This is a genomic window from Sphingomonas sp. TREG-RG-20F-R18-01, assembly GCF_022662475.1.
Taxonomy (GTDB): Bacteria; Pseudomonadota; Alphaproteobacteria; order Sphingomonadales; family Sphingomonadaceae; genus Sphingomonas.
The window spans coordinates 56612-114282 of the sequence record NZ_JAKNQQ010000003.1 but is presented as its reverse complement, the minus strand read 5'-3'; the positions used below and the strand labels follow the sequence as shown (position 1 = coordinate 114282).

The following is a 57671-nucleotide window of genomic DNA, read 5'->3' as shown; positions in this document are numbered from 1 at the left end:
AGCGTTCCGTCCGATCCGAATGCCGCATATTCGAGGGCGGGCTTCACGCTGATCGTCCTGGTCACTTTGGCCGCTGCAAGGTCGATTACGGACACGGTGCCGCTGTCCGCGTTCATCACGAACGCATGCGCGCCGCTGGCGTCGAGGATGGCGGCATCGGGCTTCTTGCCGACGACGATATTGGCGGTTTGCGCGCCGGACCGGGTATCGAACAACCGCACCGTGCCGTCGGTCCCGCTCGTCACGAGCAGCTTGCCGCCGCGCAGGGGAACGACCGCGTGCCCACGTTGCACCGTGCCGAGCATGGAGACCTTGCCGGTCGCAGTATCGATCACCGTAACGCTCGTGCTGCGCGCAACATACACGTGCGTGCCGTCCTCATCGGCACGGGCATAGTCCCACGAGCCGTCGGGCCCCGCAATGGACTGGGCGACCGTATACGTGGGTGCAGACGTTGCCGCGACCGAGAGCGGCATGGTCGCGACGGCGAGCGAGGCAAGAAGCAATTTGCGGGGCATTGCAGTCTCCAGGATGACGGGTACTGCCTTCTGGCGCAGCCGCTCCGGCGCGTCACGTTAGGGATTCCTAATCCGCGTCTTTCACCACGGTGCCATCATCGATGCGCGGACGAGGGACCGACCGGCGCTCGGCGAGCAGGGCCAAGCGCCCCATGCAACGCTCTTTCCTTGTCGGGGCCAGCCGGGCATGAGGGACGAATGTTTGGGTCGACCGATATCTCTGGCGCGGCGCACGTCGTCCAACTGGCGCTGACCCCGATCTTCCTGCTGACGGGTCTCGCATCGTTGTTGAACGTGTTCACGACCCGCCTTGGCCGGATTTCCGACCGCGTCGATCGCCTCGCAGGCGACGCATCCAGCCATCCCCGGCAGTTGGCGCGACTGCGCCTTCGATCCGCCGCGCTCGACCTTGCCGTCTTGCTGGCGGCGCTGGCTGGCGCGCTGACATGCTGCGCCGCCCTGACGCTGTTTCTGGGTGCGCTGCGAAACGCCGGCACGGGGCAAGTCCTGTTCGCGCTTTTCGGGTCCGCACTGATCTGTGCGATCACCGCGCTCGCCGCGTTCGGGTTCGAAACGATCCTGTCGGGCCGGTCTGTCCGGGAGCAAGCGCAGCCAGGTGGCGACCAACAGGAAAATGGCGCGGCCCGACCGATCGCCGGCATGCGAAACGCGGACGACACGTGAGCAGTATGTACACGGCGGTATGGCTGACGCTGGGCGCGATTCACCTGGCCGTGATCCTGCGCGCAATTTTGCTGGAAGGGCGCGACACCTACGCGCGCGCGGCATGGGTCCTGCTCCTCGTCGCGCTGCCGGGGGTCGGGACCGTCCTGTATGTGCTGTTCGGGGAACGGTGGATCTCGCGCAAATTCCGCAAGCGTGCACGGGATTGCTACCACGCCCTTCTCCCCTTCGCGCCGCCAGCCTCGACCAGCCCGGTTTCGCCGGCCTTCACGGGTGCCTTTCGCACGTGCGAAGCGGCGAGCCGATGGCCCGTTTCGACCGGCAACCGGGCGCACGTCGCGTCCGGGGCAGATGCGGCGATCACCGCGATCGTGGCGGATATCGATGCGGCGACACGGACGGTGCATCTGTCCTTCTACATTTGGTTGAGCGACGGCAACGGCACCAAGGTTGTCGACGCGGTCTGTCGTGCGGCGCGGCGGGGTGTCGTTTGTCGGATCGTCGCCGATGCGATCGGCTCGCGCGCGCTCATTCGCTCTCGCCACTGGAAGCGCATGCGCGATGCGGGCGCTCGGCTCTGCGCGTCGCTGCCCGCTCCGCTCGGATTGGGTTTCCTCGCCGGGCACCGCACCGATCTGCGAAACCACCGGAAGATCATCGTGATCGACGGCGGGACGACCTGGGGCGGCAGCCAGAACTGCGCGGATCCGGCGTTCCTGCCCAAACGGACGTTTGCCCCGTGGGTCGACATTCTGGTTCGATACGAAGGCCCGATCGCGCGGCAGGCGGAATTGATCTTCGCTTCGGCCTGGATGGCGGAGACGGGTGAAGACATGCGTCCGGTCCTGGCAACCGAAGTCCCCGGCGCGTTGCCCGGCGGGATCACGGCCATTGCGGTCGGAACCGGGCCGTTGTCTCCCGATGCGACGATGACCGATATCTTCGTCGCCGTGCTGGCTGCGGCGCGCGAGCGTGCCGTGATCACGACGCCCTATTTTGCGCCCGATCCTCCCCTGCTGAATGCGATCGTCGCCGCCGCGCGGCGCGGGGTAGAATTGACGATCGTCTTTCCGCAGCGAAACGACAGTCGGATCGTGGGGGCGATCAGCCGCGCCTATTACCCCGTTCTCGCCCGGGCCGGTGCCCGCATCTACGAATTCCGCGGCGGCCTGTTGCATGCCAAGACGTTGGTCGTCGACGATGCGCTCGGGCTGGTCGGTTCCGCCAACATGGATCGCCGCAGCCTCGACCTGAATTTCGAGAATAACGTGCTGTTCGAGTCGTCTACGCTGGCGGCTGAGGTCGGCGATCATCAGCGGCGGTGGCTGGCCGATGCGGTCGAGATCGACCATGATGGCGTCGCGGAGCGGTCGCTGCTGCGCCGCCTGTTCGACAACCTGCTGACCATGGCAGCCCCCTTGTTCTGACGGAAGCGATCCGATCCAGGCGATCGCATGTTCGTGGACGGGAGGGGTGCTGGCCATCTTTGGTGTCGGACTGGCCGGGTCGACGTCAGGGCGATCCGAACTTCCGCTCGACCGACACCCCGGCCTTCCGCAGGAATTCGGTCGGCAACACGCCCCCGGCGCATACGATCACGTCGTCATTCGCGATTTGCGCTCGCCCGCGTGCATTGACGAGCGCAACATGCCGATCGTCGATTTCCAGGACCTTGGTTCCGGTGCAGCAAACGAGCCGCCCACCGGACACGAGCATTTCCAACGTGGCACGGTTCTTTTTTCGGGCCCGATCGAATGCCTCGCCGCGGTGCATCAAGGTCACTGTCGTTCGCGGAACATCGACCAGTGCGATGGCGGCTTCGATGGCGCTGTCGCCGCCGCCGACGACCAGCACGGAACGCCCGACATATTGTTCTGGTTCGATCAATCGATAGACGACCTTGGTCTTCCCCTCGCCCGGCACATCGAGCGTGCGCGGCGTTCCGCGCCGGCCGATGGCGAGCAGCACGCGACGGGCGTGGACGGTCCGCGCCGTCGTCGCGATCGAGAACCCGACGCCCTGCGGGACAATCTCCAGGACGCGTTCTTCATAGGCGATCGGCACGCCGGCTTCGTCAACGACCTTGGTCCAGATCCCGATCAGGTCCTCCTTGGAAATCTCGCGGAAGTTGAGCGTCCCATAGCCCGGCAGCTCGACCGGCGCGGTCATCGCGATTTTCCCGCGCGGGTAGTGCGCGACGGTTCCGCCCAGACTGTCCTGCTCGATCGTTTCGCACCGCAGCCCGGCCTGTTGCGCCGCCAGACTCGCCGAGATGCCGGCCGGTCCCGCACCCACGATCAGCAGATCCAGCATGTCGCCCGTGCGGTCGGCCTGCTTCGTTGCCGCAGCGATCGAGCCAATCGCCTGCCGACCCTGCTCGATCGCATTGCGGATCAGCCCCATCCCGCCGAGTTCCCCGGCGATGTAGATGCCGGGCACGTTGGTTTCGAAGCCGGGATCGACATAGGGGATGTCGACGCCCCGGGTTGCGGTGCCGAACACCAGGTCGATGGCGTCGGCCGGGCAAGCCGTCTTGCAGGCACCATGACCGATGCACCGGGTCGGGTCGATCAGATGGGCTTTGTCCTCGATGAGCCCGAGGACGTTGCCCTCCGGACACGCCAGGACGCATGCGCCACAACCGATGCACGCATTGAGATCGACGACTGGATGGAGCGAGGGAGGCTCGATCAGGCCGGCGTCGATCGCGTCATCGCGAATGGCCTTGTGGAGGTCGGAGCGGCGTTGCCGGGTGAGCACGTAGCTGGCCCAGATCGGTATGGCGGGCATCGCATAGGCAAGCCCAATCGTGAAATCGGTCACGGTATGTTCTCGACGAATTGTTAGGCGCATCGCCCTTCGATGGGCCGATACCGCAGAAATACGTAGTCAGCTGAATGGGTCCGTAACGGCCGCTTGCGATCGTCGAGCGGTGGGGAAAACGCGCTGGTTGGCGGCCGTTTCAGACTTTCGAAGGATACGTCCGCACCGGACCTTCCTTGTCCCGAATCCCTCATTCCTTTATGGTTCGAAGGCCGTGCTGGCAGGCGCAGGCGTACAGGAGCGTGTTCGTGCCTGCCCGCGTAGCTGCCTTTTTCACTGCTGACGGACCTGCGCTGTCCTGGCGCCTGCCAAAGGCGTTCGCCGCCCGGATCCCGAGCAGCGTCGGCCTCGCGATCGGCGCTGCCGTGCTGGTGGGATACCGCAACCGAGCCCATCTCGGTATCCGACCCGATAGCGGGGTCGGCTACTGGCTGGGAATCATCGGCGCCGCGATGATGCTGGTGCTGCTCGCCTATCCGCTCCGTAAGCGGCTGGGACAGGCCATTCCCGGATCGGTCGGTTTCTGGTTTCGGTTCCATATGCTGCTCGGGCTGCTTGGCCCGGTCGCGATCCTGTATCACGCACGGTTCGCCTACGATGCGCTGAACAGCGGCATCGCGCTTGCCGCGATGCTGATCGTCGCGGGCAGCGGGATCGTCGGACGCTATTTCCATGGCCATCTGTATCGCGGCTACCGGCTGCAGCACGTCGAGGCGAGCGAGCTGGCCGACACGATAATGACCGCCCGCGCGGCGGTCCGCGAGGATGCCGACGATGCGATCATGCCGGAGCTCGCATCGTTCGCGTCGCGTGCCGCCGATATCCGCGGATCGCTTCCGGTCACGATCGCAAAAGCGCTGTCCCTCACCCTGGCAATGCGGTTGCGCCAAGGCACGCTGCTCCACGAGATCCAGCATCACCTCGTCCTCGTCGCGGCCGAACGACACTGGTCGAAAAGTGACCTGCAGCAGCATCGGCGGGATGCCGCGCGCCACCTGGACGACTATTTCCGCGCGGTGCGGCAGGCCGCGACCTATGGCGCATTCGAGCGGCTCTTCGCGCTGTGGCATCACCTTCATCTTCCGCTGTTCGGCTTTCTCGTGCTGGCGGCGATCACGCATGTCATCGCCGTGCATCTGTACTGATGCGACGGCAGCTGATCCTTTCGCTGCTTGCCGTGCTGGTCGCGGTTGCCGCCTTCACGATCGTGACCCGGCAGGTTCTGGAAAGCGTCGTCAGTCCGGGTCCGCTCAGCGCGCCGCACGCCAGCCTGCGTGGCCGGTCTCTCGCCTGCCACGTGCCGTTCGCGAAGGCGGCGCAGAACACGACCTGCATCGCGTGCCACGCGCGGGTCGGACGCGATATCGTCGACCACCGCGGATATCATGGCCGCGTTCCTGCCAGCGCGACGGCCCGGTGCAGTGCGTGCCACCAGGAACATCGCGGTCCGCATGGTGACATCGTCCATTTCGATCCGCACCATTTCGATCATCGGCTCAGCGACTTCGCCCTGACCGGTGCGCATCGCGGGGTCGCCTGCCACGCGTGTCACCGCCCGCACCAGGCGTTCGCTGCCGCCCCCAGCGCATGCACGGCGTGTCATGCCAAACAGGATGTCCACCACGGCCGGTTCGGAAAGGACTGCGCGTCCTGCCACGATTCACGATCGTGGAAGACGATCCACGCGTTCGATCACGCGCGAACCGGCTATCCCCTTATCGGCTTCCATCGCCGGACGGCCTGCGCCGGGTGCCACGGTAACGGGCGGCTGGCCGGAACGCCGCGAACTTGCATCGCTTGTCACCGCAACGACGACGTCCACCACGGTGCCCGCGGCAGCGATTGCGCCGCGTGCCACACGCCGGCGGGATGGAAGCTCGCCACGTTCGACCATAATCGCGACACGCGCTTCCCCCTGATCGGTGCCCACGCATCGGCCGGCTGTGTCGGCTGTCACGGCCAGAACATGGCTCAACGGCATCCACCGACGACCTGCATCGCCTGCCATGCGAACAAGGATGTGCATCACGGGCAATTTGGTGCCGATTGCGCAACCTGCCATGCCTCCACCCAATGGCAGTCCGTCCATTTCGACCACGACCGGATGACCCGATTTCCCCTGAAAGGCGCACATCGTGGCGTCGTCTGCACCGCGTGCCATGTCGGACCGCTGCATTCGGTCAAGCCGCCCTCCACCTGCATCGGTTGCCATCGCGCCGACGACCCGCATCGCGGGCGTCTCGGTCCCAATTGCGCGAGTTGCCATAACGAAGCACGGTGGCGCGAGGCGCTGGGCTTCGACCATGGGCTGACGCGGTTCCCCTTGCTCGGGCAGCACGTGCGGACGCCCTGCGTCCGGTGTCACGTCGATCGCAGCTTTACCGCCAAGGGGCTGGCGTGTGCCGCCTGCCATGCCGATGACTTTCACAAGGGCCGTCTGGGCCAAGCGCCCGACTGTGCACAATGCCATGTCCCGAGCGGCTGGGATCGATGGCGGTTCGATCATGCGCGCCAGACCGGTTTTGCCATTGACGGCAAGCATCAAGGCCTTGCCTGCGCAGCCTGCCACCGGGTCGCCGCACGCACCGCCAAGCTCAACCCGAGTTGTTATAGCTGCCACCGCGCCGACGATGCGCACCATGGCGCCTTCGGCCAGCAATGCGCCCAATGCCATTCGACCAAGGGGTTCCTGCCGGCCACGGTCCCGGCCCGTCTAGGGTCCACCGATGCGAGCCGCGCCCCTCCCCGGGAATGTCCATCGGACGGTCTGCATGGCGCCGTCCTGCAATGCTGGCAGCTCGCGCAACAGCGGTCGTCGCCCGACGACATCCGGAGGCGTCGATGAAAGCTCTATCCTTCGTGGCCTTCTGCCTCGCGACCCTGCTGTTCTCGATCACGGTCCTGGCCGAGGTGCCCGGGAAGCACGGGATCGTCGACCGGATGGACCATTATGCGACCGGCTTTCCGCTCGAGGGTGGCCATGAACGGGTGGCATGCGAGGACTGTCATCGCGGCGGCGTCTTTAAAGGGACGCCACGACGCTGCGGCGACTGTCACAACGGAGTCCTCGCCGAGGCGCGCGGCCCGCGACACATCCCGACGGCGCTCTCGTGCGACACCTGTCACTCGGTCCAGGACTGGCGACTGTCGCGTTTCGACCATACCGACGTGCTGGGCGGATGCGTGCGATGTCACAACAATTTCACCGCCCCAGGCAAGACCGCAACGCATCCGGCGACGAGCAACACCTGCGAGGATTGTCACGACACGGTCCATTGGAAATTGCTGCTCCCAGGAATCCACGCGTCGGCTCGCCCCGACACCCGGCGCGCGCACGGCGGCTTTGCCTGATGGTCGTATCAGCCCCTGCGCCGCTCGCGGATTGGCAACGGCCGGCAGCCGTCGCAGCGCCGTCCACGGACCTGCTCGCCGCTGCCTGCCGCGGCACCGTGCTTGCGCCCCAGGGGGAAACGCCTGCGGCAGTGCCTGACGCCAATGCCTCGGCGACGCGGGAACGGGATGCGGAAGACGCGATCCGGAGCGGCGATACGGCGCGGGCTCTGGCGCTGCTTAGCCCGTTGGTCCTACAGCCGGGCGATCCGCACATGCCCCGCGCGTGCGAGCTGGTGGGCCTGCTGCGCGAGCGCGCTGGCAGCCAGGACGATGCCCGGGCCGTCTATCAGGCGTATCTTCAGCGTTTCCCGCAGGATGAAGGCGTGCCGCGCGTGCGGCAGCGTCTTGCCGCGCTGGGCGATCGCACCGCGCCGATCGCCAGGGCCGCAGCGCCCGGGTCGAGCGTCGCCGCGGCAAGCCGCGCGTCGCTACGGGGTATCGTGTCGCAATTCTATCTGCACGACCGCAGCAAGAGCATGTTCCTTTCCGCGCAGCCGGCTACGGCCTCGACCAACCCGGACCTTCGCGACAATGTCGACGAACTGTTGAGCGTCGCCGATATCAGCGGTCGCGCGACGCTCGGTACAACCCGGATCGAAGCACGCGCATCCTTCGGTCATGTCTCGGAATATCGCCCGGTCATTCTGGTAGGTGCGGATCGCAATCGTGGGTCGTACGATCTGCTCGACCAGCTGTATCTGGACATCGCGACCGATCATGGGAATGCGTCCGTCCGGATCGGACGACAGGTCCGCTATGGCTCGGGGATCTTTGGTCGCTTCGACGGGGTCCGCGCAGGGGTGGATCTCAGGCCCAATGTGCGGCTCAACGCGGTTGCCGGATTCCCAGTATGGTCGGAACGGCAGACGTCGGTCGACCGCTCACGCGCGTTCTACGGACTGAGCGCCGAGCTGACGTCGTCGAACGGCCAGCGCGCGGTCAGCGTCTACTGGTTCGACCAGCGCGCTGCAGGACTGGTCGATCGCCGGGCGGTGGGGATCGAGGGGCGTCTTACGTCCCGCCTTCTGTCGATCTCCGGCCTGGTCGACTATGATGTCGCTTTTGCCACGCTCGACGCCGCGCTCGTCAATGCCTCGATCCGGCTCGGCCGCACGTCGAACGTGACGGTCCTGCTGCAGCAGTTCCACGCGCCGACGCTTGCGCTGACCAACGCCGCGCTTGGCCAGTCCACCCCCTCGCTCGACGTGGTGCGCGACCTGCTCGCGCCCGATGCGCTGCGGCAGGCCGCCCGCGACCGGACCCTGCTCACGCGGTCCGCCAGCGTCACCTATACGCGAGACCTGTCTCCCGTGTGGCACATCATCGTGGACGGCAGCGTGTTCGATACCAGCGCTTCGCCAGCATCGTTCGGTGTACCGGGGCTCCCCGCCGCCGGCACGGAGTTTGCCTTCGGGGTTCAGGCCATCGGCGAAGGGCTATGGATGCCGCGGGACACCTGGTTGGTCGGTCTGCGCTCCGCCATCCTGCAGCGGTCGCACCTTTACGCCGGCGATCTGACCGTACGCCTGCCCATCGCCCCGCGCCTGACGGTCGCCCCGCGCCTGCGCCTCGCGCTGCGTGACCAGCGGCTCGAAACGGGTAATCAGCGAGTCGTGGCACCGTCGGTTCGCATCGTGTGGCGCCTGACCCACAATACCGAACTCGAGGCGGAGTGCGGCGGCAATTTCATCTGGCAACGCTATACGACCCAGCGCTTAACAGGGTCGCGGTTCGAACGCGCCTTCATCGGGCATATTGGGTATCGCATTCGTTTTTAGGCCCGACGACGGGGCCTTGTGCAGTCCTGCCAGCATCCCGATCCGGACCAGGTTCGACGTTCCGTGAATGTTGATCTTCGTCATGATGCTAGCACGATACACTTCGACCGTTCGGACACTCAGCCGCAGGTCATGAGCGATCTGCTTGTTGAGGTGGCCGGCAACGATACCTTGCAAAACCTGGCGTTCCCGGCGGGAAAGGCGGGTAATCAACGCTTGCGCGTCGGCCCGGGCATGTCCCTCGATCGCGCTATCCTCCGGGTTACCGTCGCACGTCAGCGACGACTGGACAGCATCGATCAGGACCTGGGGGTCGAACGGCTTTTCGATGAAGTCCCGCGCCCCGAGCTTCATCGCCTGAACCGCGAGCGGCACGTCGCCGTGACCCGTAATCAGGATGACCGGCGTCTCGAGTCCGCGTGCCTTCAGGCGCGCGAGCAGTTCGAGACCGGTAACGTCCGGCATGCGGACGTCGCTGACGATACAGTCACTCGACACGCCGTTTGTCTGGTCCAGGAAATGCGCAGCGGACGCATGGGCCGAAACGTCAAATCCGGCAGCGCCCAGCAACCGCACCAGCGATTGGCAGACGTCCACGTCATCCTCAATCACCGAGATGCGCGGCCTATGCAGCAAGTCTGCTTCCCCCCGCGTCGGCAAGTGGCAGGCTGAACCAGAAGCGCATCCCGGCACCCGGGTTTGGTTCGCATCCGATCTCGCCCCCCAAGGTTTCGACGATCGTCTTCGCGATCGACAGACCGACGCCCAGACCATCGCTCTTGGTCGACTTGAACGGCGCGAACACATCCAGCGCGCTGTCGGGTGCGACGCCCGCCCCCGTATCTACAACCGATATGACGACATCGTTCCGCGACCCCGCACGCGCCTCGACCCGGATCATACGGACCGCGCTTTCGCTCATGGCTTCGATCGCATTGCGGATCATGTTCAAGAGAACCTGCTGAACCTGAACCGGGTCGATCAGGACCGCCCCCAGATCAGGATCGAGATTCACGACCAGACGAACGCCGGCATCGCGCACCGCGAACTGCACTAGCGAAACCGACTCGCTGATGATCGCCCCGACGGCAATGACCTGTCGTACCTCTGGCTTGCGTGTCACGAAGACTCGCAAGCGCTTGAGGACGGCTCCTGCACGCAGCGTATGCGCCAGCGATGTCTCGAGCGCATCCGTGAGCTGGCCGCGGTCGATGGTGGCCCGGTCGACCTCGATCTTCGCGGCACCGAGACAGGCGCCGATCGCCGCAAGGGGCTGATTGAGCTCATGCGCAATCGCAGAACCCAGCTCACCCAACGCCGTTGCCCGCGATACGTGCAGCAGCTGCCGCTGCACGTCCTCGAGCCGCGCGGCCGCAGCCAGCGCCTCGGTTTCGTCCTGCAAGTGAACCGTCAGCCAGCGCCCAGCGGGCGAGGGGACGCTGGAGGCGGTCAATCGCAACTGAAGCGCACGACCTGACGTAGTTGATCCGGTCGCCTTGATCGCGCGGTCGCCATCGCCTGCCGACAAGTCCTGCAGTAGCTGGCGAAGCGATCGTTGCCCTGTCGGAAGTCCCACCACGAAATCACCGAGCGGACGACCAAACACCGCATTGCCGTGCACTTCGAACAGGGCGCAGGCTGCAGCATTGATCGCCCGAACGAAACCTGCCGCATCGACGATGACGATCGGAGCGGGCAAGTGGTCGAAAATCGACTGCAAATGGGCTTCGCGAATACGGAGCTTCTCGGCAAAAACGTTGCGATGCGCTTGTTTCTGGCGTTGCCATCCCCCGATCACGGCGAAACACGCCGACAAGCAACCGACCACGGCGATATTTTTCCAGGTGAGCAGCGCCATCGGCAGTGTCAGGGCCATAACCGCCTGAACGATCAGGTTGGAGACCGAAGTGACGAGTCCGCCGAACGTGCCGGTCAGAAAGGTGACCAGCAGGGCAGCGGCAATCCCCCAGAGGAACGGAAGCTGGATCTCCAGCACTACGTCGAACGCCACGGTGACGCACAACGCCAGGCCACACCCGACCATTGCGGCAAGACTGGCCCGAGCGTGATCGACCAGCGGCGGCGGCGTATCGTCCAGCATCTGCCACAGTCGCCTCACGCCCGCCCCCTCAGGATTAGACTTCGAACGGGCCACGAAATAGCACGGTTTGACGTACGTCGAAAGCACTTGATGAATGCCCGATGAATGTGAAGACACCGCTGGGCGCTGCCGTGTCTGGGAATGGGCGGACAGCGGCCGTCGACCATTCGAGCGCCCTGCAATTTCCTCGGGCGCACCAGGGTCGCAATGATTGCCGCCCGGGCGTCACACACAACCCCTTGAAGCGCTGGCACTTCCCCGCCACCATGCAGCGATGCGCTCGCTCCTCCCCCCCCTCGCCGCTCTCGCGATCCTTGCCACCCCCGCGTTCGCCAAGGACGCGGCCCAGCCCGTCCCGGACCCCGCCCGCCTGAAAGCCACCGTCGAAAAGCTCGTGAGCTTCGGCACGCGGCACACGCTCTCCTCGCCCGACGACCCCGTCCGCGGGATCGGTGCGGCGCGCAAATGGGCGGGGGGCGAGCTCACCCGCATTGCGGACGCGTGCCACGGCTGCATCACCGTCGCCAATATCGCGCAGACGATGACCAATGCGCGCGCGCCCAACGGCGTCAACATCGTCGACGTGCTCGGCTTCCAGCAGGGGCTCGACCCCAAGCGCGTGATCATCGTCGGCGGACACATCGACAGCCGCGTCACCGATGTGATGGACATTACCAAGGATGCGCCCGGCGCGAACGACGATGCCTCGGGTGTCGCGCTGGTGCTTGAGGCCGCACGCCTGTTGTCGAAGGAGAAGTTCCGCGCCACGATCGTCTATGCGATCTTCTCGGGCGAGGAACAAGGGCTGATGGGCGCGTCGCTGCTCGCCGATACCGCCAAGCAGCGCGGCTGGACCGTCTCGGCAATGCTCAACAACGATATCGTCGGTAATACGGTGGGGCAGAACGGCGTCCGCGTCGCCGATCGGGTCCGCGTCTTTTCCGAAGGGATTCGGGCATCGGAGGACTTGCCCGCGCAGATCGCCCGCCGCGGCAATGGTGGCGAGGACGACGGCCCGTCGCGCAGCCTCGCCAAGGCGATCGACGGAGTCGCGCAGGGGATCCCCGGCGGGCTCGACGTGATGCTCGATCGCCGCCCGGATCGCTTCGGGCGCGGCGGGGACCATGAGCCGTTCCTCAAGCTCGGTTACCCGGCGGTGCGCTTCTCGGTCGGTGCCGAAAATTATACGCAGCAACATCAGGACCTGCGCACCGAGAACGGCATCCCGTACGGCGACACGGTCGACAAGATGGACTTCCCGTATCTGGCGAAGGTCACCGCGATCAACGTCGCGACGATCCGCCGCCTCGCGGCCGCCCCCGCCGCGCCCGACGGCGTGACGATCGCGGGTGCGGTGGCGACGGATACGACCGTGACCTGGCAGCCGGTCGTCGGCGCGGTCCGCTACCGCGTGCATCTGCGCCGCAACGACGCGCAGGACTGGCAGAAAGTGGTCGAGGTGCCTGCCCCGGCGGTCACGACGGTGCTGAAGGACGTGATCGTCGACGACACGTTCGTCGGGGTCGGCGCAGTCGGCGCGGATGGGGCGGAGAGCCTGGTGACGTTCGCCGGTCCCGAGCCGCGCAAGCGCTGAGCTTGGGGGGGTGCCGGGTGAAACTGTGTTCGCGATCGATCTCAATACACCCCTGACCGCTTCCCCGGCGAAGGCCGGGGCCCAGGAGCGAGGACAGTGGTAACGACGCGCAACCGCTGCCATGCTCCGGTCGCTACTGGGCCCCGGCCTTCGCCGGGGAAGCGGAGATGCCAGGTCGGGCTGTCAATCTTGGGTAGGAGTGCGATCGCTATCGCCGCGAACGGCTGCGATGACGGCTGCGGCGCTGCACACGCGAAGCGACGGCTCTGTCCGGATAGCCATAGGATGCGCCGCTCTGCACCGTCACGACGCTGCTGCCCCCGGCCTCATACCGTCGCGCGGCACTGCCGGAATACGCCGCGTTCGTCGCGTACGTGGTAACCCCGCCACGCGACACGACCGGCGGCAGGACCACCACGGGCGGCTCGTCGACCGAGCCGTACCCGCCATTTCGTTCGGCCCGATCGGCCGCCTCTCGCACGATCTCGCCTGCGTCGACGTAGACCGCCGGCCCCGTATCCTGTTGCGATGGCGGTGCGGGCGACCGCTGCGCCGCGGCGGCGGTCGCTCCCGACACCATAGCAAGCGCCATCGTCAAAACACCCAGACGTCGCATCAGACCCCTCCCAGCAAATTCTTGCCTGCCGGATCGGGATGAAGGTTCGGTAAACCCCGCCCCGTTCAGCCAGCGATGCGCGGGGCAAGCAACGTCATCAGCGCCTCGCACCCCTTGGCATCCTGTGCATCGAACCGGGCCGCGCTCGGGCTGTCGAGGTCGAGCACACCGATCAGGCGGTCGTCGTGGACGATCGGCACGACCAGTTCGGAGCGGCTCGCCGCATCGCACGCGATATGGCCGGGGAAGGCATGGACGTCCTCGACCACCTGCGTCTCCCGAGTCTTCGCCGCAGCACCGCAAACCCCGTCGCCGAGCGCGATGCGGATGCACGCGGGCTTGCCGAGGAACGGCCCGACGACGAGTTCACCACCGACCATCCGATAGAACCCCGCCCAGTTGAGATCGGGCAGATATTGCGAGATCAGCGCCGCCGCATTCGCCATGTTGGCGATCGCATCCGGCTCGCCATTGGTCAGCGCGTCGAGCGCCGCATGGAGATCGCGGTAGAGGTCGGCCTTGGAACTCTCGTCGATCGTGAAGGCGTACATGGCAGGAAACTCCGGAATCGTCGCGGGGGGTGTGGCGGTGGCTGTAGAACGCTCCACCCCCAATTGGTATCGCTCACGCTGCCGCGCCACCCCGATGCGCGTGATCGCCTCGGGCACTTGCTGTGATCGGAAAGTTCCGTTTCGGTTTCATCTCCCCGTCCCGCAGGGGGCTGCGCTGCACGGTTCGTCGCCTGCCCCGGTGCGACGAGCCGATGCTGCCAACAAGGGATCAGATTTTGATGAACGCTACCCCACGCCATCGTTTTGGCGCGCTCCTCGTCGCCGCCGCCTCGACCAGTGCGATCGCCGCACCGCTCGCGGCACAGACGCTGTCGCCCGCCGACACGCAGGTCGAGACCCGCATGACCACCGCCGCCGCCCCGACCGGCGCGGACAAGCCCGCCGCCGCACAGGCCGGCGTCAATGGTACGGTCGATGCGAAGGGCGGCGCGCGCACCACCGCGCCCGTCCAGATGACGCGCGACAATGGCGCGCCGATCGGCGAGAACCGCCACAGCAAGGCAGCAGGCGACCTCGGCCCGGTGCTGATCGAGGACACCACGCTGATCGAGAAGCTCGCGCGGTTCGACCGCGAGCGGATCCCCGAGCGTGTCGTCCACGCGCGCGGCACCGGCGCGCAGGGCGTCTTCACCGCAACCGCGGACATGGCCGGCCTCACCAGCGCCTCGCTGTTCACCGCGGGCAAGCAGACCCCGGTGTTCGTCCGCTTCTCGACCGTGATCCATCCCTCGGGCAGCCCCGAAGGCCTGCGCGACCCGCGTGGCTTCGCGACCAAGTTCTACACCGACCAGGGCAATTGGGATCTGGTCGGCAACAACCTGCCGATCTTCTTCATCCGCGACGCGATCCAGTTCCCGGACATGATTCACTCGCTCAAGCCCTCGCCGGTCACCAACAAGCAGGATCCCAACCGCCTGTTCGACTTCTTCTCGGCGACGCCCGAGGCAACCAACATGCTCGCGCACGTCTATTCCAACCTCGGCACGCCCGCATCGTATCGCACGATGGACGGCAATGGCGTCCACGCCTTCAAGCTGGTCAACGCCAGGGGCGAGGTGGTCTTTGCCAAGTTCCGCTGGATCAGCCGTCAGGGCGTCCGCAACCTTAACGGCGCGCAGGCCGCCGCCGCCGGGTACAACTATTTGACCGACGACCTGTACGGCGAGATCGCCAAGGGCAATTTCCCCGTCTGGGACCTGATGGTCCAGACGATGAAGCCCGCGGACTTCGCCAAGCTCGACTATAATCCGTTCGATGACACCAAGGAGTGGCTTGGCGTGCCGTTCCGCAAGATCGGCGAGATGACGCTCAACAAGGTGCCCGACAATTTCTTCGAGTACACCGAACAGTCGGCGTTCGCTCCGTCGAACATGGTGCCCGGGATCGAGGCGTCGCCGGACCGGATGCTTCAGGGCCGCCTGTTCTCCTATGCCGACACGCAGCGGTATCGCCTTGGCGCCAACGCGCTCCAATTGCCGGTCAACCGTCCGCTCGCGCCGGTCGCGAACAACAATCAGGACGGATCGCTGAATGCATCGCAGCGGACCTCGGACGTCAATTACTATCCGTCGACGACCGAGCCCAAGACGACCGACGCACGCTTCCGTGCAGCGCCGTATCAGGTCAATGCGATGGTCGATGCCAAGGCTATCTCGAAGACCAGCAACTTCGCGCAAACCGGCGATTTCTACCGCGCGCTCAAGCCGCAGGACAAGGCGGACCTGATCGCCAACCTCGCGGGTGACCTCAACGTCGTCACCTCGGCGCGGACCAAGACGGTGATGGTCAGCTACTTCTACCAGGCGGACAAGGACTTCGGCACGCAGCTCGCGACCGCGGTCCATGTCCCGATGGCGGACGTCAGCCGTGCGGTCAGCGACTATCGCGCTGCCAATCCCGCAAAGCCCGCGCGCTGAGTGATCGACCAGCGGCAGCCCCTGATCGGGCGGTCGCCGGTACGCCTCCGCCTCAATCGAAAAGGCTGACATGACCCTGTTTGCGATCCTTCTTGCCGCTGCAACCCCTCAGTCTGCTGCCCCCGCCCCCGCCCCCGCCCCTGCCCCTGCAGCATCCCTCCCTTCACCCGAGCGTCGGCAGCAGTTGCTGTTCGAGGCGGCGCGGCTTGGCCGGACCGACCTGATCGCGCCGCTGATCAAAGCGGGCGCGAACGCCAATGCCTATGACGACCGCGGCTTCACCCCGCTGATCCTCGCGGCGTACAATGGCCAGCTCGCGACGGTCGAAACACTTATCGCGCAGGGCGCGGACCCGTGCCGCGCCGATCGCGACCAGGGCAACACCGCGCAGATGGGCGTCGCGTTCAAGGGGGACGACGCGGTCGCGGCGCGGTTGCTCAAGGCGGGGTGCAACGTCAACGCGCGCAACGGCGCGGGGCAGACCGCGTTGATGATGGCGTCGCTGTTCAACCGCACCAAGCAGGTCGAGATGCTGATCGCGGCGGGCGCGGATCGCACGATCACCGACCAGTCGGGACGGTCGGCCGCATCGGTGGCGGCAGATCAGGGCAATGCGGCGATGGCGAAGCGAGTCGCGCGGTGAGGCGTTAATGGTCCTAACCCCTACCCGTTCGCCCTGAGCGAAGTCGAAGGGCCGCTCGCATGACGGACCGAGGCCTGTGGCGAAACCGGGGCTTCGACTTCGCTCAGCCCGAACGGGGTAAGGCACTACACCAGAACCAAATTGACCGCAGACGGCGTTCGTCAGTCCACGCTCACTCGCCCCCGCCCCGCCTTCACCATCGCGCGGCCCTTCTTCGAATCGACCCGGCGTGCCTTCGCCGCCCTGCTCGGCTTGGTCTTCACCCGGCGCGCCTGCCGTTCGTGCGCCCGTTCGAGCAGCTCGACGATCCGCTCGCGCGCATCGGCCCGGTTGGCCTCCTGCGTGCGAAACCGCCGCGCGGTGACGACCAGCGTCCCCCCCGCGGTCATCCGGCTCCCCGCGACGGTCTTGAGCTGCTGATACGCCCACGGCTCGAGCCCGAGCTTGAACACGTCGACCCGCAGCTGGACCGCGGTTGCGACCTTGTTGACGTTCTGCCCGCCCGGCCCCGAGGCGGCGAGAAACCGCTCCTCGATCGCATCCTCGGGCAGCTCGATCCTAGCCATCGGACGGCGTTTCGGGCGCGGAGTCGGGAGCCGCTGCCGCCACCGCATCGGCCTCGCTGAACCCCGCCGAAATGAACCGCGCAGGCAGCGGTGCCTTCGCCACGATCGGCTCCTTACCCGCGCGCGGGATCGTCAGTTCGGCGGCGTGCAGCAGCGTCTCGCCCCCGCCCGCGCCATAGACCGGATCGCCAACGACCGCCGCGCCGAGTCCCTCGAGCGCATGGACGCGGATCTGGTGGGTCCGCCCGGTTTCGGGAATGAACTCGACGAAACTGCGCCCGTCCTTGACCGCCAGCAGCCGCCAGTGCGTCCGCGACGCCTTGCCCTCGGGGCTGCCGACCATCCGCCAGCCGTCCTCGACCGTGCTCACCTTGGCGAGGGCGAGATCGATCAGGCCGCCCTCCCCCTCGACCACGCCCTCGAGCACCGCGAGATAGCGCTTGCGCACCAGCCCTTGCTCGAACGCCTGCTGCAACCGCGCGTGCGCCTTGGGGTTGCGCGATAGCAACAGGCACCCCGACGTATCGCGGTCGAGCCGATGGACCGGGACCGGCCAGCGCTTGAACCCGAAGGTCAGCCCGTCGAGGTGGTTTTCAAGGCTCAGCGAACCGTCGCGCGGACGGTCGACCGGGAGCCCGGCGGGCTTGTCGATGACGAGCGCCTCGCCATCGAGGAAGAGAACATGGTTTGCCAGCATGGGCGCCTCTTGCCACCGCAAGCCCGCGCATGCCAGAGGCGCCGCGTCGACAGTGGTGAGAAGACGTATTTTGCGGGGTGTACAGTCGACGTTTCGAACGGCCACGGCGGTGTCGATCGCACTTCTGGCGGGATCGGCCGCCTTGGCCCAGCCCGCGCGACCCGGGGCGCCGACCAGTCTGGTAGCGTCCGACGACGGCCGCATGCTCGGACACCTGCCGTACGGCGATGCGCGCGCGCAGGATCTCGTGATCGCGCCCTCCGGCTTCTCGGTTGGGGCGACTTGTCGCGTCCATCGTGACATGCTTCCGGATCTCGACCAGATGCTGGCGGCCGCCGCGACCGCACCGGGGGTTGGCAACAGCCTGCGCGGCATATCGTGCCACCGTGACGTCGCGCGGCAGCATGCGGTCTTCTGCCACGAGCGGCATCGCGCAACCTGCATCGATGCGGTCGATCGCGCGCGGTCCGTCGCCCCGCCGGGATATAGCGAGCATGCCACCGGCTATGCGATCGACTTCGGCCTTCGACCATCGCGCGCATGCCCCGACGTGAGCTATTGCTTCGCCTCGACTGCGCCGGGGCAATGGCTGCTGGCACATGCTCCCGATTATGGTTTCGAACTGTCTTTCCCGGCGGCCAACCGACAGGGCGTGACATGGGAACCGTGGCATTGGCGGTGGGTCGGCACGCGGGAGACAGTTCCCGGGGCCCTCGCGGCGCGCGCGCTGTTTGCCAGAGCCCGCACGCTATATCCGGCGCTTCCGATCGCGCGTGATGTTCTGGCAGCCAATGCCGCGGCCGCACCCGTACCGGGCAACAGGATCGCCCCGACGCTGTTGCCCTTGCCCGATATCGGCGGGCTCAAAATCAGACGCCGGTAGGCGAGCCAACCACCCCCGAAGGCATGGCCGGCTCGCTCCCGTCGGATCAGAACTTGCCGCTCAGCGACACACCGATGATCCGCGGATCGTTGAAGACGGCGGCGTTGTAGTTATCGAGCACGCCCTTCAGGTTCTTCTCGTTGGTCAGGTTGCGCACGAACACCGCGATCTCATACGCGTTCGCCGGTCCGGCGTAGCCGGCTTTCAGACCCGCTTCGAACGTGCCGTCGGACGTGTATTCCACCGTCTTATAGGGCACGAAGCTGGTGTAGCCCTGTACGTTCACGTCGCCCGAAACGAACAGTTTACCGCCATTGCCGAGCGGCAGGTCATAGCGCGCATTCGCGTCGAGTTGATATTTCGGGGCGTTCGGCAGGACGTTGCCATTGATCTGGGCGAGCACGGCCGTGACCGCTCCGGCACCGTTGCGGACGTTGATCGTGGGATTGAGCACGGTGCACGTCTTCGCCCCGTTGAGGAAACAGACCGGCGCATAGACACGCGTATCGTTGACCTCGGTGTGCAGCACGCTGCCCCCCAATCCCAGCGTGAAGTCGCGCAGCGGACGCCACGTCAGTTCTGCCTCGCCGCCCCATGCCTGGGCCTGATTGGCGTTGAACAGCAAGCCGTTGTTATTGGCATCGTTGCCGTTCAACTGGATGTTGTCGACCTTGTAGTAGAAGCCGGTCGCGTTGAACCGCAGCGTGTTGTTGAGCAGGTTCGACTTGACGCCCGCCTCGTACGACATGATCGTCTCGGACGTCGCCGTGACGAAATCGCTGCCGAATACAGCGTTACGCCCCTGGATCGTAGGCCCGCGGAAGCCGCGCGCGACCCGCGCGTAGACGCTGACATCGCGATCGATCTCGTACAATGCACTCGCATCCCAGCTCGGCTGCGTATCGGACAGACGAACATAAGGCCGCACATTGTCGGTCGCGATCGGCGCCCCCGCGGCATTCAGGCGACGCTGGACGAGCCGTGTCGACTTGGTGTCGTTGGTGACGCGCACGCCGCCGGTCAGGGTCAGCTTGGGCAGGATCTCGTAGCTGATCTGGCCGAAACCGGCGTAGGATGTATTGACGTTGCGGATCACGACGAAGTTGTTGGGATTGCGCGCAGCCTGCCCCGGCAACAGGAAAAAGCCGCGCTGGTCGAACTCGGTCGTGTCGCGCGAATCGAAGTATATCCCGCCGATCTGCCACTTGAAGCGGCCCTTGCCGGCATTGGACAAGCGAACTTCCTGGCTGAGCTGATCAAGATCTCGTACGCGCCCTTGGCTCTCGGCGGTGAACAGCGCACCCGGATAGTTCGCGCCGATGCTGCCATCGGTATCGCCGCGGCTATAGCCTGCGGTCGTCTCATAGGCGCTGATCGACGTGAGCACGACGCCGCCAAAATCGTTCGTCGCGTTGAACGACCCGCCATAGGTCTTGTACGCCTGCGGATTGTTGGCGCCTTCGTCGAGGCCGACGACGCTGCGCGGCTCCGCGCTGACATCGTTCGACCCGAGCTTGATCGCACCGCGATGGAAGATCGTAGAGGAGCCCTTATAGTCGCGCGCATGGGCCGACAGCAGCCCGGTGAAACCGGTTTCCGGGGGCGTCAGCATCAATTGAATGCGAACGTCCTTCTCGTCGAATCCGCCGAGCTTGTCCTTGCCGCCCACGGTCCCGTCGTCGCTCGGGCCGGCATACCGGTTGTCGATCCAATTGTCGCGATGCTGGAACAGCCCCGACACGCGGAACGACAGGACGTCCTTCACGATCGGGCCACCGACGCCCGCGTCGATCGTCGCGGTATTGTAGCTGCCATAGGATGCCGAGGCGCGGCCCTCGAACGTGTTCGTCGGGCGATTGGTATCGAACTTGATGATGCCGGCGGTCGTGTTGCGTCCGAACAGCGTGCCCTGCGGGCCACGCAGGACTTCCACCTGGCGGACGTCGAACACCGGATTGGACTTCAGGACGACGTGCTCGAGCACGACATCGTCCTGGATGATCGACACGGGCTGCGAAGCGCCCAGATAGAAGTCGATGTTGCCCAGACCACGGATGTAGAAGCGCGGAAAGATGCGGCCCGTCGTCGTCTCGGCGTACAGGCCCGGAATACGATTGGCGAGTTCGAGAATATCGCCGCCGCCGGTCTGGAACGTCCGCAGCGCATCGCCACCGATCACGCCGACCGAAACCGGGACTTTCTGCAGGTTCTCGGTACGGCGCTCCGCGGTGACGACGATATCGCCGAGACCATCGGCCGTGGTGGGCGCGTCGCTCGTCGCGACAGCGACCGGATCGGGGGCCGTCTGCGCCTGTGCCATCGATGCGGCAAACACAGCGGAGCCCGCGGCCCCCGCCAGCAACACGGATTTTACAAAAGTCTTGTTCACGAAAAGGTCCCCTTGATCGTCCGGGGAGAACGGCTGCTCGACACGATCGAGCGCGCCCATTGGCGTCGCCCGCACGTCGGCCCATCCAAGGATCGGAAGCCATTCCCCGCGGCGGCGGCTAGAACGGGATTGTTTCGCAGTCATGACGAATCGTACACGGCGGCAGCATCGGGCGCACTTCAGTGATCAGGTGTGTCCTGGCGGCATCAATGCGCCGGTGGCGGCTCCGTTGGTCGCGGCTGACGACAGGGGTCGACGCAACCCGAGCGAAGGCGATAGGGACAGCCGCCATGACTGAACGCCCCCCCCTTCTTGCCGTCGAGGATGCGCAAGCGCGTCTTCTGACGCTGGCACCGCGCATTGCCACCGAAACGGTCCCCTTGCGCAAGGCCGCCGGCCGCTGGGCCGCATGCGCCGTTACGGCTCGCCGGACCCAGCCGGCGCGCGATCTTTCCGCCATGGACGGCTATGCGGTTCGCTACGATGATCTGGGCGGGCCGCTTCGCCTGATCGGAGAAAGCGCGGCGGGCCATCCCTTCGACGGCGCGCTGAATGCGGGCGAGACCGTCCGGATCTTTACTGGAGCCGCGCTGCCCGCCGGTGCCGACGCGGTGCTCATCCAGGAGGAGGCCGAACGCGAAGGCGATGCCGTCCGCCGATCGGGTGCCGGCCCCGCCCGTGGCGGCAACATCCGGCTGGCAGGCATCGATTTCCGTCTCGGCGACGTGCTCATCGATCGGGGCGATCGGCTGAGCCCGGCGCGGATCGCACTCGCGGCCAGCGGGGGCCATGGCGACCTGCTTGTCGCCCGCCGAATCCGGGTCGCGATCGTCGCAAGCGGTGACGAGCTCACCCTGCCGGGGTCGCCCTTGGAGGATCGTACGCTTCCGGAGTCCAACGGGGTCATGCTCGCTGCGATGCTCGCGGACCTGCCCGTCGACATTATCGACCTCGGTATCCTGCCCGACCGGCTGGAGACGATCACGGACGCCTTCGTAGGGGTAGACGCCGATATTCTGGTGACCACCGGCGGCGCATCGGTCGGGGATCACGATCTCATCCGGCCCGCCCTGGCCGCGGCCGGCGGGTCGATCGATTTCTGGCGGATCGCGCTGCGTCCCGGCAAGCCGATGCTCGCGGGCAAGATCGGGGAGATGCTGGTGCTCGGCCTGCCCGGGAACCCGGTGTCGGCGTTCGTAACGGGCGCGATCTTCCTGAAGCCGCTGATCGCCGCGATGGCCGGGGCGCGCGATCCCCGCCCGATGGCCTATCCGGGCATCCTCGGCGCGCCCCTCAAGGAAAACGACCGTCGCCAGGATTACATGCGTGCGACGACGCGTGGCGGGCGGGTCTACCCCGCCGCTCAACAGGATTCATCACTGCTGGCGACGCTGGCGGGCGCTGACTGTCTGATCATCCGCGCGCCCCATGCGCCGGCGGCCGCTGCCGGGGACGCGGTGGAAATCCTGCCGATCGCTTGACGCCCGCCTTTCTGTTCCGTATAGGTTCGCAGTCTGTTCCGACGAAAGGGCCCGGGATGCTAACGCGCAAACAGCATGAGCTGATCTGCTTCATCAACGACCGGCTGGAGGAGACAGGCGTCTCGCCCTCATTCGAGGAAATGAAGGAAGCGCTCGATCTCAAGTCGAAGTCGGGCGTGCACCGTCTGATCAGCGCGCTCGAGGAACGGGCGTTCATCCGTCGGCTGCCCAACCGCGCCCGTGCGCTCGAAGTGCTCAAGATGCCCGAGCGGGGCGCCAAGACCCCGACACGCGCAGCACCGGAAGCGCCGCCGGCGAACGTGCGGCCGCTGCCCAATCCAGCGAACGACGTGATCGAGATCCCGCTTCACGGACGGATCGCAGCCGGCGTGCCGATCGAGGCGTTCGAGGGCGCCTCCATGCTCGCCGTGCCGGCGGCATTGCTGGGCGGCGGCGAACATTATGCCTTGGAAGTCGCAGGCGATTCGATGGTCGAGGCGGGGATCCTCGACGGCGATTACGCGCTGATCAAACGCCAGGACGTCGCGCGGGATGGCGAGATCGTCGTGGCGCTGATCGACGACAGCGAGGCAACGCTCAAATTCTTCCGACGCGAGGGAGCGATGGTCCGGCTCGACCCGGCCAATCGTTCCTATGATCCGCAGCGGTATACGCCGGCCCAGGTGCGCGTGCAGGGCAAGCTGGCTGGCTTGCTGCGCCGCTACGACTAATCGCGCGCTGGATCCTGCGTTCCTGCAGGACGGTCGATGGCCCTCCGTCGACCGTGACGGATCGGCACCCGATCTGCTGGGATCGTAATCCACGGGTGCCGGTCGCCGGGCGTGCGCACGGTGCGAACCGTTGCGCTGGCCGCTGACCACGGGGCAGCGGGGTGGAAGGTAATCGCGACTCCGCCCGTCTGCGTCAGGGTGGATCGATCCAGCCGCAGCCAGCGCGGACGGCACCGTCGGGACAGCCATCGGTCGCTGATGACGATATCGGCACGTGCGCAGGCTCGGATAAAGTCGTCGATCGGGACGAGGTACGGGCTACGCGTCGCCAGAATGGTCCAGCGTCGAGCGCCGATGATGCGGGTGGCCATGCACAGGTCGCGGCTGCAACGCGCGTCGCGCTGATCGGACCATAACACCGGCAACCCCGCCGTCCCGCCGCTTTGCGCCATCATGTCGGCGGTATAGTCGCCGGTTCGATCCCGCAGCAGCGCGACGTCCCCCGCCTGGGTTCGGATCGCGACATGCCGTCCATCTCCCGTCACCAACAGGTCGGGAGCGGGCGTCAGGAACGCCCATAACGCACCGGTCAGCAGCGGAACGACGCCGAGCCGTCGCCATCGGGTCCGCCACAGGGCGATCCACAGGCCGCCCGCGACCATTGCCGCATAAGCGCCCGCCGGCATGGCCGGCAAGGGCGCGACCGAGCCGGGGATCGCCGCCGTTGTCCTTGCAATCCAGAGCAATGCGTCCAGCGCGAGCCGGGTGGCCCACCAGAACGGTTGTCCGGCACCGATCGTGTCGAGCAATAGGGCGGCGGCCTCCAGCGGCATGACGACGAACGTTGTCAGCGGAATGGCGACGATATTCGCGACCGCCCCATAGACCCCCGCCTTCTGGAAATGGAACAGCGAGATCGGCAACAACGCGGCTTCGACCACCAGCCCGGTCATCAGCAAGGATCCCGTGCTACGCAGCAGATGCTTCAGGCGCGGCTCCTCCCGGGCTGCGACCAGCGCCCGGATACCGGGATGGTCGTTCCAGGCGATGATCAACGCGACCGCTGCAAAGGACAGCTGGAAGCTCGGGCCCGACAGGGATTCGGGGTAGAGCAGCAGGACCACCACTGCGCCCGCCGCGACCAGCCGCAAGGTCAGCGCTTCGCGCCCGAGGGCGAGCGCGACCAGGACGCACAGCGACGCGACGCAGGAACGGATCGTCGGAACCTCGGCGCCTGTGAGCAAAGTATAGCCGATCGCGACCACGGCCCCCGCCGCGCCGGCCACGAACGGCAATCGCAGACGCAGAGCCAGCCACGGAGACAGCGCCAACAGGCGCGTTACGAGGATCATCGTCGCGGCAACCGCTGCGCTGATGTGGAGCCCACTGACCGACAGGAGATGGGCGAGGCCGGAGCGCCGCATCGCCTCGGTATCGTCCAGCGGAATCGATCCCTGGTCCCCGGTCGCCAAGGCGGCCGCAATGCCCCCCGCCCCGCCGCCTCCGGCCCGCTCCTGGATATGCGCGGACAACGCCTCGCGCAGCCCGGGCAAAGCGGCTGGCTGCCCGCCCGCAAGGACCGTTACCGGCGCAAAACCACGGCCCGTCGCGCCGATCCCGTCAAACCACGCGGTCCGGGCATAATCATACGCGCCTGGCACCGCCGGTTCGGGCGGGGGCATCAAGCGCGCCGCGAGGCGTATGGTCGCCCCTGCCACGAGACCAACCGGAACCTCCGCCTTTGCTAGATTGAGGCGCAACGCGGGTGGCAGTTCCGGAAGCCGCCGCGATACCGCTTCCGGGCGGGCGACGACCGAGATCGGCGCCAGCCGCAACCGCACCAGATCCCGCGCGACCAGCGGCTCGACCCGTTCCACCCGCGCCGTGAAGGTCAGAATTGCGGGGCGCGCCAGGATCGGATGCGCGATCCGCTCCGACCGCCACCACACGAGCCCCAGCCCCAGCGCGACCGCCACCGCGCCAACCGCCAGCGCGCGCGCGGCCCGCCCATGCCGTCCGCGCGCCACGGAACCCAGCGCGATCGCCACCGCCACGAGCATTGCGGCACGCCATGCGCCCGGATCGGGCAGGACAAACCACAGCGTGATGCCCAGCCCCAGCATCACCGGCAGCCATAGGGCGAGCTGGTCGCGCTCAGCCTCCAGCCAGCGTTCGACCGCGTCCGCCACCGCCATGCCGCCGGACCCGAGATGTGACGGCCATGCGCGCACGCCGATTTGAAGGGCCGGAAAGCGCGTGCTAGGGGCGCTGCAGGCTGATCCGGCCATCGAAATTCTAGTCTGGGAGTATGCGCGGTTGAGCGCAATCACTGAAACCACCACCGCTGCCAGCAGCGCTGATAAGGCTGCCGCCAACGCACAGGTCGTCACGCGGTTTGCACCGTCGCCGACCGGCTTTCTCCATATCGGCGGTGCCCGTACCGCGTTGTTCAACTGGCTCTACGCGCGCCACCACGGTGGCCGGTTCCTGTTGCGGATCGAAGATACCGATCGCGCCCGCTCGACCCAGCCCGCGATCGATGCGATCCTGACATCGCTGCGCTGGCTCGGCCTCGATTGGGATGGCGACGAAGTGTATCAATCGGCACGCGCCGATCGCCATGCCGAAGTCGCGCATCTGATGGTCCAGCGCGGGCATGCCTATCGCTGCTATCTGACTCCCGAGGAGCTCGCGGCGATGCGCGCCGAGGCTGAAGCCGCCAAGAAGCCGCTTCGGGTGCGCAGCCCTTGGCGGGACCAAGCGGCCGCGGCGGACGACAGCCGCCCCTTCGTCGTCCGCCTCAAGGCGCCGACCGAGGGTGCCGTCACGATCGATGATCGTGTGCAGGGAGCGGTTACGGTTCAGAATGCCGAACTCGACGATCTCGTGCTCCTGCGGTCGGATGGAACGCCGACCTATATGCTCGCGGTTGTGGTCGATGACCACGACATGGGCGTGACGCATGTGATTCGCGGCGACGATCATCTCAACAACGCCTTCCGCCAATTGCCGATCATCCGCGCGATGCAGCAGATCGAGGGAGGCTGGCCCGATCCCATTTACGCACACATTCCGCTCATCCACGGGTCGGACGGTGCCAAACTGTCGAAGCGCCATGGCGCGGTCGGCGTCGAATACTATCGCGACGAGCTCGGCATGCTGCCCGAGGCGCTCGACAATTATCTGCTGCGGCTTGGTTGGGGGCATGGTGATCACGAGATTATCAGCCGCGCTCAGGCAGTCGAGTGGTTCGATCTGGCCGGTGTAGGCAAGTCACCATCGCGGTTCGACTTCAAGAAGCTTGAAAACCTGAACGGCCAATACATTCGCGTCGCGGATGATGCACGGCTTGCCGCGCTTGTTGCCGAACGCCTTGATTTCGAGCCGACGGATCAGCAACTGCAAGTTCTTGAAGCGAGCATGGCCTCGTTGAAACCGCGGGCAGCGGACCTGCTCGATCTCGCCAACGGCGCCGCCTTCCTGTTTTGCAAGCGCCCGCTGGAGATGGATCGCGATGCTACCGCGCTTCTGTCCGGCGACGCCCCCCGACTGCTCGCCCGGCTGCACGCAGCGCTTGACGCAGTCGAAAGCTGGGATACGGAGAGCCTCGAAACTGCGGTACGGCAGGTCGCCGATGACGCAGGGGTCAAACTCGGACAAGTCGCGCAACCACTGCGTGCGGCGTTGACCGGGCGCAAGACCTCGCCTGGAATTTTCGACGTGCTCGATTTGCTCGGGCGTGAAGAGAGTCTTGGTCGGATCGCCGACCAGATGCTTGCTTAAGTCACGAAAGGACAAAGGATGACCGACACCGCCAAACTGAGCGCCGCCGGCAAGGACCTGGATTTGAAGGTCATGCATGGCAGCGTCGGTCCCGACGTGCTCGATATCCGGAAGCTGTACGCGCAAACCGGCATGTTCACCTACGACCCGGGTTTCACCTCAACCGCCAGCTGTGATTCCGCCATCACGTACATCGATGGCGATGAGGGCGTTCTGCTGCACCGCGGCTATCCGATCGGCCAGTTGGCCGAGCAGTCGACCTTCATGGAAGTCTGCCACCTGCTGTTGAACGGCGAACTGCCGACCAAGGACGAGCTCGACAAGTTCAGCTACACGATCAGCCGCCACACGATGCTGCACGAGCAGCTGGCGACCTTCTATCGCGGCTTCCGTCGCGATGCGCATCCGATGGCGATCATGTGCGGCGTCGTCGGCGCGCTCAGCGCCTTCTACCAGGATTCGGCGGACATCACCGATCCGCAGCAGCGCATGATCGCGAGCCATCGCCTTATCGCCAAGATGCCGACGATCGCTGCGATGGCGTACAAATATTCCATCGGCCAGCCGTTCATGCATCCCAAGAACAACCTGAGCTACACCGGCAACTTCCTGCAGATGACGTTCGGCGTTCCGGCAGAAGAATATGTGGTGAACCCGGTCGTCGAAAAAGCGATGGACCGGATCTTCATCCTCCACGCCGATCACGAGCAGAACGCGTCGACCTCGACCGTTCGTCTCGCAGGGTCTTCGGGCGCCAACCCGTTCGCGTGCATCGCGGCGGGCATCGCCTGCCTGTGGGGTCCGGCGCATGGCGGCGCCAATGAAGCGGCGCTTAACATGCTGCGTGAGATCGGCACCGTGGACCGCATCCCCGAGTATATCGCGCGCGCCAAGGACAAGAACGATCCGTTCCGCCTGATGGGCTTCGGTCACCGCGTCTACAAGAACTACGATCCGCGCGCGACCGTGATGCAGCAGACCGTGCGCGAAGTGCTCGGCGAGCTCGGCGTGACCGATCCGGTGTTCGATGTCGCGATCGCGCTCGAGGAAATGGCGCTCAGCGATCCGTACTTCATCGAGAAGAAGCTGTTCCCGAACGTCGACTTCTATTCGGGCGTGATCCTCTCGGCGATCGGCTTCCCGACGACGATGTTCACGGCATTGTTCGCGCTCGCCCGCACCGTCGGCTGGGTCGCGCAGTGGAACGAGATGATCTCGGATCCGGAGCAGAAGATCGGCCGTCCGCGGCAGCTCTACACCGGCCCGACGCAGCGCGATTACGTTGCGCTGGATGCGCGCAAGTGAAGACCCTGGTGGCCCTCGTCGGTGTGCTCGCCACGCTGATGGGGCTGCTGTGGATCGGCCAAGGTTTGGGGCTGGTCCATTGGCCTGCGTCGAGCTTCATGATCGCGCAGATGCAATGGGCCGTCTACGGCGCGGTTCTGGCCGCAGTCGGACTGGGTGCAATATGGTGGTCGCGGCGGCGCTGACCCGAAGCGACGTGCTCTTCGACAGCTGACTGATCCCTGACGACCTGAACATCAGGTCGTCAGGGATAAGCTCGCGGCGCCGGGCCCGCCACGCAATTCAGGCGGGCTTGGCGCCCGGCGTGCCGCATTTGGCGAACTTGCCGTTCAGCCGGCACCGGGTCGGTTTGGGCGTCGCGGTCGCACATTTCATGAAACGCCCCTTGGCGTCTTTGCAGGGGGCCGCAAGGGCGGGCGCAGTCCCTGCCGCGAACGCCAGAATCGACGCCGCCAGAATAATCTTACGCATACAAACTCTCCTCACCCCTACATGGGCGAGAGGAAGGTACGCCAAGCGCTGCCGGCGTCAATCCGCGATTAGGATAAGCGCTCCATGCCCCGGAGCGGCAGCGAAAAGACGAAACGGGCACCCTGTCCTGGCGCGCTGTCGACGGTCACTTCCCCTCCCATCGCGCGCGCCAGGCGTCGCGCGATATAAAGGCCAAGGCCCGATCCGCCCGCCTCATTCTGGTCGACCCGCGCAAACTTTCCGAAGATGCGCTCCTGATCGGTCGAAGCGATTCCCTTGCCCTGGTCGGCGACGATGATGGCGGCGATATTGCCTTCACGCTCGGCGCGGATCCAGACCATGCCATCGATCGGAGAATAGCGCACAGCGTTGGCGATCAGGTTGACCAGGACCTGCAACGCCCGCCGGAATTCGCCCGTCGCCGGTAGCATTTCGCCGAACGCCGGCTTGTCGATCCGAACCCGGGCGGAAGACGCGCGGATGTTGAGGAGGCCCGCTGCTCGTCGCGCGACATCCGCCAGGTCGATCGCGTCCTGGGCTACGACAAAATCGGGCCGTTCGATCGCCTGGAGATCGACCAGATCGTCGACCAGTCCCATCAAATGCCGACCGGCGCTCGCGATGTCCGCGGCATACTCCGCATAGTCCTGCCGCAAGGGCCCTTCGGACTGCGCATGGATGCTGTCGGCGTTGGCAATGATCCGGTCCAACGGAGCGCGCAAGGTCTGGTCCAGCCGCGCGGCAAAGGCGTTAGCGACCGAGTCCATGATGGCATCGCCCGCGATCGCTGCCGGATCCACGGGCCGGACCGGGATTGCCGGGTCGACGATGTGCGCCGCTCCGAGGAAGCCGATGAAGCCACCGCTCGCATCGCGACGCGGCGACGCCGACAGGAGTACGGCCTGCCCCGTATCGCGCACGGTCGCAGGTTGATCGTCGAACCGTCGTTGCAGGGCGAGGCCGTGCAGGATCGGAAACGCCCCGACGTCGTCCTCTGCGAGCGCGAACAGGCGCGTCAGCGGCTGGCCCAATAGCGCCCCGCTCGGCAAATCCCCCGTAGCGGCGGCGTTGGCCGACAGGAAGGTAAGCGACAGTGCGGAGTCGGTTTCCCACAGCCAATCCGCCGCGCTGCGCAGGAAATCGGCGCTGCACGCTTCGGCCACCGCGGGCGGCTGCCAGGACGGTCGGGGGCGCCACCCCGTGATCGTCAGGTCGATCCCGTCGGGCTCGGCGGACGACGGTGTCGGTTCGGCACCGACCCACAGGTCCAGATCGGCGCCCCCGTCGGCAACGACCACGTTGCGCGACACGCGGATCGCGAGGCGCAGTGCCAGCCGCGCAAGCGTTACCAGCGGCGGAACCGCCAATACATGCCCCAGCGCACCGCCCGCGCGCGCGTTGAGGTCAAGCAGAGCCTGGTCTGCCGCGATCAACCGACCGTCGCGATCCAGCTTTGCACGGACGGGCGTGAACGCCGGGTCATCCAGGCTCACGCCGGTGCGCCCCGCACCGCGGATGTCCGCCGGGTGCCACGCGCAAACGCCGTCAAGGCGGCGCGATAATCCCGGTGCAGCAACAGGGGCGCGAGGGCGTGGCGTGCCGCGACACAGTCGATCTCTGCAATATCATCCAACGTATCGGCAAAGCCGTCGATATCCCGCCGGGGATCGGCTTCGGCGAGTGACAGACCGAACCGCGCGATCGTCGCGCGGTCCAGATCGATCGCGCGCAACGTCAGCCATAGGCGGTCGCCGGAAGGGTCCAGCACGATCTCGCGCGTGTCGGCATAGTCGAGCCCGAGGCCCTGCGCGATCAAGGCGATACACAGGGACAAGCGACGATCGAGCAGCGCCTCCATCAGCAACCGCGCGCGGTCGGCTGGCGTCGGGTCCAGCGCGACTGCAAGCTGCAACGCGACCGCCTCGAGCCGATCGCGCTCGTGATGCGCCGCTATCACGTGCTGCGCCGCCTCGGCAAGCGCGCGATCGAGCGCGGAAGTCGTTGCGCCGGCCGCGTCAGGAAGATCGGTCCGTACCGCGGCCGCGCTCCACCAGACGAGCCGATGCTGCAGTTCGGCGGGGAGGTCGCTCGACGACGAAGTCCCGTCAGGACCGCTGAGGCGACGACGGCTTTCCGCGGCCAGCAATGCCGCAGCGCCCGCCCCTACAGCAGGATTGGCGTGATGCAGCAGCCGCGGCAACAGGCTGGACCGCTCGGGATCATCCGGCGCAGACGTCGGTAGCGCATCCGCGATCGCATCCTGCCGGATCCGGCCGAGCAATTCCCGCATCACTTCCGGATCCCGCAGCAACCCACTGGCGATCAGACGTCCGATGATTGGCGGTGCCGGCGCGCTGACCCGGTCGGCGAGCGCGGCTTCGTCCCGGGCAATCAGCAGACGGGCAGCATGTCGTCGGAGCGTTGCCTCGACCGCGCCGGTCAGTTGGGCAAGCAGTCTGGTCATGCCCAGTCGCGTGCGATCGTCCAGTCGCGCATCGTCCGCAAGGAACACATCCTCGATCGCGCCGCACAACCGATCTTCCGCGCGCACCGCCGCCGCCGCCGCGCGTTCCAGCAGCGTCGTGACGCCGCTCCGGCCCCCTGCATCCTTTTCGCGATCGTTGATCGGCATGCCGGGGACTTACGCCGTTTGTCTCCCAAGCGGGACTAGGGCTTTTGCCGAAAAGCCTCGATTGCGGCCGCAAGTGTCCCAGCAGCGTACAGTCCCGCCGCGGCCAACCCGATCAACGGCCAGCCGATCACGACCAGCGGTAGCAGGATCACGAGGTACGCGGCGGGGCTCGCCCACCAGCGGCGTAGCAGCGCCGGCAGGGCAGCACGTTCGAGCAGCGCGCCCGCGACGATCAATCCGCCCGCCAGTGACGTTCCCGCGACGGGGTCCGCCCTGACCCCGATCGCCAGCACGACGAGTGCGACGATTCCCGATCGCGCATGCATCGCGACGGCGGCGATCCTGTTCTCTTCCCGGACCCAGCCGAGAGCGGTTGCGACGCTTGCTGCGACCAGCGCCACGGCAGCAAGCATGAGCCCGATCACGGGGTGCCGTGCGACGATCACGCCCAGCGCGGCAACGCTCAACGCCCCGGCGAGCGTCAGCGGCGCCAGCGTGGGCACCAGTCGTGCCATCAACGGGGGAAGCGAAAGCCGGACCAACGGCGCGAGCAGGAAGCGCTCCGCCCACCGGACCGGCTTGGCCACCAGTGCGGCGACGGTGCTGGTGCCGCGGCGTGTCAGCGCGTCCGCGCTGCGCTCGATCGCATGCTTGGGGGCATCTCGGGGGTCGAGGCGGACCTGTTCGGCGCCGGCCTGCGCTGCGACCCGGAGGAGCGTCGACTGGAAATCATAATCACGCGGCATCGCAGCCACTTCTGCGACGCGCTTGCCATCCAGTAGCGCCAGCCCCGCCCACGCCGCCTTGGCACTCACGCGCTCGTAGCGATGATCGTCCGGATCACAGATGACGATCGTATCGTGGCCGGCGCTCGCGAGGCTCTGGATGATGTCGCCGCTCGTCACCACGCCGTCCGCGACGATCAGGACGCGGGCCAACGGGTGGAGCTTGGCGACGGCATCCTGTGCGCTGCGCACCGCGTCGACCGATCCGCCGCGACGTCCGATCCGACCGATCACCCCCAGCAGCTCGGGGGTCATGCGCGATACGACGAGGATGATCTGCGTCGCGCCCGCTGCCGCCAGCAACCGCGCCTGGAACTCGACCAGGGTCAGCCCACCGAACGGAAGGGTGCCCGCCAGCGTCCCCGGGCGATCGTCGGCGTCCTCGGTCGTAAAAATCAGTCCTGCCAGCATGGTCGCGCTGTTACGGCGTTCCGAAGATCTTGGCAAAGGGGCAGCGCGGACGGCCCGTCTTTCGACAAGAGCCGTCACGAGACCTCACAATCGATCGACCACCCGTCGCAGGCGCCGCATCAAGGCAGCATCGTGGGGGTCGGTTTCGGCGGCCTCCGTCGCGATCGCCATCAACCGCACCGCTCCGAAACTGGCCGCCAGCCCGCGGAGCCGCCAGGCGGCGCTGCGCCATTCGGCATCGCCGGACGCATTCTCCAGGGCATGGAGTCCGCGACGGACACTTTCGAGGAAGGCGACACGCAATTCGGCGATCAGCATGGGCTCATCGCCTACTGCCGCCGCGAGCGTCGCATCAATTGCACCGGGATCATACGCCATGGATCAGCCTCTAAGGACCAAGGACTTAAGGTTAAGTTGCGCTATTCGCTTTGCCTAGCGGGTTTTCGTGGTAAAGATCGGCGATGAACGGGGGTTCTCGCATCATCGACCTAAGGCCGAATGGCCGCTCACCGTCCGGCCCAACGTCCGGCAACGCGACCCGTGGCGGCTTGCTGTCGCAGTTGGAAGCCCTCCCGTCCGACGCGGAACCCCTGCCCATGCACCATCTTTCCCACCCCGACGACTTCATCGACGAGGAAGTGCCAGTTGCGCGCTTTCCCTGGCTAGCCGTAACGGGCGGGGTGCTGGCGGCGGTGTGGATTGTCGCGATGCTATGGCTATCCTGGCCGGACCTGCCGCAGCTGACCGCTCCCGGGATCGTCACTTTCGCCGCGGGGCTCTGCGTTCCGCCGACGCTGATCGGAATCGTGTTGCTGCTCGCGTTGCGCACCAGCACCGCCGAGGCACGGCGGTTCGGACGGACCGCACAGGCAATGCGCGCCGAGGCCAGCAATCTCGAGCGTACGATCGACCGGCTGTCCACCCGCATCGACGATCATCGCATCCAGTTGACCGAACAGAGCGAATGGCTCGGGACGCTCGGCGACACCGCGGTTGCGCGCCTCGCGGGCGTGGGCAACGGATTGCGGGACCATATCGCTTCGGCCGACGCGCATGCGTCCACGCTCGCCAAAGCGGCAGAAAATGCGCAGACGCGGCTCGATGTCCTGCTCGCGCTGTTGCCCCGCGCGCACGGCGAAACCGATGCGCTCGCGCAATTGCTGAAGGCGACGGGCGTGACGGCGAGCGAGCATGCCGCCGCGCTGGACGCGCAGTTGTCCGCCCTCGCCGAACGCGGACGCGAGGCAGATGCCGTGGCGAACGGCGCCGCACAGAAGCTCGCGGCGCACATCACCCGCATGGAAGCGACCAGCGAAACCGCCGGTGCGCGGCTTGAACAGGTGACCGGCAACATGTCGCTCGCGGTCGATGGACTGCTGGGACGGACCGCCGACGCGATCGATGAAGCCCGCAAGGGCATTGCCGCGCAGGGCGATGCCTTGCTGGCGATGCTCGGCACGAATCAGGCCGCCTTGGAGCGGGTCGCCCACGACAGCGCGGACGGCCTGGCGTCGAGGATCGTCGAGATCGAGGCGCTCATAGACCACATCGCTGCCCGCCTCGATGCGCAGCGCGGGACTGGCAGCGACATCTTTGCGGAACTCGATCACGGCATCGCGCATGTCTCGGGCCGGTTCGACGCGCTTCATGCACAGGGGATCGATCGCAGCCAGACCCTCGCCGCCTCGATCGGCGCGCTGGGCGGCTCCGCGCACGCGATGACCGAGGCGCTGCGGATGGGCGATACCGTGGCAACCACCGCGATCGGGACGATCGAGCGACTGCTGCTTGCGCTCGATGCCGCCGCACGCGAGATCGATGAGACCCTCCCTGACGCGCTGACGCGGCTCGACACCAAGGTGTCCGATACGCGTCGCCATGTCGGTGCAACGAAGCCCGAGTTGCTCGCCCTCGTCACCGCCGCCGAAAGCACACACGATGCGATTGAAGCGATTGCGCATGTCGTCGCCAATCAGCGCGATACGGTTGACCAGCTGGCGGGGACGCTCATCGACACCCTGAGCGACGGCAAACTCAAGGCAGATGCCTTGGGCCAGATGGTCGACGATACGATCGGCCAGACGCACCGCTTCGCCGACGAAGCCGCGCCGCGCCTGGTCGAGGCGCTCCTGCGCGTCCGCGACACGGCGAGCGCCGCCGCCGATCGCGCGCGCGAAACATTGGCGAGCGTCATTCCCGATGCCGCGCTTGCGTTCGAACAGCACAGCGCAGCCGCGGTCGAACGGGCCGCGACGCGCGCGGTCGAACACCAGCTCGCCGCCATCGCAACGGCCGCCGACGCCGCCGCCGATGCGGCGGCGCGCGCGTCCGCGCGACTGGAGGATCGCATCGCGGCCCTGTCCGACGCGTCCGCAATCCTGGAAACGCGGTTCGAGGATGATCGGCTGGAACGCGAGGCCGCGGACCAGAATTCGATGGCGCGACGGGTGTCGCTGCTGGTCGAGGCGCTCAATTCGGCCTCGATCGACATTGCCAAGACGTTTTCGGCGGATGTTTCGGACAGTGCCTGGTCGGCCTATCTCAAGGGCGACCGCGGGGTGTTTACCCGGCGGGCCGTCCGGTTGCTCGATACGACCGAAGCGCGGCAGATCGCCTATCTGTACGATCACGACGACGCGTTCCGCGACCACGTGAATCGCTACATCCACGACTTCGAGTCGATGCTGCGGGCGATCCTCTCGGGCCGCGACGGCTCGCCACTGGGTGTGACGCTGCTGTCGTCCGACATGGGGAAACTGTACGTGGCGTTGGCTCAGGCGATCGAGCGCCTGCGGACCTGATGGGTCACGGGCCTAGGGCTCTGGAGAACGCCTAGGTATTCAGGGGGGATTGGACGTGGCGTGGTCCGCTCGCGATCACCCGATACGACGGCCGAAGCCCTGGCGGCGTTGAACCACGGGGTCGCCCTCGGCTTCCAGGATCGACAGCGTCCGCTCGAACAGACCACGCAGGGCTGCGACCTCCGAGATCGCTTCGTCGGGCGTATCGTGACCCTCGACGCAATCGCGCGCCACCACCTCGATCCGTTCGGCCAGCGCGCCGAGCGGCTCGGCACCGAACTGACGCGCTTCGCCCTTCAACGTATGCGCGGGAATGATCAACGCCGCGGCATTTTGAGCCCGCATGGCGGCCTCGATCGCGGCGACCGACTTTACGCCGTCCTCCCGGAAATAGCCGAGGATACGGACGAACCCTGCACCGAGTTCATTCCGCGCGCGCGTGAACGCGACCCAGTCGATCAGATTTCTGTCGTCGAGTGACACCGTCGTCTCCCCCCAAACACGTCCGCCACGGACATGAAGGTCATGCGGCCGGTCTAGCCGGATATCGTAAACGAGGCGTTGACGGGGGCTCGCAAATTCGCCGCTCTGTCGAATTTTTTCGCGTGATGTCATGCTGATGTTCGCGAACTGTCGTTTCCGCGACATGCGAAAGCGCCCTGTCCCCTCGCGGGGACAGGGCGCTTAAACGTTTATCAAACCGTTCCGCCAGACGCGGTCGGGTATGAATCAGCAGCCGTTACGGCGGTTCTGCGACTCGTCATGCTTCTTGTCGAGATGACGACCGAGCAAGGCGCCGCCGACGCCGCCAGCCACCGTTCCGAGCGTACCACCGCCGAGGACGTTGCCCAGTACCGCGCCACCGGCGCCGCCTGCGATCGTACCGGTCGTGCCGTTGCTGCGCTTGCAGTCCTGATACCGGCGCGAGTCGCGACCACGATACGAGCGATCACGATAATCGCGGTCCCGGTAGCCATCGCGGTAACCGTCGCGATCCTGTGCTGCGAGAACCGGGCCCGGGAGCGCTACTGCAGCCATCATGACCGCCATCATCATCTTCTTCATGATCTTGTCCTTCGTCACTAAACCCTGTAGCCGAACAACGGCGCACCCGTCTGAAAGTTCATTTTCGCGACGGTTGTCATTCGGCCATGTAGCGATCGAAGCGGTCCTTCCAGTCGGGATGCCACCGCGACAGTGCCGGACGATTTTCCGCCAGATCGCCGGCCGCCCACAGGATCCGTTTGCGATCCTGCTCGGGCGTCGTCTCGTTGTCGGGGCACAGGAGATAGAAATCCCCCGCTGCAATCCCCGCGAGCATGAAGGCAACGACCTGGTCGGCGGACCAGGCGCCCGCCGGCTGTTCGACGGCGCCGCGCGCAGTCATGCCGGTAAAGGTGAACCCGGGGATCAGCAGGTGCGCGCTGACGCGGTCACCCGTCTTCTGCCGAAGCGTGTGCGCCAGACCTTCGGTCAGCGCCTTCACCCCCGCCTTGCTGACATTGTACGCGGTGTTGCCGGGTGGTTGCGTGATGCCCTGCTTGGACCCGGTGTTGATCACCAGCCCGGCCGCCTCGCTCGCGATCATGCCGGGTACGAAGCTCTGCACGCCGTGCACCACGCCCATCAGATTGACGCCGAGCACGAGATCCCATTCCGCCGGATCGGCCAGGACGTCGCCCCCTGCCCCGACTCCCGCGTTGTTCATCAGGACCGAGACGGGTCCGTACCGATCGGCAATCGTGGCGGCGAGCCCTTCCATCGCGGCGCGGTCTGCGACGTCGACCGCCATCGCCAGCGCACCACTACCAATCGGGGCCGACGCGGCGTCCAGGGCGGCACCAGCGCGATCGACGATGATCACCCGCATCCCCAGGGCGGCAAATGCGGTCGCCGCCGCCAGACCAATCCCACTCGCGCCACCGGTTACGACGGCGAGTTTATCCCGCGAGAGAGCGCTCACAGGTTCAGCGCTGCCATCTGCGGCGCGGCGTACCGCGTACCGGTTGCGGCGCCCGGTGGCAGAATCGCATCGATCCGCGCCAGATCATCCGCGCTCAGCACGACGTCGAGTGCCCCGAGATTGTCCTCGAGATAGGTTCGGCGCTTCGTGCCCGGGATTGGGACGATGTCGGTGCCTTGCGCCAGGACCCATGCCAGCGCGAGTTTAGCCGACGTACAGCCCTTGTCCCTGGCCATCTCACCGACCGCATCCGCCAGTGCGAGGTTCTTGGCGAACGCCTCGCCCTGGAACCGCGGATGGTTGCGCCGCGTATCCCCCTCGGGGAGGTCGGCGGGGGTCTTGAACTGTCCGGTCAGGAACCCGCGACCGAGCGGCGAATAGGGCACGAATCCGATGCCCAGTTCGCGCACCGTCGGTAGCAGCGTTTCTTCGGGTTCGCGGCTCCATAAGGAGTATTCGGTCTGCAGCGCGGTGATCGGATGCACCGCATGGGCCCGGCGGATCGTTTCCGGTGCTGCTTCCGACAGACCGAGATATTTGACCTTTCCGGCCTTGACCAGATCGGCCATTGCACCGACCGTCTCCTCGATCGGCACGTTCGGATCGACGCGGTGCTGATAATATAGGTCGAACACGTCCAGCCCGCTTCGCTTCAGGCTGGCGTCGCATGCCTGCCGGACATACTCGGGGCGTCCGTTGATCCCCTGGAAACTGCCATCCGCGCCGCGAACGTTTCCGAACTTCGTGGCGACCTTGATCCATTCGCCCCGTTCCCGGACGACGCGGCCGACGAGCTCCTCGTTACGGCCAACCCCGTACATGTCGGCCGTGTCCAGGAAATCGACGCCGAGGTCGATCGCCCGGTGGATCGTCGCGGCGGATTCGACGTCGTCTCCGCTGCCGTAAAAGTCCGACATGCCCATGCACCCGAGCCCGAGCGCCGAGACCTCCAGCCCTTGCGAGCCAAGTTTACGCATTTCCATTCGAACTCTCCTTGGATCGGGCAACGACGGCCCGGAACATCGATCGCCCAATGTCTCGGCGCGCAAAGGGTTGCGCCATGCCTGCAGCCGCTACGGCGATCAGGCTCCGGGATGCGCTCAACCGTCGCTCGGCACGACTTCGACGATATCGAGCGCATAGTCCTTCCAGCCACGCATCCGTGCCGCCTCGGCCGCCGCCTTGGTCTTGCGCCGCGCGTCGGCGAGGGACTTGGTGTGGCCCCAGAAGACTTCGGTTTTCCCGCTCTCCAGAATGGCCACGATTCGCCAGTAATGCGTGAACGCGACCGCGGTCGGTCCGATCGTCTTGCTATACCCGTCCGGGAGGGTCGCGGTCAGAAAGATGCGCTTCTTCGCCATGGTGCACGGTGATGTACCCTAGCGCGATCTTGCTCAAGTGTCCTGCACAGGCTGGTGCACACAACCCAATCAGAAGTGCAGCGCTCTGACGGGCGTCGAAACCACCCTGTGTCTACGTTGAGACCAAAAGTGATAACGCAGGCTGCGCCTCGACACGGCGCATTTCGATACGGCGGCACTACCGATTTGGTAGCGGAGGAGGGACTTGAACCCCCGACCCCAGGATTATGATTCCCGTGCTCTAACCAACTGAGCTACTCCGCCAAGCCGTATCGAAGAGGGGGCGCTATAGGAGCGAGACCGTTGCGCGGTCAACCGCCTTTTCACGCAAAAATGTGCCGGGACAGCGGTTCCCATGGTCCACCCCGATACCACCAGCTCGCAAGGCCTGCGATCCGTACCGTCCGCGGCCTGAAATCCCCCTCCAGCGTCTGCAGCAACGCCTTGGCCGTGGCGGGCTCGACCTTGTTCTGGATGGTGACATGCGGGCGCCAGCCGGCGCGATCCTGCGGCGTCAGCACGGTGGCGAAGGCATCCGCCAGCCCCGCACGAATCTCCTCAAGCGCCGGCGAATCGATGCGGAACGCCACGCCACGCCCCAGCGACATCAATCCGGCGATCCGCGCGTCAGGCGCCGGGACGCCGCGCGTTTCGGCCGTCAGCCGCTGCTTGATCTCGCGGTGCAGACTGGGCGCCAAATGATGGAACATCGTCAGATGCGCGGCCAGTTGGTTGCGCTCGGGCGGGAAGTGCGTGCGACGCAAGTCGTCGAAGAACAGCGTATCCGCAGCGGCAAACAGCGCGGTCACGATGATCGGCGCACCCCCGGTGGGCTCCATGGTCAAATCTCGAGCTGGCTGCCGAGTTCGACCACGCGGTTGGTCGGCAGGCGGAAGAACTCCATCGCGCTTTCGGCGTTGCGCAGCATCCATGAGAAGAGCTTCTCGCGCCAGATCATCATCCCGGGCCGCGACGACGGCAGCAGCGTTTGACGCGCGAGGAAAAAGCTCGTGTCGATCATCCTGAACTCGGCACCGCAGCGATGGACGTTGGCGAGCGCGTTCGGAACGTCCGGCTCCTCGACAAAGCCGTACCGCAGGATCATCCGGTGGAAGCCAAGCCCGAGGTCGTCGATCGAGCAGCGCTGGCCCTCGGGGATATAGGGTTCGTCGGCGATCTTGACGGTCAGCAGGATGATCCGCTCGTGCAGCACCTTGTTGTGCTTGAGATTATGCAGCAGCGCATGCGGCACGCCTTCCGGCGAAGACGTCATGAACACCGCGGTTCCCGGCACGCGCGTCGCAGACGTTGCGGCGGACTGGATGAACACCTTGATCGGCATGGCTGATTCGCGCATCCGGTCGATCATCAGCTGCCGCCCCTTCGACCAGGTCGTCAGCACGACGAAGATCAACAGGCCGACCAGCAGCGGAAACCATCCGCCCGACGGGATCTTGGTGAGATTCGCGGTGAAATACGCCCCGTCGACCAGGAAGAACACGCACAGCAGCGGAACGGCCAGATAGACGGGCCAGCGCCACAGCCGGAACAGTACGATCGACAACAGGCACGTATCGATCAGCATCGCTCCCGTGACCGCGATGCCATAGGCCGAGGTCAGGTTCGACGAGGTGCGGAAGAACACCAGCAACAGAAGCACCATGGTCCCGAGGATCCAGTTGATCATCGGCAGATAGATCTGCCCCACGGTCGCAGCGCTGGTGTGTTCGATGCGCAGGCGCGGAATGAAGCCCAGTTGGATCGCCTGATGCGTGACCGAGAACGCGCCCGAGATGACTGCCTGCGACGCGATCACCGCCGCCGCGATCGACAGCAGCACCAGCGGCAGCCGGAGGTGCTCGCCCGCCAGCATGTAGAACGGGCTTTCGAGCGCGGGCATCCCGATGCGGGACAGCAGGGCACCCTGTCCCATGTAGTTGAGCATCAGCGCCGGAAGCACCACGCAAAGCCAGGACACGCGGATCGGATTGCGCCCGAAATGGCCCATGTCCGAGTATAGCGCTTCCGCGCCGGTCACCGCCAGCACGACCGACCCGAGCGCGAGGAACGCCCGCACCGGATCGAGCGCGAAGAATTCAAATGCATAATGCGGGGACAGCCCCCACAGGATCTGCGGCGTCTCCATGATGCTGAGCAGTCCGAGCGCAGCGATAACCGTGAAGTACACCAGCATCACCGGCCCGAAGAACAGGCTGACCCGCGCGGTCCCGCTCCGCTGGATGGAGAACAACCCAATCACGATCGCCATGGCAATCGGCAACACGAACTGGCCCAGCCCCGGTGCAGCGACCTTCAGCCCCTCGACCGCGGACAGGACCGACACCGCCGGGGTGATCATGCTGTCGCCGTAGAACAGCGCGGTGGCGAACACGCCCAGCAACACGATGCCGCGCGACCAGCGCCGCGTCGTCGTCCGGCCATTGACCAGCGCCAGCAGCGCCAGGCTCCCCCCCTCGCCCTTGTTGTCGGCCCGCATGAGGATCGTGACGTATTTGAACGTCACCACGATCATCATCGACCAGAAGATCAGGCTGACGACGCCCATGATGTGGAGCGCGTCGACCGCAAGCTTGTGATGTCCCGAAAAGGTTTCGCGAAAGGCGTAGATCGGGCTGGTGCCGATATCGCCGAACACCACGCCGACCGCGCCGACGGCAAGACGAACGAGCCCGTTCTTGCGATGCTGAGGTTCGATGGCGGCGGGGTCGCCCGCCGTCGTCAGGTCCGTAGCGGATGCGTCCACAATGCTCACAATGCGCTGAATTTCATACCGATTTCAACCGGATGGGTCAGGATGATCCCATGATACCGGTGCCTCGACGGAGCAGCGAATAGCATGCGCCCCCAGCCCCCGCAACGCCACGCTCACGCCTCGCTCGCCAATGTACGAATGGTGAACTGCGTGACGAGGCGATGAACCCCCGGCAGGGCCGACAACACTTCGCGGTGAATCCGTTCGTAACTGTCGTCCTCGCGTACCAGCACCTTGAGCAGATAGTCGGATTCCCCGCTCATCAAATGGGCTTCGCTGACCTGCGCCGTGCGGGCCAACGCCTGTTCGAAGTGCATCATCGTCGCCTGCCGCTGGTCGGTCAGCGTCACCGAGACGAACACGGTCGACGGATTCCCCCGCGCTTCCGGCGAGAGCCGCGCGCGATACCCGAGGATCAGCCCCTGCTGCTCCAGCGCCTTGACCCGGCGGTGCGCGGCGGACGGCGACAGACCGACCCGTTCCCCCAACGCCTCGCTCGTGATCCCCGACTCTGCGCCGAGCTGCGCGATGATCTTGCCGTCGATATCGTCCATACGCGATTGCATTGCGTCGCAACGGCAAATAACGCAATCCTATCCCGTAAAAACCGGGGGACGGTGCGCCTTTGCAAGCACTTTGGCGCCACGCTGATGTATGCTGACGCAAACTGGATCGGAGAGTTTGAATGCGCGTCGGTGTCCCCAAGGAAATCAAGAACCACGAATATCGCGTCGGGCTTACGCCCCCGTCCGTCGCCGAACTCGTTGCCGCCGGGCATTCGGTCGGCGTGCAGACCGGGGCAGGTCTCGGCATCGATTTCGAAGACGCCGACTACGTCGCAGCGGGCGCCACGATCCTGCCGGACGCCGCCAGCGTGTTCGCGCAAAGCGACATGATCGTGAAGGTCAAGGAACCGCAGGCCAGCGAGATCGCGCTGCTCGAGAGTCGCCATCTGCTGTTCACCTATCTGCACCTCGCTGCCGACAAGCCCCAGGCCGAGGGCCTGATGAAATCCGGTGCGACCTGCATCGCCTATGAGACGGTCACCGCGCACGACCGCTCGCTGCCGCTGCTCAAGCCGATGAGCGAAGTTGCCGGTCGCATGTCGATCCAGGTGGGCGCCCATTATCTCGAGAAGGAACAGGGCGGTCGCGGCGTCTTGCTTGGCGGCGTTCCCGGTGTGGCCCCTGCCCGCGTCGCGATCCTCGGTGGCGGCGTCTCGGGCGTCAATGCGGCACAGATGGCCGTCGGAATGCGCGCCGACGTCACGATCTACGACATTTCGAACGCGCGCCTCGCCGAGCTCGACATGTTCTTCGGCAGCCAGATCAAGACCGCCTACGCCGGCAAGGCAGCGATCGCCGCAGCCGTGAAGAACGCGCATCTGGTGATCGGCGCCGTGCTGGTACCGGGCGCGGCGGCGCCCAAGCTCGTCACGCGCGACATGCTCAAGACGATGAAGCGCGGGTCCGTGCTGGTCGACATCGCGATCGACCAGGGTGGCTGCTTCGAGACCAGCCATGCGACCACGCATGAGGACCCGGTCTTCGAAGTCGACGGCGTCATCCATTATTGCGTCGCCAACATGCCGGGCGCGGTCGCGCGGACCTCGGCCTTCGCCCTCAACAACGCAACGCTTCCGTTCGTGTTGAAGCTCGCGAGCCTCGGGGCGGAAGCGGCGATGGCGGCCGACCCGCATCTGGCAAATGGACTCAACGTATCCGACGGCAAGATTCGCCACCAGGCGGTTGCCGAGGCGCTGGATCTCCCGTTCGACGCCTGGACGCACTGAGACGTCTCGCACGGCCTCGGCAAAACTGATACGGTCCGCTTGTGCGTATCGTTCAGCTTGCCGGGGCCCTGCTCTGCTGTTTGGGACTGCCTGCCACGGCGCAGGTGCTTCCCCCTCCAACGCCACCACCTGTGGTACAGATTTTACCCGCGACGGCGGCGCCTCGGCCGCCTTCGGCTGCGCCCGAACCCGTGCGGGAGACCGCGGCGATGGCGTCGCTGGAAGACGCACGAGAATATGCGCGCCAGTTCGCCGTTTCGATCGAGGAAGCGCAGAACCGCCTTCTGGCGCAAGACGCCAGCGTTGCCGCAACGGATGCGATTGCCGCCACGTATCGCGCACGGCTCGCCGGGGTCGCGATCGAGCATCGTCCGTCCTATCGCATTCTCGTCTATTTGACCGGATCCGATCCGGTTCCGGCGCAGCGGGTCGTCATCGGCAGCTTCAGCGTGCCGATCCTGTTCCGCACCGGCGCGCGCGTCACGCGGGACCGTGTGATCTGGGCGATGACCTATCATCAGGCGGCTATCCGCGCCGCCCTGCGCACGCCGCCCGGGATGGGGCTCGATCCCCGCACGGGCGAACTCGTCATCACCATCGGCAACCGGGACGCGCAGGACGGTGCCGAGACGATTCGCCGGCGGATCGAGGCGATCGCCGGGGTACCCGTACAGGTCCGTGCGCTCGACCATGTCGACGTCAATCTCGCGGTGGAAGGGGGTGCCCGGGTGGAGGGCGTCGATCCGGGCGATGGCCGACGCTATCTGTGCACGACGGGCTTTGCCATCACCGACGGAACGCGGAGCGCCATTACCACCGCCGCGCATTGCGTCGATCAGTTGAGCTATCGCAACCGCTACGGGGTGCTGGAGCCACTGCCGTTCGTCGCGCAATGGGGCTGGGGCTATCGCGACGTGCAGATCAACGCGTCCCCCGAACCGCTGGCGCCCACTTTCTTTGCGGATACGGCCAAGCAAAGGGTCCGGACAGTGACGGGGCAGCGCAGTCGCGCCAGCACGCGCGCCGGCGACTTCGTATGCCATCGCGGGGAACGCACCGGCTATAGCTGTGCCGTGGTCGAACTCACCGATTTTGCCCCTGCTGGCGATCTATGCGGTGGCGCGTGTCTCCCGACGTGGGTCGCGGTTGCCGGACCCAACTGCAAGGGCGGCGACAGCGGCGCGCCGGTCTTCGCCGGAACCACCGCACTGGGCATCGTAAAAGGCGCGAGTTACCGACGCGACGGATCCTGCGCCTTCTACTTCTACATGGCACTCGACTATCTTCCGGCGGGCTGGACGATCCTGCGCGACCCCATGCCCCTGCCTTCCCTTCCATAGCGCGACACCGCGCCCGGATCATTCCTGGTCGGTTGCACCGCGAAATACAGCCGATTGCAGGGAACGCTGCCAACCGCGGTGGGTTCGATGGTCGCCTGCCCGCCTCGGGACGAGGGTCCTTGACCTGATCCGTTGCGTCGTAGGTTCAACCAGGAGAGCCGGATTGGTTTGGCGCTCCGCAACGGGCGAAGCCGTGATATGCCAATTCTGACGACCGACGATCTCGACATCTCCTACAGCGACGATGGGCCCGCCACCGGAACGCCGGTTTTGCTGATCCATGGCTGGCCGGACGACGCCTCCACCTGGGACGGCGTGCGCCCCGCCCTGCACGCAGCTGGGCTTCGAACGATCGTTCCGTCGCTGCGTGGGTCCGGGGCGACGCGGTTCCGCGGCGATGCGCCCCGAACGGGAAACAGCGCGATCCTGGCAATGGACGCTATTGCGCTGATGGACGGGCTCGGGATCGATCGGTTCATGGTGGCCGGACACGATTGGGGCTCGAACACCGCGGAGGCCCTTGCCGTCGGGTGGCCCGATCGGGTCGAGCGGCTGGCGATGCTGGCGACCCCGCCGCGATTGGGGGGTATGCCGACCCCGCCGTTCGAACAGGCACAGCGGCAGTGGTATCACTGGTTCATGGCGACCGGTCGCGGTGCGCAGGCGGTGCGCGACGATCGCCGCGGGTTCGCGCATCTGCACTGGGTCAATTGGGCGCCGCGGGGATGGTTCGACGAAGACACGTTCAACCGGGTGGCGCGGTCGTTCGCCAATCCGGACTGGGTCGATGTCACGCTCCACAGTTACCGCGCGCGCTGGGACGAGGCGGCGCCGGATCCGCGCAGTGCCTGGCTCGAACAGAAAGTGAGAGAAACCAAGGCTCTGTCGCTCCCGACACTGTATTTTCAAGGCGCGCGCGATGGGGTGAACCCACCAACGGCGGCAAGCGCTGTACCGGGCAAATTCGCCGGTCCGTTCGGTTTCGTGCAATTGGCGAACGTCGGCCATTTCCCGCAGCGCGAAGCCCCGGCCATTGTCGCGCAGCTTCTCGTCCGGCTCTTCAACGGCGACCCGCAAACCCTTGCTTTCGATAGTGAAAGGATGATGTCCATGGAAAAGCTCAAGCCTTGGATGGCGGGTCTGGCGGTCGCCGGGGCCGTCGCCGCCACCGCATTTGGCGCGGCGCGCGCTCGTAACGCCCCCAACCGCCTGTCGCTGGTTGCGCGTTTCGATCGTCAGGTCACCGGCGTCGCCATCACGGCGGATGGGCGCCGCTTCGTCAACTTTCCGCGCTGGACCGACGATGCTCCGATCTCGGTCGCGGAGGTTCTGGCCGACGGCTCGATCCGTCCCTATCCCGACGCGGAGTGGAACAGCTGGCGGAACGAACGGGCAAACGAGCTTTCGGTCTCGGATCATTTCGTCTGTGTGCAGTCGATCGTCGCCGACGGGCAGGGTCATCTCTGGGTCCTGGATCCGGGCGCACCCGGCAACGAGAAGATTCTGGAAGGCGCCCCGAAGCTGGTGCGGATCGATCTTGCCACCAACCGCGTCAGTAAGGTGATCCCGGTGCCCGGCGATGTTGCGCTGCAAGGGACCTATCTCAACGACATCCGTTTTTCGCCCGACGGGCGAACCGGATATATCACCGACTCCGGCACGCGCGGCGCGATCATCGTGGTCGATCTCGAGACGGGCCAAAGTCATCGGGCACTGGACGGTCATGTCTCGACGCAGGTCGACAAGACCGTGACGGTGACGGTGGACGGCAAGCCACTCGTCCGTCCGGACGGCCGACAACCCGCTTTTTCGGCGGACGGCATCGCGCTGTCGTTGGACGGCGAAACACTGTATTACCAGGCGCTTACTGGAAAGACGCTCTACAGCATTGCAACTGGGAAGCTGCGCCCTGCCGTAGCGGAAAGCGAACGCGCCGCCGCGGTGCGGACGGTGGCCACGACTCACGTCGCCGACGGTTTGTGGATGAGCAAGCGGGGTACGCTGTATCTGACCTCGCCCGCCGACAATGCGATTACGCGGCTGGTCGGCGACCGGGTCGAACCGGTATTGAACGACTCTCGCCTGCGCTGGCCAGACACGTTCTCCGAAGGTCCCGACGGGCGACTCTATGTCACGGCAAGCCACATCCAGGACACCAACTGGTTCAATCCAGCCGCTTCACCATCGATTCGCACCGAGCTGTTTGTATTTTCCCCAAAAACCGACTGATCCGCCGCGTCCGGTTCGGAGAAGCGGGGGAAAATCGACCGAAGTATTCCGAAACCGTCGCGGAAACGTGCGATTTTTGGCGTCGCGGATACGGCTAGGTCCTAAAAGTTACGCGATTTTGACAACGCTATCTTGTGGTGTTTTGGTCGGCACCGTCATGTGCCGACCAGCATCTCCTTGAAGAACAACGCTTGTCTTCGGAGCAAGAGTTGACCATCGTCACCAAGCGAGAACTCCCGGCTGCACATCGGCCTGCTTGTTCTGCCTGTATGCCAGTGCGGACGCGTTAACCCTTCGCACATAACAACATGGCAGCAGTCCTTGTAGTGGTCGTATGGAGAGCGAGGTGGTCGGCAAGGTTATCCGCATACTGACCACGCTGCTGGCCATTCCGCTATCCATCGGCACGGCGCGGGCGATCGTCCCGCTGCTCGGCACCGCCTGCGTCGCTTATGCGACGTCCGCCGCGATCCCGACCGACCGGCAGGTGACGGATCTTCCCTTTTCCTGCAGCCGAGCACCACGCCCCCGGAATATTCGCTGGACATGGCTTCGCATCGCGCCCGAGCAATTGCGCAGCCTTCCGCGTGGCTGGCGGCTACAGGTGGACCAGACACGCTTCGACCGGGTCATGTTGATTACGGTCACACAGGATGGGACCGTTCGCCACACGACCCGAAGCTGGTCCGATCTGGCAGATATCGGCACCCCCGGCGGCGTCCTGACGTTCCCCATCGCCGATGCGGGAACGTCCATCCGCGGGATGTACCTTGGGTTCGACAAGGTCGACGACCTTTCGCTGGTTCGCTCGATCACGGGCATGACCAGTATGGAAGCGGCCCGTACACGCGACCGTTGGCTGATCCTTATGGGCCTCTTTTCAGGTACTTTGCTGTCGGCTTTCGCGTATAACGTCATGATCGACCGCGGTCGGCGGTTTCCGTTCCAGCGGTGGTATCTCGCATGGATCAAGATCGCGCTGGTTTACGGTCTGGCGTGGTCGAACGTCGGCGGCGTTCTTTTCCCCGGCCTGGTCGGCCCGCTGGTCGTGTGCATCGACTATATCCTCGTCGGCGCGCTCGTCGCGGCGGGCGGCATGTTCTTCCTGTCGCTCGTCGAGGATCGGCTGCTGCCACGCTGGCTTCAACTCGCCGGACGCTGCCTTGCATGGACCGGGTTGGTCGTCGGTCTGCTCGGCGCGACCAAGGATCTATTGTTCCCTGCCATTTTGATGGACCGCCTGCTCAACTTCGCCGTGATGGCGAGCGCGATCATGGCGTTCATGGGCATCGCCTATGCGATCCGGCGCGGCAGCCGCGTGGTGTGGTTCTACGTCATTGGCTGGGGGCCGGTGATCGCGATCTTCGCGTTGCGGGTCTTACGAAACCTCGGCCTGTTCCCGCAGGGCGATGCGCTCGACATTGCGATGTTCGCCGCGTTGGCGTTCGAAGCGATCATCCTGTCGCTTGCAACATCCGACCGGTTCCGCGCGCTGTGCAACGAACTCGAACTCGCCCGTCAAAGCCGGGAATGGGGCCTGATCGAAGCTGAGAAGATGCGCAGTGCCGCACTGACCGATCCGTTGACGGGGCTCGGCAACCGCGCCGCCTTCCAGAACACGCTGCAGGGCTTCGTTGCGAGCGGGCGCGACACGCCCTTCACGCTGTTCCTGATCGACATTGATCATCTGAAGGACGTCAACGACCGGCTGGGCCACGCGGCAGGCGATGCGATGTTGTGCCACATCGCCACCCGGCTGGCCGCCGTCGCTGCCAAGGGGGGTGCGATCGCGGTTCGGCTCGGCGGCGACGAATTCGCGATCGTCGCGGCGGAAGGCGAAGACCAGAGTACCCGGATCGAAAACGAACTGATGCTGATCCAGGGGGCGATGTGGCGTCATGGCGAGGAACGCCGCGCGTTGTCGCTCAGTATCGGATCGGCGCGCTGCCCTCGGGACGGCCGCGAGCCCGATTTGCTGTACCGCAACGCCGATCTGGCGCTTTACCAGGCCAAGCGGCTCGGACGCAGCCTGCATCACCGGTACGACGCGATGCTGCGGACGTTGCTCGAAGTCAGTACGACCTTCGCCAGCGACGCCGAAGTGGCCATGCAGCGGCAGGAGTTTCTGCTGTATCTCCAACCGATCGTCGACCTGCGGGATGATAGCGTGATTGGCTATGAAGGCCTCCTGCGCTGGCAGCATCCCAAGCACGGCCTTTTGATCCCGAGCCAGTTCGCCGATATCCTGGTCGAGGAACGGATCGGCCCGCGGGTACAGGACCATGTGCTCGACATCGCGCTGCGGCTGCTGCGCGACCATGGTGGGGACATCCGGCGTCTCAGCGTCAATTTCACCTCCGCGCAGCTATCGGGCCCGGTCGCAGCGAAGCGTGTGCTCGCCCGGATGGCCCATTTCGGCGTGTCGCCGAATGCGCTGTGCATCGAAGTCACCGAGGGTGTCATGCTCGGCCGGGCCGCGGACGGCGTTGTCGGGACCTTACATGCGCTGCACGACGCGGGGGTGCGCATCGCGCTCGACGATTTCGGTACGGGCTATGCCTCGCTCAGCCATCTTCGGCAGGTGCCGGTCGATACGATCAAGATCGACCGGTCGTTTATCGCGGCGCTCGAACGTGCATCGGACAGCGCCGAGGAAATCGTGCGCGCGATCATCGGGCTGGCGCATGGCCTGGGCAAGGACGTCGTCGCCGAGGGGGTCGAGAACGAGGCACAGATGAATATCCTGCTCGAACTGGGATGCCGTTATGTTCAGGGCTATCGCTTCGGCCGCCCCAACCCGTGGCGCGGCGCGTCGCCCGAGCCGATTGCGATGTCGGCGACCGGCGCCTGAGGGGCACAGACCATCGACCCGATGATCGGGCGGCAACTTGCCACGGCCTTCCCCAATCCCCTGCAAGCCGCTGCTAGCCGCTGCTAGCGAAGTTACCGCCTGCCCCGCACAGTCGTCCTCCATCGAAGCGCCGCCGAGTCCGTGACGCGCCTATCCGCGGTGTTGCGGGATCTTGGTTCCCAGCAGCACTAGGCGCTGGCCGGTAATGCCAAACCAGTGCGGCGTCCCGGCAGCGATCAGGAACACGTCGCCGGGTCGCAACGCTCGCGTTGTGCCGCCGATGATCCGGCCGCCTTCGATCAGGGTTGGATTCGTCGTGGCGGCGTCGGTCATCGTCCCGCCGGAGACCAGCGTACCACTCCCGGCCAGGACAACCACATATTCGGCCTGATCGGGATGTACCGCGGGCTTGCCGGGCTTGAGCCAATATTCGATGGCGGCATCGGCATTGCCTGCGCGAACGATCGGCTGATAGGCAAACGTCTGCCCCGGTTTTAGAGCCAGGCGCATCTGCTCGATCTGACCCTTGATCTCCTCCGCCGGGACATAGGCGGCTGGCGCGGTCGCTTCACGGGCTTGCGCCAACAAGGGAGCGGGCGCCGGTCCCGTCAGCGCGATCAGGCCAATCGCCGCGAAGGCAAGGGGAACACGCGAGATGATGGTGCTGATGGTCTTGCTCCCCGCTGGGGCGACATCCTGCCCCGTTGCGACAATGGTATCTACCGTAATGTACAGGGTCGCAAGCATGGCGGCTATCGGCCGGCTTGCCGGGTGGCACGTTCCCCTTGCCTCCGTTGCAGTGCAGTCCGCTGGAATTGCCGTTTGGCGCCAAGGGTGGCAGGACGCTATCCACCCCGCGGGATCGCACGCCCTCCGGCGGGACGCGCGAGGCGGACCGGTGGCATCACGGAGCTAGACATGCGCAAAACCTTGGTCATCCTCGCCCTATCCCTCGCGTCTTCCGCCAGCGCCCGGTCGAGCGATGCCGTGATCACCCTGCGCAACGACGCCGGCATGGTCGTTCGGCTGATTCCGTTCGGTGCGACGGTGACGCAGATCGAGGTGCCCGACCGGAACGGCCAGCGCGCGAACATCCTGCTGGGTTTTGCTACGCCCGCCGAATTCCACGCCAAGAACGGGAAGGTGTCCTTCGGCGCGACGATCGGCCGCTATGCCGGACGGATCGGCGGCGCGCGCTTCGAGATCGACGGCAAGCCGGTGATGCTCGCGGCGGACGACGGACCCAACGCGCTTCACGGTGGTGGCACGGCCAAGTTCGACACACGGCAATGGACGGTGCGCGCCCGCAGCACGCGCGCGGTGACCTTTACGCTGGACAGTCCCGACGGGTTTCAGGGATTTCCTGGGCGATTACAGATCGCCGTCACCTATCGGCTGATCGCGGGCAATGCGCTGCGGATCGATTACACAGCACGGACCTCGAAGCCCACCGCGCTGAACCTCACCAACCACGCCTATTTCAACCTTGCCGGAGAGGGCAACGGGTCAATCCGCGCGCAGCGGTTGCAGGTCAACGCGACGCGCTATGTGGCGACCGACGGCGGCGGTATCCCGACCGGCGCGTTCCCTTCCGTCGTCGGAACCGCGCTCGATTTGCGAACGCCGCACGCGCTTGGTCCCGGCATCGACAGCCGGGTGCCGCCGATGGGCGAGCATGGCTACAACCACGCCTGGCTGTTCGACAAACCGCTCGGCGCGCTGGCACCGGTAGCGCGGCTTGACGACCCTGCCTCCGGGCGAACGCTGACGATCGAGACGACCGAGCCGTCGATCACGGTCTATTCGGGTGGCTATATTGACGGCCAGGACAAGGGACCGAGCGGTCGCGTGATGCACGCGTTCGACGGGGTCGCGCTTGAGACGGAGCACCTGTCGGACAGCCCGAACCACCCGGACTTCCCGAGCACGCTACTGCGGCCCGGTCAGGTCTTCCGCTCGACCACGATCTGGCGGTTCGGCACCCGTCCGCGGTAGCACAGCGCGCCGCTGGTCCTGAGCAGTCAACCGCGCTTTTTCGCCAGCATGACCGGTTGGCCGGTGTAGGTCACCTCGGCATCGTACGCGCCGTCGCGGGCAGGCTGGCCCGCGACGATCCATTGCACGCGCAGCTTGCGCGTTGCGGGCATCCCGTTCCAGCCACCGCCCACCCGCTTGCCGAAGCGGACCGTCCCCGTCCGATCGTCATAGGCGATCGGAATGCGGGAATAGGCGCCGGACTTGTACGCGGTGGACCGGCCGTCATCCTCGTACAGCGAGAAGCTGCCGTCCGCGCCTGGGTAGACGAGAATCGTCACCGGCGCATCCCGATGCTCGTCGACATATTGCGTGACCGGCCCCGTCGGCACGATCGCACCGGCGCGGACGAACAGCGGCAGCCGCTCGAACGGCGCATCGACCGTAACGCGCGCGCCGCCTTGATAGGCGCGGCCGGTGTCAAAGTCATACCAGCGCGTTCCGGCCGGGAAATAGACCGACCGCGTGCGCGCCTTGTACGCGGTGACCGGCGCGACCAGGAACGCATCGCCAAAGAGATATTCGTCGTCGATCCGGCGCACCTCGCGGTCGTCCGCGAACCCGGCGGCGAGCGCGCGCATGATGCTGCCGTCCTTCATGTAGGTGTCAGCCCCCACCGTGTAGATATACGGCATCAGGCGATAGCGCAGCGTGTCGTAGCGGAGCATCGACGCGCGCATCGGCGAGCCTTCGGGGCTGATCTCGTATATTTCGCGATACGGATATTCGCCGTGGCTGCGGAACAGCGGGCTGAACGCGCCGAACTGGAACCAGCGCAGATTGAGCTCGCGCCATTCGTCCAGATTGGCCGCGGTCGGCGTCTTGCTCGAAAAGCGATCCTCGAGCGCGAAGCCGCCGATGTCGTGCGTCCAGTTGGGAATACCCGACATCGACGCATTGACCCCCGCCGAAATCTGCGCGCGCAGATCGTACCAGCGGCTTGCCACGTCCCCCGACCAGATCGCCCCGCCATAACGCTGCAATCCGGCGAACCCCGAGCGGGTGAGCAGGAACGGGCGAACGTCCGGCTTGTATGCGGTCCAGCCGTCGAAGAAGGCGCGCGCGTTCATCAGCGGATAGCTGTTGAAATATTGCGCCGCGGGGCCGGCCGCGGTCGGCCCCATCGCGTCGATCCGCTCAGGGATCGAGGTGTTCGAATGCATGTCGGGTTCGGACGCATCCGCCCACCACGCATCGACGCCGAGGTTGGCCAGCCGCCCCTCGATCTGTTTCCAGAAGATCTTGCGCCCTGCGGCGGCATAGGGATCGTAGACCGTGCTCTTGAAGCCCGGGCCGACCCAGTCCTTGTTTCCCTGCCGCAGATTGCCCTGATACACCACGCCCGCCGCCGCGAGTTCCTTGTAGGTGTCCGTGGTCGGGTAGAATTTCGGCCAGACCGAGATCATGAAATTGGCGTGATCGGCGTGGACGTCGGCGAGCATCTTCGCCGGATCGGGAAAGCGCGTGGCGTCGAAGCGATGGCTGCCCCAGTCGGGATCCTGCCAATAACGCCAGTCGAGCACGATATTGTCGAGCGGGATCTTCATCTTGCGATAGCGCGCAACGACGCCGGTCAGCGCGTCCGCTGTCTCGTAGCGCTGGCGCGACTGCCAGAAGCCGTATGCCCATTTGGGCATCATCTCGGCTTTGCCGGTGATCTGGCGATAGCCCGCGATCGCGCCGTCGATGCTGCCGCCGGGGATGAACCAATAGTCCTTCGCCTGCCCGACCTCGCTGGTGAACCACAGCGAATGGCGATCGGCCTCGGGGAGCGGATCGCTATGGAAGAAGGCCATGTACCCGGCGTTCGGCTCCCACTCGATGCGGATCGCGACCGCCTTGCCCGCCGTCATCGGTAGGTCGACGTTCGCGTACCAGGGGTTCCAGTTCTGGCGCCAGCGATCGAGCACGAGCTTCCCGTCGGCATAGACCTTGTAATAGCTCGAGCCGTAGAGCCGGAACTTGTGCGTGCCTGTCACCGTCGGCAGCACGTCGCCGCTCCACACCACGGTCTGCTTCTGCACGGCATTGCCCGCAGTGTTCTGGCCGCCGGTCGCCGCGACGGTGCGGGCCTTGGCCGCCTCGGGCCAGGTCTTCTGGTCCTTGATGTACTGATAGTTGATCGTTGCTTCCTGCCGCGTCACCGCGGGCTTGCCATCGAGGAAATACTCCGCGCGCCAGCCGGGCTTGCCCCCGCTGCTGACCTTCATCCCCGCGCCGACGAAGGCATAAGGCTCGGGGTTGCCGAAGCGCGTGATCGCATTGTTGTCCCACAACAGGCCGTAGCCGCGCGTCGACACGACGAAGGGCACGCCGATATCCATGTTGTGCTGCGCGAGATCGATGTCCTCGCCGTTGTAATCCATCTGCGTGTTCTGGTGCTGGCCGAGGCCATAGAGCGCCTCGTCGGTGCCGCGATTGAACTGCTGCGAGACCGAGACGAACGGCTTGCCGTCCGCCTCGGTCGCGGCGAAGCGGACGGGACCGGACTCTTCGAGCAACGGCTTGCCGGTGGGGTCGAGGAAACGCACCTGCCCGGTCGCGAGCGCGACTTCCGCGGTCGCCCTTGCGGTGGTGATGCGCACCTGCCCTGCGGTTTCGGTCACTTTGAACGCGCCCGCCACGGGTGGCTGCGCGACCATCAGGCTCGGCGCGCGGGAAGCCGTTCCGCCGCCCTTCGGCGTCGTGACGACATGGATGATCCCGTCGCCGTGGACGGTGAGTTCGACGCTCTGGCCGGGGCCGGTGGCGGGGGTGACCTTGACGCCGTCAGCGGTGCGCTCGAACCGCTGCGCATGGGCCGCCACCGAGGTCAGCGCGCTGCCGAACAGCAGCGCCGTGATCAGAGGTTTCATCGTCATTCTCCCGGATGGCGTATGGGGTGAAAGATCATCGCGCCGCCACGGGGTCACCGTAGAATATGCCCCGTCCATCGGTGCCGAGGTAGACGCGACCCGCGCGGCGGGGATCGCCCGAGACGACGCGGTAGCGACCGCCCCAGCGATGCGCGTCGTCGTCGATCCGCGACCAGATCTTGCCCGCATCGACCGAGCGCCACACGCCGCGGATGCCCTCCAGCGTCCCGACTGCGAACAGCGCGCCCTTGCCGAGCCCGAAAAGCTCGACGTGCAGCGCGCCGCTCGCTGGCACAAGTGTCACGCCGCCGTTGGTGCTGAGAAACAACCGTTCGCCCACCTGCAGCCACAATGTGCCAGCGCGGTCGGGGGCAGCGAGCAGTGCGCTTTGCGCCTCGCGGCCCCGGCGACCGGCGGGTGTCAGGTCGGCTGGCAGGCCATGCCCCGCAACGGGTGCGAAACTCGCCGCCGCATCTTGCGAGACGAGGAGCCGTCCGCGATCGGCATCGACGGCGTAGAACAGGCGCGGATCGCGCTTGTCGGCAACGGCGCGGGTCTTTCCGGGCAGGCCGCGCACCGGCGACCAGCTCCGCCCGCGATCGCGCGAGACTTGCGGGACCGGGGTCGTGACCACCATCGTCGTGCCGTCCGCCGACACGGCGATCGGCCAGTCGCCGTTCAGATCCGCGCGCGCTGGCGGATCGCCCATCGGCGGCAGCTTGAGCATCGTCCAGGTCCGACCGCCATCCTCGGACCGCCCGATCGAGGCTTCGCGTGGGCGATCAAGGTACAAACTGCCGGTGCGGACGATCACGTTCGGCGCGAGGCCCGCGTAGTCGATCGCATTGGTGTTCGACATGTACGGGTTGACGAAGGTCGGCTGCGGCGACCGGTCGAGATCGTCGTGGACGAAGCCCGCAAGATCGCCGAACCCGGAGATCAGGGGCGCACCGCCGGTCGGCGAGACGAGCGTGATGATCGCGGTCTGTTCGATGCCTTTGGTCCAGGGAGTCCAATCGACCGCAGCACCATCGATCGACTTGGTCGCGTAGACCGTGGCACCGGTCGTGTAGGCGACATGCCCCGGATCGAACGGATCGATCGCGAGGCCGGAAATCCAGTGCCCGAAATCGGCACCCTTGCCCTCGTGCAACAGGAACGGCGTCTGCGCCACGTCGCGTCGGCTCCGCGTGCCGACATCGCTCCAGTCGGCGCCGTCGTTGCGGGTGAGCCAGAGCGAATCGCCGTGGCGGTAGCGATCGACCGTGCTGACCGCGACCGTGCCGGGACGCATCGGCGAGACCGCGACCCCGAGGAACGCGCCCTCCGCGCCGGTGTCACGCCACGCTGCGGGGGTTACGTCGCGTCCGCGCCCGTCGGGCTGGTAGCGCCACACCGCCCCCGTCGCGATCCCGCTCGGGCCGAGCCCGCTCGCGTAACCGACCCACAGCACGCCGCGGGAGTCGACGACGCCCTTTGCGGCCAGCAGCGCGGGGCCGGTCGCCGCGACCCAGGAAGCGCCGCCGTCGTCTGAACGATAGAGGTGCGTATCGCCCGGATCGGCGACCCCGGCCCAGATCCGCTGCGACGCGTGTCCCGCGCCCCGGCTCGTCGGGTCGATCGCGACGAAGGCGACGCCGCCATGCGTCTGGCGTGGCGCTGGTCGTCCGAGTCCCGTGACCGGGAAGGCCGTGACCTTGGCCCAGGTCGCGCCCGCATCGTCGCTGCGCCACAAGCCGTCGTGGCGCGAGCCGAAGAACAGGCGGCGCGTGTCATTGGGATCGACCGCCAGCCGCTCGCCGAGGCCGCGGCCATCCTCGTTGCCACCCATCGCGAACGGCACCGGCGTGACGCGCCACGTCCGCCCCCGGTCCGCCGAGCGCAGAATCGCGGCGGGCTGACCGGCGTTCATCCCCGCCGCCATATAGACGACGTCGGGGTTGCGCGGGTCGGGGGCGATGCTTTCGATCCCCATGAAGCTCGGCGTCGCATTGCCGTCCTGCAGCGGTAGCCAGCGCCGAGCCGCAGCGTCCCAGCGATACGCCCCGCCCATGTCGGTGCGCAGATAGGCCAGACCCCGTTCGGCCGGGCTGAAGACGATATTGGGCGCATAGCCACCCGCACCGACCGTCACGTTGGTCCAGCGATACGGCACGCGCGCAGGCGTCCGCGCCGAACCCGGGATCGGCAGCGACAGGGCGACCGCCGCGGCGATCGCGGTCCATGCCGCCACCGATCGGGTCATGCGCGCAACAGCCTCACGCCGCCGCCCGCGTACCGAAGCGCCGCGTCTGCGCGAAGTTCACCAGATCACGGTTCGATGGCAAATTGGCGATCGCATAGTCCGCCTGTCGCCGCACTTCCGCGAACGCGCGCCGCGCATCCTCGTGATAGCGCAGCGCGCCCGCCTTCGCGCTCAGGTCGGTCTTCCAGCCCGTGCCATACAGGACGTACTGCCAGCTCGCCTCGGTAAAGATGTCGATCTGCCCGTCGATGTCGAGCTCGTTGGGAGGCCGGAAGCGCCAGCGGTCGAGCATTTCGAGCAGGCTGTCGGGCACCGACGCATCGGCGACATTGTCGCGCCAGAAGGCGGTGTCGGTCCGTTCCGAGATGCAATAATGCAGCTTGATGAAGTCGAGCGCGCGTTCGTAGCGGCGCAGCAGGTTCGTGTTGAACTGGCGCGCCGACGTCTCATAGTCGCCACCCCAGGGGAACAGGTTGGCGATCATTCCCGCGGACACTTCGGCGAACGCGATGCCGGTCGCCTCGAGCGGTTCGAAGAACCCGCTCGACAACCCGACCGCGACGCAGTTTTTGACCCAGTTGGTCTCGCGATAGCCCCCCTCGAACTTGAAGTGGCGGACGTCGGCATCTGCCCCGGCCGCGCCGAGATACCCGCG

The 57671-nt window shown here is 66.1% G+C and carries 48 protein-coding genes and 1 tRNA gene (2 of these 49 running past the window's edge); 21 read left to right on the top strand and 28 right to left on the bottom strand.

What is annotated here, in order from left to right; translation table 11 throughout:
* Positions 1-518, bottom strand: the 5' portion of a protein-coding gene (locus L8K25_RS10485; RefSeq protein ID WP_242138862.1) for a YncE family protein. 487 nt of this gene lie to the left of the window's left edge; the window shows 518 of its 1005 coding nt (coding positions 1-518); it begins with the start codon at positions 516-518; its stop codon lies off the left edge, out of view.
* A gap of 198 nt (positions 519-716) precedes the next feature.
* On the opposite strand from L8K25_RS10485, the gene L8K25_RS10480 reads away from it, so the two are divergent.
* The gene (locus L8K25_RS10480; protein WP_242138861.1) at positions 717-1202 is read left to right on the top strand and encodes a DUF2721 domain-containing protein; all 486 of its coding nucleotides are present in this window, start codon (positions 717-719) and stop codon (positions 1200-1202) included.
* A 5-nt stretch (positions 1203-1207) separates the two neighbouring features.
* Positions 1208-2629, top strand: a complete 1422-nt coding sequence (cls, locus tag L8K25_RS10475) for a cardiolipin synthase (protein ID WP_242139258.1) — start codon at positions 1208-1210, stop codon at positions 2627-2629.
* 85 nt (positions 2630-2714) lie between these two features.
* Here the strand turns inward: cls and L8K25_RS10470 are convergent, their stop codons facing one another.
* Positions 2715-4025 carry an NAD(P)-binding domain-containing protein gene (locus tag L8K25_RS10470; RefSeq protein ID WP_242138860.1) on the bottom strand — a complete coding sequence of 437 codons (1311 nt, stop codon included), beginning with the start codon at positions 4023-4025 and terminating at the stop codon, positions 2715-2717.
* A 248-nt stretch (positions 4026-4273) separates the two neighbouring features.
* Here L8K25_RS10470 and L8K25_RS10465 point away from each other — a divergent pair, with 248 nt between their 5' ends.
* From L8K25_RS10465 to L8K25_RS10450, 4 genes are read left to right on the top strand one after another with little or no spacing between them, the layout of a single operon-like run.
* The gene (locus L8K25_RS10465; RefSeq protein ID WP_242138859.1) at positions 4274-5170 is read left to right on the top strand and encodes a hypothetical protein; all 897 of its coding nucleotides are present in this window, start codon (positions 4274-4276) and stop codon (positions 5168-5170) included.
* Complete coding sequence (locus tag L8K25_RS10460; RefSeq protein WP_242138858.1) at positions 5170-6870, top strand: cytochrome C; 1701 nt, start codon at positions 5170-5172, stop codon at positions 6868-6870. The genes L8K25_RS10465 and L8K25_RS10460 overlap by 1 nt, the downstream gene beginning before the upstream one ends.
* Entirely contained in the window at positions 6867-7376 is a 510-nt protein-coding gene (locus L8K25_RS10455; protein ID WP_242138857.1) for a hypothetical protein, read from the top strand. The genes L8K25_RS10460 and L8K25_RS10455 overlap by 4 nt, the downstream gene beginning before the upstream one ends.
* Positions 7376-9196, top strand: a complete 1821-nt coding sequence (locus L8K25_RS10450) for a tetratricopeptide repeat protein (RefSeq protein ID WP_242138856.1) — start codon at positions 7376-7378, stop codon at positions 9194-9196. The genes L8K25_RS10455 and L8K25_RS10450 overlap by 1 nt, the downstream gene beginning before the upstream one ends.
* On the opposite strand, the gene L8K25_RS10445 is transcribed toward L8K25_RS10450, so the two are convergent.
* Both L8K25_RS10445 and L8K25_RS10440 read right to left on the bottom strand, forming a co-directional pair.
* On the bottom strand, positions 9134-9832 hold the full coding sequence (locus L8K25_RS10445; RefSeq protein WP_242138855.1) for a response regulator: 699 nt from the start codon (positions 9830-9832) through the stop codon (positions 9134-9136). The genes L8K25_RS10450 and L8K25_RS10445 overlap by 63 nt on opposite strands.
* On the bottom strand, positions 9822-11192 hold the full coding sequence (locus L8K25_RS10440; RefSeq protein ID WP_242138854.1) for an ATP-binding protein: 1371 nt from the start codon (positions 11190-11192) through the stop codon (positions 9822-9824). The genes L8K25_RS10445 and L8K25_RS10440 overlap by 11 nt, the downstream gene beginning before the upstream one ends.
* Before the next feature lie 379 nt (positions 11193-11571).
* Between L8K25_RS10440 and L8K25_RS10435 the strand changes: the two genes are divergently transcribed.
* Positions 11572-12891, top strand: a complete 1320-nt coding sequence (locus L8K25_RS10435) for a M20/M25/M40 family metallo-hydrolase (RefSeq protein WP_242138853.1) — start codon at positions 11572-11574, stop codon at positions 12889-12891.
* A gap of 208 nt (positions 12892-13099) precedes the next feature.
* On the opposite strand, the gene L8K25_RS10430 is transcribed toward L8K25_RS10435, so the two are convergent.
* Both L8K25_RS10430 and L8K25_RS10425 read right to left on the bottom strand, forming a co-directional pair.
* Positions 13100-13507 (bottom strand): hypothetical protein, encoded by a 408-nt coding sequence (locus tag L8K25_RS10430; protein WP_242138852.1) that lies wholly within the window; start codon positions 13505-13507, stop codon positions 13100-13102.
* 65 nt (positions 13508-13572) lie between these two features.
* The gene (locus L8K25_RS10425; protein ID WP_242138851.1) at positions 13573-14058 is read right to left on the bottom strand and encodes a GAF domain-containing protein; all 486 of its coding nucleotides are present in this window, start codon (positions 14056-14058) and stop codon (positions 13573-13575) included.
* A 239-nt stretch (positions 14059-14297) separates the two neighbouring features.
* Here L8K25_RS10425 and L8K25_RS10420 point away from each other — a divergent pair, with 239 nt between their 5' ends.
* Entirely contained in the window at positions 14298-15995 is a 1698-nt protein-coding gene (locus tag L8K25_RS10420) for a catalase (protein WP_277923577.1), read from the top strand.
* 70 nt (positions 15996-16065) lie between these two features.
* Complete coding sequence (locus tag L8K25_RS10415) at positions 16066-16638, top strand: ankyrin repeat domain-containing protein (protein WP_242138850.1); 573 nt, start codon at positions 16066-16068, stop codon at positions 16636-16638.
* A gap of 161 nt (positions 16639-16799) precedes the next feature.
* Here the strand turns inward: L8K25_RS10415 and arfB are convergent, their stop codons facing one another.
* Together arfB and L8K25_RS10405 are read right to left on the bottom strand one after the other, a co-directional pair.
* Positions 16800-17204, bottom strand: a complete 405-nt coding sequence (gene arfB, locus L8K25_RS10410) for an alternative ribosome rescue aminoacyl-tRNA hydrolase ArfB (RefSeq protein WP_242138849.1) — start codon at positions 17202-17204, stop codon at positions 16800-16802.
* A complete protein-coding gene (locus L8K25_RS10405) occupies positions 17197-17901 on the bottom strand; it encodes an RNA pseudouridine synthase (protein ID WP_242138848.1) in 705 nt (234 codons plus the stop codon). The genes arfB and L8K25_RS10405 overlap by 8 nt, the downstream gene beginning before the upstream one ends.
* A gap of 109 nt (positions 17902-18010) precedes the next feature.
* Between L8K25_RS10405 and L8K25_RS10400 the strand changes: the two genes are divergently transcribed.
* Positions 18011-18784 (top strand): M15 family metallopeptidase, encoded by a 774-nt coding sequence (locus L8K25_RS10400; protein ID WP_242138847.1) that lies wholly within the window; start codon positions 18011-18013, stop codon positions 18782-18784.
* 46 nt (positions 18785-18830) lie between these two features.
* Here L8K25_RS10400 and L8K25_RS10395 read toward each other — a convergent pair whose 3' ends face one another.
* Positions 18831-21173 (bottom strand): TonB-dependent receptor, encoded by a 2343-nt coding sequence (locus tag L8K25_RS10395; protein ID WP_242138846.1) that lies wholly within the window; start codon positions 21171-21173, stop codon positions 18831-18833.
* A gap of 290 nt (positions 21174-21463) precedes the next feature.
* Here L8K25_RS10395 and glp point away from each other — a divergent pair, with 290 nt between their 5' ends.
* Entirely contained in the window at positions 21464-22654 is a 1191-nt protein-coding gene (gene glp, locus L8K25_RS10390; protein WP_242138845.1) for a gephyrin-like molybdotransferase Glp, read from the top strand.
* A 56-nt stretch (positions 22655-22710) separates the two neighbouring features.
* Positions 22711-23385 carry a transcriptional repressor LexA gene (gene lexA / locus L8K25_RS10385; RefSeq protein WP_242138844.1) on the top strand — a complete coding sequence of 225 codons (675 nt, stop codon included), beginning with the start codon at positions 22711-22713 and terminating at the stop codon, positions 23383-23385.
* Here the strand turns inward: lexA and L8K25_RS10380 are convergent.
* Positions 23382-25580: a ComEC/Rec2 family competence protein gene (locus L8K25_RS10380; protein ID WP_242138843.1), complete on the bottom strand. Its 2199-nt coding sequence runs from the start codon at positions 25578-25580 to the stop codon at positions 23382-23384. The two genes, lexA and L8K25_RS10380, sit on opposite strands and share 4 nt — an antisense overlap.
* Positions 25581-25710: 130 nt before the next feature.
* Here L8K25_RS10380 and gltX point away from each other — a divergent pair, with 130 nt between their 5' ends.
* The 3 genes from gltX to L8K25_RS10365 are packed head-to-tail and all read left to right on the top strand — an operon-like array spanning position 25711 to position 28658.
* A complete protein-coding gene (gene gltX / locus L8K25_RS10375) occupies positions 25711-27168 on the top strand; it encodes a glutamate--tRNA ligase (protein ID WP_242139256.1) in 1458 nt (485 codons plus the stop codon).
* An 18-nt stretch (positions 27169-27186) separates the two neighbouring features.
* On the top strand, positions 27187-28473 hold the full coding sequence (locus tag L8K25_RS10370; protein WP_242138842.1) for a citrate synthase: 1287 nt from the start codon (positions 27187-27189) through the stop codon (positions 28471-28473).
* Positions 28470-28658: a hypothetical protein gene (locus L8K25_RS10365; RefSeq protein WP_242138841.1), complete on the top strand. Its 189-nt coding sequence runs from the start codon at positions 28470-28472 to the stop codon at positions 28656-28658. The genes L8K25_RS10370 and L8K25_RS10365 overlap by 4 nt, the downstream gene beginning before the upstream one ends.
* A 97-nt stretch (positions 28659-28755) precedes the next feature.
* Here the strand turns inward: L8K25_RS10365 and L8K25_RS10360 are convergent, their stop codons facing one another.
* The 5 genes from L8K25_RS10360 to L8K25_RS10340 all read right to left on the bottom strand — a co-directional run bounded on the left by L8K25_RS10360 (position 28756) and on the right by L8K25_RS10340 (position 33150).
* Positions 28756-28944 carry a hypothetical protein gene (locus tag L8K25_RS10360; RefSeq protein ID WP_242138840.1) on the bottom strand — a complete coding sequence of 63 codons (189 nt, stop codon included), beginning with the start codon at positions 28942-28944 and terminating at the stop codon, positions 28756-28758.
* Between the two features lie 68 nt (positions 28945-29012).
* Positions 29013-30437 carry a HAMP domain-containing sensor histidine kinase gene (locus L8K25_RS10355; RefSeq protein ID WP_242138839.1) on the bottom strand — a complete coding sequence of 475 codons (1425 nt, stop codon included), beginning with the start codon at positions 30435-30437 and terminating at the stop codon, positions 29013-29015.
* Complete coding sequence (locus L8K25_RS10350; RefSeq protein ID WP_242138838.1) at positions 30434-31576, bottom strand: DUF2336 domain-containing protein; 1143 nt, start codon at positions 31574-31576, stop codon at positions 30434-30436. The genes L8K25_RS10355 and L8K25_RS10350 overlap by 4 nt, the downstream gene beginning before the upstream one ends.
* A 35-nt stretch (positions 31577-31611) precedes the next feature.
* Positions 31612-32772 (bottom strand): hypothetical protein, encoded by a 1161-nt coding sequence (locus L8K25_RS10345; RefSeq protein ID WP_242138837.1) that lies wholly within the window; start codon positions 32770-32772, stop codon positions 31612-31614.
* Positions 32773-32856: 84 nt separating this feature from the next.
* On the bottom strand, positions 32857-33150 hold the full coding sequence (locus tag L8K25_RS10340; RefSeq protein ID WP_242138836.1) for an Hpt domain-containing protein: 294 nt from the start codon (positions 33148-33150) through the stop codon (positions 32857-32859).
* A gap of 218 nt (positions 33151-33368) precedes the next feature.
* Between L8K25_RS10340 and L8K25_RS10335 the strand changes: the two genes are divergently transcribed.
* Complete coding sequence (locus tag L8K25_RS10335; RefSeq protein ID WP_242138835.1) at positions 33369-35573, top strand: hypothetical protein; 2205 nt, start codon at positions 33369-33371, stop codon at positions 35571-35573.
* Between the two features lie 75 nt (positions 35574-35648).
* Here L8K25_RS10335 and L8K25_RS10330 read toward each other — a convergent pair whose 3' ends face one another.
* The 9 genes from L8K25_RS10330 to L8K25_RS10290 all read right to left on the bottom strand — a co-directional run bounded on the left by L8K25_RS10330 (position 35649) and on the right by L8K25_RS10290 (position 42224).
* Positions 35649-36035, bottom strand: coding sequence for an Hpt domain-containing protein (locus L8K25_RS10330; protein ID WP_242139255.1), 387 nt, complete (start codon positions 36033-36035; stop codon positions 35649-35651).
* Between the two features lie 267 nt (positions 36036-36302).
* The gene (locus L8K25_RS10325) at positions 36303-36638 is read right to left on the bottom strand and encodes a hypothetical protein (protein ID WP_242138834.1); all 336 of its coding nucleotides are present in this window, start codon (positions 36636-36638) and stop codon (positions 36303-36305) included.
* A 76-nt stretch (positions 36639-36714) separates the two neighbouring features.
* Complete coding sequence (locus L8K25_RS10320) at positions 36715-37536, bottom strand: SDR family NAD(P)-dependent oxidoreductase (RefSeq protein WP_242138833.1); 822 nt, start codon at positions 37534-37536, stop codon at positions 36715-36717.
* The gene (locus L8K25_RS10315) at positions 37533-38519 is read right to left on the bottom strand and encodes an aldo/keto reductase (RefSeq protein ID WP_242138832.1); all 987 of its coding nucleotides are present in this window, start codon (positions 38517-38519) and stop codon (positions 37533-37535) included. The genes L8K25_RS10320 and L8K25_RS10315 overlap by 4 nt, the downstream gene beginning before the upstream one ends.
* 117 nt (positions 38520-38636) lie before the next feature.
* Positions 38637-38897 carry a hypothetical protein gene (locus tag L8K25_RS10310; protein WP_242138831.1) on the bottom strand — a complete coding sequence of 87 codons (261 nt, stop codon included), beginning with the start codon at positions 38895-38897 and terminating at the stop codon, positions 38637-38639.
* Between the two features lie 187 nt (positions 38898-39084).
* Positions 39085-39161, bottom strand: a tRNA-Met gene (locus tag L8K25_RS10305).
* Between the two features lie 59 nt (positions 39162-39220).
* Positions 39221-39736 (bottom strand): 2'-5' RNA ligase family protein, encoded by a 516-nt coding sequence (locus L8K25_RS10300; RefSeq protein WP_242138830.1) that lies wholly within the window; start codon positions 39734-39736, stop codon positions 39221-39223.
* Positions 39737-39738: 2 nt separating this feature from the next.
* Positions 39739-41640 (bottom strand): potassium transporter Kup, encoded by a 1902-nt coding sequence (locus L8K25_RS10295; RefSeq protein ID WP_242139254.1) that lies wholly within the window; start codon positions 41638-41640, stop codon positions 39739-39741.
* Between the two features lie 143 nt (positions 41641-41783).
* Positions 41784-42224, bottom strand: coding sequence for an Lrp/AsnC family transcriptional regulator (locus L8K25_RS10290; protein ID WP_242138829.1), 441 nt, complete (start codon positions 42222-42224; stop codon positions 41784-41786).
* 131 nt (positions 42225-42355) lie between these two features.
* On the opposite strand from L8K25_RS10290, the gene ald reads away from it, so the two are divergent.
* The 4 genes from ald (at position 42356) to L8K25_RS10270 (ending at position 49882) form a co-directional block, all read left to right on the top strand.
* Complete coding sequence (ald, locus tag L8K25_RS10285; protein ID WP_242138828.1) at positions 42356-43462, top strand: alanine dehydrogenase; 1107 nt, start codon at positions 42356-42358, stop codon at positions 43460-43462.
* 209 nt (positions 43463-43671) lie between these two features.
* Positions 43672-44802 carry a S1 family peptidase gene (locus L8K25_RS10280; RefSeq protein ID WP_242138827.1) on the top strand — a complete coding sequence of 377 codons (1131 nt, stop codon included), beginning with the start codon at positions 43672-43674 and terminating at the stop codon, positions 44800-44802.
* A 198-nt stretch (positions 44803-45000) separates the two neighbouring features.
* Entirely contained in the window at positions 45001-47031 is a 2031-nt protein-coding gene (locus L8K25_RS10275) for an L-dopachrome tautomerase-related protein (protein WP_242138826.1), read from the top strand.
* Between the two features lie 346 nt (positions 47032-47377).
* Entirely contained in the window at positions 47378-49882 is a 2505-nt protein-coding gene (locus tag L8K25_RS10270) for an EAL domain-containing protein (RefSeq protein WP_242138825.1), read from the top strand.
* A 150-nt stretch (positions 49883-50032) separates the two neighbouring features.
* Here the strand turns inward: L8K25_RS10270 and L8K25_RS10265 are convergent, their stop codons facing one another.
* Positions 50033-50629: a cupin domain-containing protein gene (locus L8K25_RS10265; RefSeq protein ID WP_242138824.1), complete on the bottom strand. Its 597-nt coding sequence runs from the start codon at positions 50627-50629 to the stop codon at positions 50033-50035.
* A gap of 171 nt (positions 50630-50800) precedes the next feature.
* Here L8K25_RS10265 and L8K25_RS10260 point away from each other — a divergent pair, with 171 nt between their 5' ends.
* On the top strand, positions 50801-51877 hold the full coding sequence (locus L8K25_RS10260) for an aldose epimerase family protein (RefSeq protein ID WP_242138823.1): 1077 nt from the start codon (positions 50801-50803) through the stop codon (positions 51875-51877).
* Positions 51878-51903: 26 nt separating this feature from the next.
* Here L8K25_RS10260 and L8K25_RS10255 read toward each other — a convergent pair whose 3' ends face one another.
* The 3 genes in view from L8K25_RS10255 to L8K25_RS10245 are tightly spaced (at most 34 nt apart) and all read right to left on the bottom strand, a layout consistent with a single transcriptional unit that may run on beyond the window.
* Positions 51904-54771 (bottom strand): TIM-barrel domain-containing protein, encoded by a 2868-nt coding sequence (locus L8K25_RS10255; RefSeq protein ID WP_242138822.1) that lies wholly within the window; start codon positions 54769-54771, stop codon positions 51904-51906.
* Positions 54772-54805: 34 nt separating this feature from the next.
* Positions 54806-57016: a hypothetical protein gene (locus tag L8K25_RS10250; RefSeq protein WP_242138821.1), complete on the bottom strand. Its 2211-nt coding sequence runs from the start codon at positions 57014-57016 to the stop codon at positions 54806-54808.
* Between the two features lie 13 nt (positions 57017-57029).
* Positions 57030-57671, bottom strand: partial view of a tryptophan halogenase family protein gene (locus L8K25_RS10245; protein ID WP_242138820.1) — the final stretch only. Its footprint extends 909 nt past the window's final position; 642 of the gene's 1551 nt are visible here — the last part of the coding sequence; its start codon lies off the right edge, out of view; the stop codon is at positions 57030-57032.

What these genes read in the sequence shown, in the direction of transcription:
- L8K25_RS10480 (WP_242138861.1), top strand. Translation starts at nt 717, where the DNA reads ATGTTTGGGTCGACCGATATCTCTGGCGCGGCGCACGTCGTCCAACTG.
- cls (WP_242139258.1), top strand. Translation starts at nt 1,208, where the DNA reads ATGTACACGGCGGTATGGCTGACGCTGGGCGCGATTCACCTGGCCGTG.
- L8K25_RS10460 (WP_242138858.1), top strand. Translation starts at nt 5,170, where the DNA reads ATGCGACGGCAGCTGATCCTTTCGCTGCTTGCCGTGCTGGTCGCGGTT.
- L8K25_RS10455 (WP_242138857.1), top strand. Translation starts at nt 6,867, where the DNA reads ATGAAAGCTCTATCCTTCGTGGCCTTCTGCCTCGCGACCCTGCTGTTC.
- L8K25_RS10450 (WP_242138856.1), top strand. Translation starts at nt 7,376, where the DNA reads ATGGTCGTATCAGCCCCTGCGCCGCTCGCGGATTGGCAACGGCCGGCA.
- L8K25_RS10435 (WP_242138853.1), top strand. Translation starts at nt 11,572, where the DNA reads ATGCGCTCGCTCCTCCCCCCCCTCGCCGCTCTCGCGATCCTTGCCACC.
- L8K25_RS10430 (WP_242138852.1), bottom strand. Translation starts at nt 13,507, where the DNA reads ATGCGACGTCTGGGTGTTTTGACGATGGCGCTTGCTATGGTGTCGGGA.
- L8K25_RS10425 (WP_242138851.1), bottom strand. Translation starts at nt 14,058, where the DNA reads ATGTACGCCTTCACGATCGACGAGAGTTCCAAGGCCGACCTCTACCGC.
- L8K25_RS10420 (WP_277923577.1), top strand. Translation starts at nt 14,298, where the DNA reads ATGAACGCTACCCCACGCCATCGTTTTGGCGCGCTCCTCGTCGCCGCC.
- L8K25_RS10415 (WP_242138850.1), top strand. Translation starts at nt 16,066, where the DNA reads ATGACCCTGTTTGCGATCCTTCTTGCCGCTGCAACCCCTCAGTCTGCT.
- arfB (WP_242138849.1), bottom strand. Translation starts at nt 17,204, where the DNA reads ATGGCTAGGATCGAGCTGCCCGAGGATGCGATCGAGGAGCGGTTTCTC.
- L8K25_RS10405 (WP_242138848.1), bottom strand. Translation starts at nt 17,901, where the DNA reads ATGCTGGCAAACCATGTTCTCTTCCTCGATGGCGAGGCGCTCGTCATC.
- glp (WP_242138845.1), top strand. Translation starts at nt 21,464, where the DNA reads ATGACTGAACGCCCCCCCCTTCTTGCCGTCGAGGATGCGCAAGCGCGT.
- lexA (WP_242138844.1), top strand. Translation starts at nt 22,711, where the DNA reads ATGCTAACGCGCAAACAGCATGAGCTGATCTGCTTCATCAACGACCGG.
- L8K25_RS10380 (WP_242138843.1), bottom strand. Translation starts at nt 25,580, where the DNA reads ATGGCGGTGGCGGACGCGGTCGAACGCTGGCTGGAGGCTGAGCGCGAC.
- L8K25_RS10370 (WP_242138842.1), top strand. Translation starts at nt 27,187, where the DNA reads ATGACCGACACCGCCAAACTGAGCGCCGCCGGCAAGGACCTGGATTTG.
- L8K25_RS10360 (WP_242138840.1), bottom strand. Translation starts at nt 28,944, where the DNA reads ATGCGTAAGATTATTCTGGCGGCGTCGATTCTGGCGTTCGCGGCAGGG.
- L8K25_RS10350 (WP_242138838.1), bottom strand. Translation starts at nt 31,576, where the DNA reads ATGCCGATCAACGATCGCGAAAAGGATGCAGGGGGCCGGAGCGGCGTC.
- L8K25_RS10345 (WP_242138837.1), bottom strand. Translation starts at nt 32,772, where the DNA reads ATGCTGGCAGGACTGATTTTTACGACCGAGGACGCCGACGATCGCCCG.
- L8K25_RS10340 (WP_242138836.1), bottom strand. Translation starts at nt 33,150, where the DNA reads ATGGCGTATGATCCCGGTGCAATTGATGCGACGCTCGCGGCGGCAGTA.
- L8K25_RS10335 (WP_242138835.1), top strand. Translation starts at nt 33,369, where the DNA reads ATGCACCATCTTTCCCACCCCGACGACTTCATCGACGAGGAAGTGCCA.
- L8K25_RS10325 (WP_242138834.1), bottom strand. Translation starts at nt 36,638, where the DNA reads ATGAAGAAGATGATGATGGCGGTCATGATGGCTGCAGTAGCGCTCCCG.
- L8K25_RS10315 (WP_242138832.1), bottom strand. Translation starts at nt 38,519, where the DNA reads ATGGAAATGCGTAAACTTGGCTCGCAAGGGCTGGAGGTCTCGGCGCTC.
- L8K25_RS10310 (WP_242138831.1), bottom strand. Translation starts at nt 38,897, where the DNA reads ATGGCGAAGAAGCGCATCTTTCTGACCGCGACCCTCCCGGACGGGTAT.
- L8K25_RS10300 (WP_242138830.1), bottom strand. Translation starts at nt 39,736, where the DNA reads ATGGAGCCCACCGGGGGTGCGCCGATCATCGTGACCGCGCTGTTTGCC.
- L8K25_RS10290 (WP_242138829.1), bottom strand. Translation starts at nt 42,224, where the DNA reads ATGGACGATATCGACGGCAAGATCATCGCGCAGCTCGGCGCAGAGTCG.
- ald (WP_242138828.1), top strand. Translation starts at nt 42,356, where the DNA reads ATGCGCGTCGGTGTCCCCAAGGAAATCAAGAACCACGAATATCGCGTC.
- L8K25_RS10280 (WP_242138827.1), top strand. Translation starts at nt 43,672, where the DNA reads ATGGCGTCGCTGGAAGACGCACGAGAATATGCGCGCCAGTTCGCCGTT.
- L8K25_RS10275 (WP_242138826.1), top strand. Translation starts at nt 45,001, where the DNA reads ATGCCAATTCTGACGACCGACGATCTCGACATCTCCTACAGCGACGAT.
- L8K25_RS10265 (WP_242138824.1), bottom strand. Translation starts at nt 50,629, where the DNA reads ATGCTTGCGACCCTGTACATTACGGTAGATACCATTGTCGCAACGGGG.
- L8K25_RS10260 (WP_242138823.1), top strand. Translation starts at nt 50,801, where the DNA reads ATGCGCAAAACCTTGGTCATCCTCGCCCTATCCCTCGCGTCTTCCGCC.
- L8K25_RS10255 (WP_242138822.1), bottom strand. Translation starts at nt 54,771, where the DNA reads ATGAAACCTCTGATCACGGCGCTGCTGTTCGGCAGCGCGCTGACCTCG.
- L8K25_RS10250 (WP_242138821.1), bottom strand. Translation starts at nt 57,016, where the DNA reads ATGACCCGATCGGTGGCGGCATGGACCGCGATCGCCGCGGCGGTCGCC.